The sequence below is a fragment of the Nonomuraea sp. NPDC052634 genome, from assembly GCF_040678535.1.
In the GTDB taxonomy this organism is placed as follows: Bacteria; Actinomycetota; Actinomycetes; order Streptosporangiales; family Streptosporangiaceae; genus Nonomuraea; species Nonomuraea fastidiosa.
On record NZ_JBFATY010000016.1, the window covers coordinates 1 to 56,125 of the forward strand.

General features: G+C 70.8%; 53 protein-coding genes and 6 pseudogenes (1 of these 59 cut by a window edge). 24 read left to right on the forward strand and 35 right to left on the reverse strand.

The window, feature by feature from the left end:
• Nucleotides 1–174: transposase (locus AB0K67_RS37685; protein WP_364069926.1), on the reverse strand; the 174-nt coding region annotated here is incomplete at its 3' end.
• A 293-nt stretch (nt 175–467) separates the two neighbouring features.
• Here AB0K67_RS37685 and radC point away from each other — a divergent pair.
• Together radC and AB0K67_RS37695 are read left to right on the forward strand one after the other, a co-directional pair.
• Complete coding sequence (gene radC / locus AB0K67_RS37690) at nt 468–1,124, forward strand: DNA repair protein RadC (protein WP_364069723.1); 657 nt, start codon at nt 468–470, stop codon at nt 1,122–1,124.
• A 1,401-nt stretch (nt 1,125–2,525) separates the two neighbouring features.
• Nucleotides 2,526–3,098, forward strand: coding sequence for a GntR family transcriptional regulator (locus AB0K67_RS37695; protein ID WP_364069725.1), 573 nt, complete (start codon nt 2,526–2,528; stop codon nt 3,096–3,098).
• A 1,193-nt stretch (nt 3,099–4,291) separates the two neighbouring features.
• On the opposite strand, the gene AB0K67_RS37700 is transcribed toward AB0K67_RS37695, so the two are convergent.
• Nucleotides 4,292–5,314 carry a hypothetical protein gene (locus tag AB0K67_RS37700; RefSeq protein ID WP_364069727.1) on the reverse strand — a complete coding sequence of 341 codons (1,023 nt, stop codon included), beginning with the start codon at nt 5,312–5,314 and terminating at the stop codon, nt 4,292–4,294.
• A 353-nt stretch (nt 5,315–5,667) separates the two neighbouring features.
• On the opposite strand from AB0K67_RS37700, the gene AB0K67_RS37705 reads away from it, so the two are divergent.
• The 4 genes from AB0K67_RS37705 to AB0K67_RS37720 all read left to right on the forward strand — a co-directional run bounded on the left by AB0K67_RS37705 (nt 5,668) and on the right by AB0K67_RS37720 (nt 8,717).
• The gene (locus AB0K67_RS37705; RefSeq protein ID WP_364069729.1) at nt 5,668–6,162 is read left to right on the forward strand and encodes a CGNR zinc finger domain-containing protein; all 495 of its coding nucleotides are present in this window, start codon (nt 5,668–5,670) and stop codon (nt 6,160–6,162) included.
• Nucleotides 6,163–6,326: 164 nt separating this feature from the next.
• Nucleotides 6,327–6,815: a GNAT family N-acetyltransferase gene (locus tag AB0K67_RS37710; protein ID WP_364069731.1), complete on the forward strand. Its 489-nt coding sequence runs from the start codon at nt 6,327–6,329 to the stop codon at nt 6,813–6,815.
• A gap of 16 nt (nt 6,816–6,831) precedes the next feature.
• Complete coding sequence (locus AB0K67_RS37715) at nt 6,832–7,707, forward strand: 1,4-dihydroxy-2-naphthoate polyprenyltransferase (protein ID WP_364069733.1); 876 nt, start codon at nt 6,832–6,834, stop codon at nt 7,705–7,707.
• A 296-nt stretch (nt 7,708–8,003) separates the two neighbouring features.
• Nucleotides 8,004–8,717 carry a GAF and ANTAR domain-containing protein gene (locus AB0K67_RS37720; RefSeq protein ID WP_364069735.1) on the forward strand — a complete coding sequence of 238 codons (714 nt, stop codon included), beginning with the start codon at nt 8,004–8,006 and terminating at the stop codon, nt 8,715–8,717.
• A gap of 186 nt (nt 8,718–8,903) precedes the next feature.
• Here the strand turns inward: AB0K67_RS37720 and AB0K67_RS37725 are convergent, their stop codons facing one another.
• The 6 genes from AB0K67_RS37725 to AB0K67_RS37750 form a co-directional block, all read right to left on the reverse strand.
• Entirely contained in the window at nt 8,904–9,383 is a 480-nt protein-coding gene (locus AB0K67_RS37725; RefSeq protein ID WP_364069737.1) for a GNAT family N-acetyltransferase, read from the reverse strand.
• A 148-nt stretch (nt 9,384–9,531) separates the two neighbouring features.
• A complete protein-coding gene (gene dapB / locus AB0K67_RS37730) occupies nt 9,532–10,269 on the reverse strand; it encodes a 4-hydroxy-tetrahydrodipicolinate reductase (protein ID WP_364069739.1) in 738 nt (245 codons plus the stop codon).
• A gap of 174 nt (nt 10,270–10,443) precedes the next feature.
• Nucleotides 10,444–11,754 (reverse strand): pitrilysin family protein, encoded by a 1,311-nt coding sequence (locus AB0K67_RS37735; protein WP_364069741.1) that lies wholly within the window; start codon nt 11,752–11,754, stop codon nt 10,444–10,446.
• Nucleotides 11,751–14,084 carry a polyribonucleotide nucleotidyltransferase gene (locus AB0K67_RS37740; RefSeq protein WP_364069743.1) on the reverse strand — a complete coding sequence of 778 codons (2,334 nt, stop codon included), beginning with the start codon at nt 14,082–14,084 and terminating at the stop codon, nt 11,751–11,753. Before AB0K67_RS37740 ends, AB0K67_RS37735 begins: the two co-directional genes overlap by 4 nt.
• A 291-nt stretch (nt 14,085–14,375) precedes the next feature.
• Nucleotides 14,376–14,645 (reverse strand): 30S ribosomal protein S15, encoded by a 270-nt coding sequence (rpsO, locus tag AB0K67_RS37745; RefSeq protein WP_364069745.1) that lies wholly within the window; start codon nt 14,643–14,645, stop codon nt 14,376–14,378.
• Between the two features lie 200 nt (nt 14,646–14,845).
• Complete coding sequence (locus AB0K67_RS37750; RefSeq protein ID WP_364069747.1) at nt 14,846–15,772, reverse strand: bifunctional riboflavin kinase/FAD synthetase; 927 nt, start codon at nt 15,770–15,772, stop codon at nt 14,846–14,848.
• An 81-nt stretch (nt 15,773–15,853) separates the two neighbouring features.
• Here AB0K67_RS37750 and AB0K67_RS37755 point away from each other — a divergent pair, with 81 nt between their 5' ends.
• Complete coding sequence (locus tag AB0K67_RS37755; protein WP_364069749.1) at nt 15,854–16,873, forward strand: SAM-dependent methyltransferase; 1,020 nt, start codon at nt 15,854–15,856, stop codon at nt 16,871–16,873.
• Nucleotides 16,874–17,028: 155 nt separating this feature from the next.
• On the opposite strand, the gene truB is transcribed toward AB0K67_RS37755, so the two are convergent.
• From truB to rimP, 8 genes are all read right to left on the reverse strand, one after another.
• Complete coding sequence (gene truB, locus AB0K67_RS37760; RefSeq protein ID WP_364069751.1) at nt 17,029–17,901, reverse strand: tRNA pseudouridine(55) synthase TruB; 873 nt, start codon at nt 17,899–17,901, stop codon at nt 17,029–17,031.
• Nucleotides 17,902–18,942: a DHH family phosphoesterase gene (locus AB0K67_RS37765; protein WP_364069753.1), complete on the reverse strand. Its 1,041-nt coding sequence runs from the start codon at nt 18,940–18,942 to the stop codon at nt 17,902–17,904.
• Nucleotides 18,939–19,415: a 30S ribosome-binding factor RbfA gene (gene rbfA, locus AB0K67_RS37770; protein WP_364069755.1), complete on the reverse strand. Its 477-nt coding sequence runs from the start codon at nt 19,413–19,415 to the stop codon at nt 18,939–18,941. Before rbfA ends, AB0K67_RS37765 begins: the two co-directional genes overlap by 4 nt.
• Before the next feature lie 38 nt (nt 19,416–19,453).
• On the reverse strand, nt 19,454–19,750 hold the full coding sequence (locus tag AB0K67_RS37775) for a DUF503 domain-containing protein (RefSeq protein WP_364069757.1): 297 nt from the start codon (nt 19,748–19,750) through the stop codon (nt 19,454–19,456).
• A 117-nt stretch (nt 19,751–19,867) separates the two neighbouring features.
• Complete coding sequence (infB, locus tag AB0K67_RS37780) at nt 19,868–22,912, reverse strand: translation initiation factor IF-2 (protein ID WP_364069759.1); 3,045 nt, start codon at nt 22,910–22,912, stop codon at nt 19,868–19,870.
• Nucleotides 22,913–23,037: 125 nt separating this feature from the next.
• On the reverse strand, nt 23,038–23,337 hold the full coding sequence (locus AB0K67_RS37785; protein ID WP_364069761.1) for a YlxR family protein: 300 nt from the start codon (nt 23,335–23,337) through the stop codon (nt 23,038–23,040).
• Nucleotides 23,321–24,313, reverse strand: coding sequence for a transcription termination factor NusA (gene nusA / locus AB0K67_RS37790; protein ID WP_364069928.1), 993 nt, complete (start codon nt 24,311–24,313; stop codon nt 23,321–23,323). Before nusA ends, AB0K67_RS37785 begins: the two co-directional genes overlap by 17 nt.
• Before the next feature lie 24 nt (nt 24,314–24,337).
• Entirely contained in the window at nt 24,338–24,823 is a 486-nt protein-coding gene (gene rimP / locus AB0K67_RS37795; RefSeq protein WP_364069763.1) for a ribosome maturation factor RimP, read from the reverse strand.
• Between the two features lie 244 nt (nt 24,824–25,067).
• On the opposite strand from rimP, the gene AB0K67_RS37800 reads away from it, so the two are divergent.
• Together AB0K67_RS37800 and AB0K67_RS37805 are read left to right on the forward strand one after the other, a co-directional pair.
• Entirely contained in the window at nt 25,068–25,571 is a 504-nt protein-coding gene (locus AB0K67_RS37800; RefSeq protein ID WP_364069765.1) for a hypothetical protein, read from the forward strand.
• Nucleotides 25,568–26,080: a ferritin-like domain-containing protein gene (locus tag AB0K67_RS37805; protein ID WP_364069767.1), complete on the forward strand. Its 513-nt coding sequence runs from the start codon at nt 25,568–25,570 to the stop codon at nt 26,078–26,080. Before AB0K67_RS37800 ends, AB0K67_RS37805 begins: the two co-directional genes overlap by 4 nt.
• Before the next feature lie 561 nt (nt 26,081–26,641).
• Here AB0K67_RS37805 and AB0K67_RS37810 read toward each other — a convergent pair.
• From AB0K67_RS37810 to AB0K67_RS37820, 3 genes are all read right to left on the reverse strand, one after another.
• The gene (locus AB0K67_RS37810; RefSeq protein ID WP_364069769.1) at nt 26,642–28,387 is read right to left on the reverse strand and encodes a proline--tRNA ligase; all 1,746 of its coding nucleotides are present in this window, start codon (nt 28,385–28,387) and stop codon (nt 26,642–26,644) included.
• Between the two features lie 172 nt (nt 28,388–28,559).
• Nucleotides 28,560–29,225, reverse strand: coding sequence for a hypothetical protein (locus AB0K67_RS37815; protein WP_364069771.1), 666 nt, complete (start codon nt 29,223–29,225; stop codon nt 28,560–28,562).
• A gap of 418 nt (nt 29,226–29,643) precedes the next feature.
• Nucleotides 29,644–30,126: a hypothetical protein gene (locus AB0K67_RS37820; RefSeq protein ID WP_364069773.1), complete on the reverse strand. Its 483-nt coding sequence runs from the start codon at nt 30,124–30,126 to the stop codon at nt 29,644–29,646.
• Between the two features lie 242 nt (nt 30,127–30,368).
• On the opposite strand from AB0K67_RS37820, the pseudogene AB0K67_RS37825 reads away from it, so the two are divergent.
• The 3 genes and pseudogenes from AB0K67_RS37825 to AB0K67_RS37835 form a co-directional block, all read left to right on the forward strand.
• A pseudogene (locus AB0K67_RS37825) lies at nt 30,369–30,488 on the forward strand (LLM class flavin-dependent oxidoreductase); the annotation flags it as partial.
• A 311-nt stretch (nt 30,489–30,799) separates the two neighbouring features.
• Entirely contained in the window at nt 30,800–32,101 is a 1,302-nt protein-coding gene (locus AB0K67_RS37830; RefSeq protein ID WP_364069775.1) for an FAD-dependent oxidoreductase, read from the forward strand.
• The gene (locus AB0K67_RS37835; protein ID WP_364069777.1) at nt 32,085–33,227 is read left to right on the forward strand and encodes an aldolase; all 1,143 of its coding nucleotides are present in this window, start codon (nt 32,085–32,087) and stop codon (nt 33,225–33,227) included. Before AB0K67_RS37830 ends, AB0K67_RS37835 begins: the two co-directional genes overlap by 17 nt.
• Before the next feature lie 19 nt (nt 33,228–33,246).
• Here AB0K67_RS37835 and AB0K67_RS37840 read toward each other — a convergent pair whose 3' ends face one another.
• From AB0K67_RS37840 to AB0K67_RS37860, 5 genes and pseudogenes are all read right to left on the reverse strand, one after another.
• Nucleotides 33,247–33,927, reverse strand: coding sequence for a copper homeostasis protein CutC (locus tag AB0K67_RS37840; RefSeq protein WP_364069779.1), 681 nt, complete (start codon nt 33,925–33,927; stop codon nt 33,247–33,249).
• Nucleotides 33,928–34,092: 165 nt separating this feature from the next.
• Nucleotides 34,093–34,695, reverse strand: a complete 603-nt coding sequence (locus tag AB0K67_RS37845) for a GNAT family N-acetyltransferase (protein WP_364069781.1) — start codon at nt 34,693–34,695, stop codon at nt 34,093–34,095.
• Nucleotides 34,696–34,898: 203 nt separating this feature from the next.
• Nucleotides 34,899–35,636, reverse strand: a complete 738-nt coding sequence (locus AB0K67_RS37850; RefSeq protein ID WP_364069783.1) for a GntR family transcriptional regulator — start codon at nt 35,634–35,636, stop codon at nt 34,899–34,901.
• Between the two features lie 854 nt (nt 35,637–36,490).
• A complete protein-coding gene (locus AB0K67_RS37855; RefSeq protein WP_364069930.1) occupies nt 36,491–36,964 on the reverse strand; it encodes a zinc ribbon domain-containing protein in 474 nt (157 codons plus the stop codon).
• A 6-nt stretch (nt 36,965–36,970) separates the two neighbouring features.
• Nucleotides 36,971–37,470, reverse strand: a pseudogene (locus AB0K67_RS37860) (acetyl-CoA acetyltransferase); the annotation flags it as partial.
• A 206-nt stretch (nt 37,471–37,676) separates the two neighbouring features.
• Here AB0K67_RS37860 and AB0K67_RS37865 point away from each other — a divergent pair.
• The 5 genes and pseudogenes from AB0K67_RS37865 (at nt 37,677) to AB0K67_RS37885 (ending at nt 39,906) form a co-directional block, all read left to right on the forward strand.
• Nucleotides 37,677–38,243, forward strand: coding sequence for a flavin reductase family protein (locus tag AB0K67_RS37865; protein WP_364069932.1), 567 nt, complete (start codon nt 37,677–37,679; stop codon nt 38,241–38,243).
• Nucleotides 38,244–38,429: 186 nt separating this feature from the next.
• Nucleotides 38,430–38,477: pseudogene (locus tag AB0K67_RS37870) on the forward strand (hypothetical protein); the annotation flags it as partial.
• A 68-nt stretch (nt 38,478–38,545) separates the two neighbouring features.
• Nucleotides 38,546–38,848 (forward strand): annotated as a pseudogene (locus AB0K67_RS37875) (SDR family oxidoreductase); the annotation flags it as partial.
• Between the two features lie 56 nt (nt 38,849–38,904).
• Nucleotides 38,905–39,069, forward strand: coding sequence for a hypothetical protein (locus tag AB0K67_RS37880; protein ID WP_364069785.1), 165 nt, complete (start codon nt 38,905–38,907; stop codon nt 39,067–39,069).
• 90 nt (nt 39,070–39,159) lie between these two features.
• On the forward strand, nt 39,160–39,906 hold the full coding sequence (locus AB0K67_RS37885; RefSeq protein ID WP_364069787.1) for an SDR family oxidoreductase: 747 nt from the start codon (nt 39,160–39,162) through the stop codon (nt 39,904–39,906).
• Here AB0K67_RS37885 and AB0K67_RS37890 read toward each other — a convergent pair.
• The 3 genes from AB0K67_RS37890 to AB0K67_RS37900 form a co-directional block, all read right to left on the reverse strand.
• Nucleotides 39,903–40,721 (reverse strand): hypothetical protein, encoded by an 819-nt coding sequence (locus AB0K67_RS37890; protein ID WP_364069789.1) that lies wholly within the window; start codon nt 40,719–40,721, stop codon nt 39,903–39,905. The two genes, AB0K67_RS37885 and AB0K67_RS37890, sit on opposite strands and share 4 nt — an antisense overlap.
• A 102-nt stretch (nt 40,722–40,823) precedes the next feature.
• Nucleotides 40,824–41,087 (reverse strand): hypothetical protein, encoded by a 264-nt coding sequence (locus AB0K67_RS37895; RefSeq protein WP_364069791.1) that lies wholly within the window; start codon nt 41,085–41,087, stop codon nt 40,824–40,826.
• A 45-nt stretch (nt 41,088–41,132) separates the two neighbouring features.
• A complete protein-coding gene (locus AB0K67_RS37900) occupies nt 41,133–41,432 on the reverse strand; it encodes a hypothetical protein (RefSeq protein ID WP_364069793.1) in 300 nt (99 codons plus the stop codon).
• A 218-nt stretch (nt 41,433–41,650) separates the two neighbouring features.
• On the opposite strand from AB0K67_RS37900, the gene AB0K67_RS37905 reads away from it, so the two are divergent.
• Nucleotides 41,651–42,304, forward strand: coding sequence for an NIPSNAP family protein (locus tag AB0K67_RS37905; RefSeq protein ID WP_364069795.1), 654 nt, complete (start codon nt 41,651–41,653; stop codon nt 42,302–42,304).
• A 352-nt stretch (nt 42,305–42,656) separates the two neighbouring features.
• On the opposite strand, the gene AB0K67_RS37910 is transcribed toward AB0K67_RS37905, so the two are convergent.
• The 6 genes and pseudogenes from AB0K67_RS37910 to AB0K67_RS37935 all read right to left on the reverse strand — a co-directional run bounded on the left by AB0K67_RS37910 (nt 42,657) and on the right by AB0K67_RS37935 (nt 47,960).
• Nucleotides 42,657–43,565, reverse strand: coding sequence for an SDR family oxidoreductase (locus AB0K67_RS37910; protein WP_364069797.1), 909 nt, complete (start codon nt 43,563–43,565; stop codon nt 42,657–42,659).
• Between the two features lie 201 nt (nt 43,566–43,766).
• A complete protein-coding gene (locus tag AB0K67_RS37915; protein ID WP_364069799.1) occupies nt 43,767–44,051 on the reverse strand; it encodes a hypothetical protein in 285 nt (94 codons plus the stop codon).
• A gap of 12 nt (nt 44,052–44,063) precedes the next feature.
• Nucleotides 44,064–44,507, reverse strand: coding sequence for a hypothetical protein (locus AB0K67_RS37920; RefSeq protein ID WP_364069801.1), 444 nt, complete (start codon nt 44,505–44,507; stop codon nt 44,064–44,066).
• Between the two features lie 188 nt (nt 44,508–44,695).
• Nucleotides 44,696–45,367, reverse strand: a complete 672-nt coding sequence (locus AB0K67_RS37925; RefSeq protein ID WP_364069803.1) for a pentapeptide repeat-containing protein — start codon at nt 45,365–45,367, stop codon at nt 44,696–44,698.
• Nucleotides 45,368–45,369: 2 nt separating this feature from the next.
• Entirely contained in the window at nt 45,370–46,851 is a 1,482-nt protein-coding gene (locus AB0K67_RS37930; RefSeq protein ID WP_364069805.1) for a glycoside hydrolase family 3 N-terminal domain-containing protein, read from the reverse strand.
• 52 nt (nt 46,852–46,903) lie between these two features.
• Nucleotides 46,904–47,960 (reverse strand): annotated as a pseudogene (locus AB0K67_RS37935) (beta-ketoacyl synthase N-terminal-like domain-containing protein).
• Here AB0K67_RS37935 and AB0K67_RS37940 point away from each other — a divergent pair.
• Together AB0K67_RS37940 and AB0K67_RS37945 are read left to right on the forward strand one after the other, a co-directional pair.
• Nucleotides 47,935–48,603, forward strand: a complete 669-nt coding sequence (locus tag AB0K67_RS37940; RefSeq protein ID WP_364069807.1) for a TetR/AcrR family transcriptional regulator — start codon at nt 47,935–47,937, stop codon at nt 48,601–48,603. The pseudogene AB0K67_RS37935 and the gene AB0K67_RS37940 overlap by 26 nt on opposite strands.
• Entirely contained in the window at nt 48,600–49,280 is a 681-nt protein-coding gene (locus AB0K67_RS37945; RefSeq protein WP_364069808.1) for a DNA alkylation repair protein, read from the forward strand. Before AB0K67_RS37940 ends, AB0K67_RS37945 begins: the two co-directional genes overlap by 4 nt.
• A gap of 2 nt (nt 49,281–49,282) precedes the next feature.
• On the opposite strand, the gene AB0K67_RS37950 is transcribed toward AB0K67_RS37945, so the two are convergent.
• Nucleotides 49,283–50,122 (reverse strand): LysR family transcriptional regulator, encoded by an 840-nt coding sequence (locus AB0K67_RS37950; protein WP_364069934.1) that lies wholly within the window; start codon nt 50,120–50,122, stop codon nt 49,283–49,285.
• A gap of 87 nt (nt 50,123–50,209) precedes the next feature.
• Here AB0K67_RS37950 and metE point away from each other — a divergent pair, with 87 nt between their 5' ends.
• A complete protein-coding gene (metE, locus tag AB0K67_RS37955; RefSeq protein ID WP_364069810.1) occupies nt 50,210–52,369 on the forward strand; it encodes a 5-methyltetrahydropteroyltriglutamate--homocysteine S-methyltransferase in 2,160 nt (719 codons plus the stop codon).
• Between the two features lie 48 nt (nt 52,370–52,417).
• Here the strand turns inward: metE and AB0K67_RS37960 are convergent, their stop codons facing one another.
• Nucleotides 52,418–53,374 carry a BadF/BadG/BcrA/BcrD ATPase family protein gene (locus tag AB0K67_RS37960; RefSeq protein WP_364069812.1) on the reverse strand — a complete coding sequence of 319 codons (957 nt, stop codon included), beginning with the start codon at nt 53,372–53,374 and terminating at the stop codon, nt 52,418–52,420.
• Nucleotides 53,375–53,431: 57 nt separating this feature from the next.
• Here AB0K67_RS37960 and AB0K67_RS37965 point away from each other — a divergent pair.
• The 3 genes and pseudogenes from AB0K67_RS37965 to AB0K67_RS37975 all read left to right on the forward strand — a co-directional run.
• A pseudogene (locus AB0K67_RS37965) lies at nt 53,432–53,749 on the forward strand (SIS domain-containing protein); the annotation flags it as partial.
• Between the two features lie 126 nt (nt 53,750–53,875).
• Complete coding sequence (gene ngcE / locus AB0K67_RS37970) at nt 53,876–55,309, forward strand: N-acetylglucosamine/diacetylchitobiose ABC transporter substrate-binding protein (RefSeq protein ID WP_364069814.1); 1,434 nt, start codon at nt 53,876–53,878, stop codon at nt 55,307–55,309.
• A protein-coding gene (locus AB0K67_RS37975) for a sugar ABC transporter permease (protein WP_364069816.1) crosses the window boundary here: on the forward strand, nt 55,309–56,125 show its 5' portion. It continues 95 nt past the right edge of the window; only the first 817 of its 912 coding nucleotides appear in the window; it begins with the start codon at nt 55,309–55,311; the stop codon falls past the right edge of the window. The genes ngcE and AB0K67_RS37975 overlap by 1 nt, the downstream gene beginning before the upstream one ends.

The window sequence follows — 56,125 nt, forward strand, 5'->3', positions numbered from 1 at the left end:
GGCTTGGTGCACCCACTGGCGCACCGCCGTCTCGCTCAGGTCGAAGTCCTGGGCCACCGCGCGGATCGAGCGGTCACCCCGCTGACACAACTCGAAGATCTCGGCCTTGAACTCCGGTGTGAACGAGCGGCGAGGACGCGGCTTCTTCTTCCCCATGCTCTCCATCATGGACATCCCTTCGGGGACGAACCCCTGATCTCGGATGTCCGCCAAACCGGATCAAGCCCAGGATTCGGCTTGCCGTTGCACCCCTGAGCGCTCGTCGGTGGAGCGAGGCGTGCGGCGGTCAAACAGGTGGGTGAGCGGGGCAGAAGCGCCGCGGCACCAGCGGCATACGCCCACGCGAGGCCGTGGAAGACGGAAAGTTCGGGATGCGGGAGCCGATCGCTCGGAGCGAAAGCTGCAGGCGAATGCGCAGGTCAGAGATTGTCGGTGGCCGTTGATACAAACGGGGGCGGAGGTTGCCGATGCGAGTCAAAGACCTGTCCAAAGGTGATCGGCCGCGCGAGCGGCTCATGGCCAGCGGTGCCGCTGCGCTGGCCGACCGTGAGCTGCTGGCCGTGCTGCTCGGTTCCGGGTTCCGGGGAGCAAGCGCGCTCGACCTGGCCAGCCAGGTGATCGCGCATTGTGGAGATCTCGATGGCCTGGGCCGTTCGGACCCGCACCGGTTACTCGCGCTGCCTGGGATCGGGCCGGCCAAGGCGGCACGGGTGACGGCGGCCTTCCATCTCGTACGCCGAGCGGAGGCCTGGCCTGAGCGCGAACGCATCACCAGCACGTCCGACCTCGCCCACGCCTGTGCCCCGCTGCTCCACGGCCGTACCCGGGAGCGGCTGGTCATGGTGGCGTGCGACACCGGTGGACGGGTGCTGAAGCGTGCCGTGCTGACCGAGGGCGCGAGCGATCACACGGTGCTGCCCATACGCGAGGTGATCAGGGAGGTGCTGACGGCGGGCGGCGCGGCGTTCGGGCTCGCCCACAACCATCCGGGCGGGTCGCTCGACCCGAGTCCCGAGGATCTGGAGGCCACGGCTCGGCTGCTGGAGGCGGCGGAGACGGTCGGGCTGCGGCTTCTGGATCACGTGATCATCTCGGATGGGGCCTGGAGACGCATTCCGCTATAAAGCCATTTTCCACCGGACGAGGGAGGCGGGATTCCGCAAACGGCATGATCCCGCGTATAGCGTCGAACGCCAGTTTTCCAAGGGATGACCATGAGAACCTAATCCCGCGGGTAGGCCGTTATGGACGTCAGCCGGCCATTACTCGCCTTGGACGTGGCTCCTTGCCCCCTTGAAGTCGCACGGGGCCATGTCCATGGTCCTACGCATGATTCCGGGTGAAGCCCGCGCCTCGTCAGTGGGGTTCGGGCAGGCGCGTCGCCCGGGATCATGCGGGGACGACGCAGGGTGCGTGGGCGACGGCTGCCGTGGGCGTGCCATAGTCAGCGGTCTCCGGTGCGCTAGTACTGGACGAAGGCGCGTACCAGGCACCCATCGCACCCTTGTCACCGGGCGGGTGGCGACCCCGTCCGGTGACACTGCGTTCATCGTCCTCCCTTCACAGGGGCCGCAACGGAAAGTCGGAGTCACCGGTCGGGGAAAGACTTCACCGGAGGCTGTTCACACGGCAGACTGTTGTTGCGGCCATCGCGCTTGTAGTCCTTCGAACTGCGTCTTCGGGGGACCGCGATGGCCGTCACCATTTTTTCGGATCCGGGCTTCTTCTGTACCGGGCTTCTTCCGTACCGGCTTCTTCCTGTGTCGGCTTCTTTGCACCGGCGCTTTATCGCGATCTGCGGGTGAATATCTGGCATGCCGGTGTGCGCCTACCTCCTCGCGAAGTGACAGAACGCGAGCGGCCCTGCATAGCAGGTTGGACTCATGGGTTGCGAATTGCCGCACACTAACCGACGCTTTGCCTCGCCGCACATCTACAGGCCAAACGGACAATTACGAAGCCAGCCGACCATACCGACGGGTCGTGACTCTGTAGCGGACGGCATGGCTGCACCCACTCTTCAGCGGGCGGCTTGTCTGCGTCCACTCTTCAGTGGGCGGCATGGCTGCGCCGCTACAGTTCCGGGCGACGATGCACTGCGAGGTCCCTTGCTGCGGGCGTACTGCCGACCTTCCCGGCCATCGGGCACTGAAGGACTCCGGAACCGCCGTGCACCACACAGAGCGCCCCATTCGGACCGCTGTGCGGTCCGCGGCGGAGAACAGCGCTAAAGACGCGAAATGGCGCGGCTAGGGTGACTCCACGCCAGGTTGCAGAGCATCTTCAGGCGCGGGGCTAGGATTTTTTCCGCTCCGCATCGCGGCGTCCATCAGGCTTCGCCTAGGAACGACGGTGAGCCCACCGTCACGTCCACCAGGGCCTTGGGCTCGAAACAAAGGTGACCTCACCATCACGTCTACCATGCCTTGTCTCGGGAACAAAGCTGACCCCACCGGGGAAATGACGCATAAGCCCCGGTTCCTAATTGGCCTTCCTGCTGCCGTTCCGTTGGATACTCTTGGGGCGTGCTGAATCGCGAGGGCGACAGATATCTCTATCTCCAGATCAGCGAGGTCATCCGGTCGCGCATCATCGCCGAACACTCGCCTGGAGACGTGATTATCAGCGAGGCGGGAATCCAGCGGGAATTCAACGTCGCGCGTACGACGGCACGCAAGGCGATTCGCGTGCTACGCAATCAAGGGCTGGTCCACACCCGGCAAGGGCAGGGCACATTCGTCAGTACACCGGGAGAAATACGACCGGTAAGCCGGAGTATACCGCTTTATCGGTATATCGCCGGAGAAATCCGGGAGCGGATAAAGGGCGGTGAACTGGTCGCCGGGCAACAGATTCCTAGCGAGATCGCGTTGGTGCGAACGTATGGGGCCGCGCGCGAGACCGTACGGCGGGCCATTTCGCTGCTGCGCGACGAAGGGTGGGTGTACAGCGTTCCGTATCGCGGCAGCTTCGTCTGCCAAGAGGAACGGTGGCCGACGACACCCGACCTCCGAGGGCCGGTTAAGGCTGCGAACAAGGCGGCATCGCAGCCATCCGGCAAACACCGCGGCAAGGCGCGGCGGGGCAAGCCGAGCTAACGCGGCACAGGGCAGGGCCGGCACCCCGTACTGATGCGGTGCCGGACGCGACAGGGCGACTTGGGTTGACTTGGGCTAAGGCCACGCAAGGCGCGGCCGGGCAAAGCGCTGCACTGTCAGCGTGGCCTCCCTCCGCTCGCCGTTCCTGTGGCCGCGTGTGGCCTGTCACCCGTGTACTGCTCCTGCGCCTGCCGCTGGTAGACAACCGCTCACTCCGCCCGCAGCTACGCCAAGGGGCACGACTCGCGGACGCTGCGGTGCCCAGGGCGACGAGGGCGAAGGCGCGGTTTGCGGGTGGCCGACCGGGTGACGCGCGCGGCGGGCGCGGTGGGGCACGCAGGGCGCGCGCGGGCGCGCGGGGGTGCACGCAGGGCACGCGCGGGTGCACGCAGGGCACGCGCGGGTGCACGCAGGGCACGGCGCTGCGCGCCCACGACGGGCGACGTTGAGGAATCCGGCTCACAGGCGGTTCGGCGACTACGGTGACGAGGCCGAAGACGCGGTTCGCTGGTGGTCGGCGCACGAGCGTCGCGATCAGGCGTCCACTCCGAGGTGACCGGCGCACGAGCGCCGCGATCAAGCGTCCGCTCCGAGGCGACCGGCGCACCAACACTGCCATCAGGCGTCCACTCCGAGGCGACCGGCGCACCAACACTGCCATCAGGCGTCCGCTCGGAGGTGGGCGGCCGCCCTAGACGGCGAGGAAGGACGGACTCGTGAGCCCTTGATCACCCGAGACGGACACGGCTCGCGATGGTGGGTAGGCGGCGCACGGCAGCAGGACCGAGAAGAGGGCTTGTCGGGTGGCTGGCCGCACGGTTGCTGGGTCCGCAGCGGCGGTGATGTCCCTGGTCACGATGGTGTGGTGATGTGGTGTCCGTCGTGATAGCCGGTGCCGGGACGCCTGGTACGGCGAGACGTCGCACAGCAGTCTGGTGCCGAGCCGGTGCCGCCCGGCTGTCGCGGGCTCGTGGTCGGACAGCATCCAGGCCGGGCAGTATCCGGGCTGGACAGCCCCGCCCAGACGGCAGCCAGTCCAGACAGCGCTCAGGGCGGTCGGCTTCAGGTCGATGAGCGCCCGATCAGTCAGCGGGAGGTACGCGGCTCACCCGGCGCGTCGAGAGTCCGCACGATCGCAGGTCTGGTCCATACGCGGCCATGCTACGAGCCATACGCGGCCATGCTATGAGGCGCTAGAAGACCGGGATGATGTCCTCCGGGTCGACGACGTCCACCTGCACGCCTTCTAGGTCGAGCTCCGGGATGGCGGGGAAGTCGATCCCCCAGCGCTCGACGATGGCGCGTACGTGGGCCATGGCGATCCGCCAGTTCTCGGCCTGCTCCTCGTACGACAGCACCCCTAGCCCGGCCTGCCGGGCGTGGCCCATGAGGACGCGGTGGTTGGGCAGGAAGTACGGCGGGAGCTCCCAGAAGCCCTCAGGGGGCTCCCAGAGGATCATGCTGAGGAAGACGAACCCGGCTCTGAGCTGACGGGTGATGAGGACGCGGGTGTCATCGGTGAGGCCGGGCCACTCGTTCTCCAGGATGGTCATGCAGATCTGGAGGTGGCGGGACTCGTCGCGGCCGATGCGCTGGAACATTTCGCTGAAGACAGGATGGCGGGTGCCCGAGGCCATGCCGCGGAAGAGCGTGGAGGCGGCCATCTCGCCCATCATGAAGCTGGTGAACAGGACCGGCAGGGAGTACCGGCCGACGGCGGCGCTGTAGCCGTTCCAGTAGCGGCCGCCGTTGTGATAGAGCCAGCCGATGTTGTTGTGGGCGGCGGCTTCGAGGTCGTCGGACGGGGTCCAGTCGAGGGGGCCGCCGGGCCACAGGCGGGCGATGGTGCGCTGGCAGCACTCCTCGTGGTTCATCTCGTCGCGGGTGATCGAGAAGAAGCACTTCCTGACCGGGTCCTCTTCGTGTCGCTCGAACGCCTGGATGGTGGCGCGGGCGAAGACGGCGGGGCCGGAGGCGTCGAAGTTGGCGAGCACGGAGAACCAGTACATGATGCCGAGCCGCTGCTCGCGGGTGAACTCGCCGGGGTCCAGGGCGTCCCAGGGCAGGTCGGCGGGGTTCCAGACGACGCGCTTCGACTTCTCGTAGATGGCGGCGAGCTTCTCGGTCTCGACTCGCCATTCCATCGGGTAGATGTTGGGCTGTGGGATGTCCGGCGCCGGCCAGAAGCCGCCGTCCGGGATCGTGAGGTCCGCCATGGTGACACCTTCTCTCCCCTCCTGCCTTTCCCATCCTGAGCGGCGTTATCGCAGGCAGGCATCTCACGCAGGCATCTCACGCAGGCATCGCACACAGCCGACGCAGGCAGTCATCGCACGCATGTCATCGCAGGTAGTCGTCGCGGGCATAGGACGCCGCGCCGCACGTCGGCGTCGCTTCGCCACGACCATCGCGGGCGGTCTCGCGGCCCGGCCTCACGATCACACCGAGAACGTGTGCGGCACCCCACGGTCATCGAAAAGACGCCACGTTCACGACGCCGGCCCACCTGCTGATCATGATGCCCGCTACGCGCAGTAGAGTGACTGACATGCCGTTCTCCACGGAGCTCGTGCGCGACTTCGTGAACACCTTCGACGTCGAAACCCAGGCGGACGAGCTGTCCTCCCCCTCGGAGCTGGCCCTGTGGCTGCGCGAGCGCGGCCTGGCCGGCGCCCACGACCGCGCGACCGACGACGACCTGCGGATCGCTCACGAGCTGCGTGAGGGCCTGCGGGCGGCGCTCAGGCGCGAGGCGGCCGACCTGCCGCAGCTCCCTCTGCGGGTGCTGGTGACTCCGGAGGAGGGTCCGGGTCTGGTTCCGGTGGCGGACGGCGTGCGGGGCGGGCTGGCGCGTATCGCCGCGGCGGTCATGACGGCGTCGTGGGACCGGCTGAAGGTGTGCGCGGAGGGAACGTGCCAGTGGGCGTTCATCGACTCGTCGAAGAACCGTTCCCGCTCGTGGTGTTCCATGAGGGTTTGCGGCAACCGGACCAAGACACGCGCTTACCGGGCGAGGAAGCGGGGTTCGCGTCGTCCTCAAGGGTCAAACACCGATACGGTGTAACTCGTGCCTTGTGGCATGAACGGCAGGCGAAGGAGCGGGCCGAGATGGCAGACGTAGGCGTCCGGGCGGCCCGGCGCGAGGATGTGCTCCAGGTTGCGAACACTCAGATCCGCGCCTGGCGCTATGGCTATCGGGATTTCCTCCCGGAAGGTCCACTCGAGCAGATGACCGGCGCGGCGGCCGAGAAGATGTGGCTGCGCCAGTGGGACGAGGCGATCGCCGCCCCGCCCAGCCCCATGCATCGGGTGCTGGTGGCGGTGGAGACCATCCTCGACACCGAGGGCTTCCCCGCCCTCGGCGCGGGTGGCAGCGCCGCGCTGGTCACTCCTCGTGGTGGTGAACGTGTGGTGGGGCTGGCCTCTCATGCGCCGGCCGAGGACCCCGACCTCGACCCCAGCGTGACGGCCGAGATGCTGACGCTGCTGGTCGATCCCGACTTCGTACGCCGGGGTCATGGCAGCCGCCTGCTCAACGCGACCGTCGACTACCTCAGGGAGGACGGCTTCCGGCAGATCGTCACGTGGGTGTTCGCCGATAATTACGCTGTGCTCGGTTTCCTGGAGTCGGCCGGTTGGGGCGAGGACATGGCCGAGCGCGTGCTCGACATGGGCCGCCCGATCAGGATGATCCGGCTCGCCACCGACATCAGCTAGAGGTTGAGGAACGAACATGGCAACCCCCGGCCAGTGGATCGCCGGCGCACGCCCGCGCACGCTGCCTAACGCGATCGTGCCCGTCATGGTGGGCACCGGCGTGGCGATCGGCGAGGGCGGCTTCGTGTGGTGGCGGGCGGTCCTGGCGCTGTTCGTGGCGCTGTCGCTGCAGATAGGCGTCAACTACGCCAACGACTACAGCGACGGCATCCGCGGCACCGACGACCAGCGGGTCGGCCCGATGCGGCTGGTCGGCTCGCGGGTGGCGCCGCCGAAGCAGGTGCTGGCGGCGGCGCTGGGCTCGTTCGCGGTCGCGGCGGTGCTGGGGCTCGTGCTGGTGCTGGTCACGCAGGCGTGGTGGGTGCTGCTCGTGGGTGCGGCGGCCATCGCGGCTGCCTGGTTCTACACCGGCGGCAAGCATCCGTACGGCTACCGCGGGCTCGGCGAGCTGGCCGTCTTCGTGTTCTTCGGCATCGTGCCGGTGGTGGGCACCGCGTACGTGCAGACCGAGCAGCTGAGCTGGGCGGCGCTGATCGCCTCGATCCCGGTGGGCCTGCTGTCGTGCTCGATGCTGGTGGTCAACAACCTGCGCGACGTCGTCACCGACGGCGAGTCGGGCAAGCGCACGCTGGCGGTGCGGCTGGGCGCCGAGCGCACCCGTACGCTCTACGTGGCCTGCCAGGTCATCCCGTACGTGGTGGCGCTGGCGATGGTGCCGATCACGCCGTGGGCGGCGCTGGCGCTGCTGGCTGCGCCGCTGGCGGCGGCCCCTATCAAGGCGGTGCTGAGGAAGGCCGTGGGTCCTGCGCTCATCACGGTGCTGCAGCAGACGGGCAAGCTGCAGATGGCGTACGGCGCGCTCTTCGCGGTGGGGCTGGCCCTCGTTTTCTGACCGGCGAACCGGCCCGCGGGCGCTCGCCCGGTCATCAAGTCGCCCGGTATCAAGTCGTCCGGTCATCAAGTCGCCGGTCGCTGACCTCGGCGGGCGAGCGACCATTCGGCGGAAGACGGCGGCCCGGCGCGCGTCCTGACGATTGGCCTCGACGAGGCAGGGCAGGCACCGGCCCGCAAGAGCCGGGCTCCATGGGCAACGAGCGGCCACTGCCGAGGTCAGGCGTTTGACTCTCGTAGGGGCGCGTGTGAGCCGTTAGCCTTAGGGCACGAGCACGCCGACGAGCGCGAGGGATCATGGCCGAACGGGCCAGCGTGCCCACCGACATCGAGGAGTTCGAGCGCGCACTCGCCGAGTGCGTGGCCATCGCCAGGCGGGCGATGCCCGACTCCCCCATGCTGAGCATCGTGCTGCGCCGCCCCGGCGAGCTGTCCACGGTGGCCAGCTCCGACGGGCTCGCCGAGCTGCTGGACGGCGTGCAGCGCGCGGCGGGGCAGGGCCCGCTGCTCGACGTGATCGAGGGCGGAGGGCCGGTGACGTCGCTCGACCTGCGGGCCGAGTCGCGCTGGCCGCGGTTCCTGGCGGCGGCCGAGCAGGTGCGCGGGGTGCACTGCGAGCCGCTGGAGTCGCAGGGGGCGCTGCTCGGCGTCCTGACGCTCTACTCGCGCCGTCCCGGCGGGTTCGCCGACGAGACGTGGGTGGCGATGCGCGTGACGGCGGCGCACGTGGGAGTGCTGTTCCGGGCGGCGCTGGACGTGGCCCGCATGCGCGAGGTGGCCGGCCAGCTCAAGGAGGCGCTGACCACCCGGGCGGTGATCGATCAGGCGCTCGGCATCGTCATGGCGCAGCGCCGGTGCACGGCGGGGCAGGCGTTCGAACTGCTCCGGCAGATCTCGCAGGACCGCAACGTCAAGGTGCACCAGATCGCGGCCTCGATCGTGGAGAAGGTGAGCGGCGAGCCGCCCAAGCGCTCCCGCTTCGAAGAGCCGCCCCAACGCGCCCCAGGCTAGCCGGGCAACCCCGCCACGCCCCGGACAACGCGGCGGGCTGAGGAGGCGATGCCCAAGACGGCATGGCAGGCTGAGGAAGCGACGCCCCAGACGCCACCGCACGCTGAGGAAGCGACGCCCTAAACGGCATGGCAGGCTGAGGAGGCGACGCTCTAGACGGCGTAGCGGGCTGAAGAAGCCGCACCTTCAGGTGGCGTGGTGCATGACGACGCGCGGCGCGACCTCGATCCCGAGCTCCCGCTCATGCGCCACCAGCTCCCGCATCTCCGGCCCCCACGCGCCTTCAGGCAGCACGGAGAAGCCGTTGCGGGCGTACCAGAGGGCGTTCCACGGCACGTCCCTGAACGTCGTCAGCGTCACGCCGGGCGCTCCGCAGGCGCGCGCGTGGTCGAGCACGGCCGCCACGAGCCGCCCGCCGATGCCCTGCCGCATGCGCTCGGGACGTACGGCGAGCTGGTCGAGATGGACGTTGCCGTCGACCTGGCCGATGAGCGCGAACCCGGCGGGCGGGGTGCCCTCGACCAGCACCGACCCGGGATCGGTGACCTCTTCGATCATGGTGGTGCCGGGCGGGAACACGATGCCGACCTGCTCGAACAGCCGGTCGGCGGCCAGCTCGATCGGCACCAGTTCTGCCAGCTCGTCCTTCTCAGCCCATCGCACCATGACGACACGTTCTCATGTTTCGGGCGAACCTCGCCGCGCATATTAGGGTTGAAGATCGTAGGCCCGGCTGTGCGGAGCCGGGACCCTCTCCTCACGACGTGCCCACGTCCGCGTGTGCGAGCGTGGGCACGTCGTGTGCAACCGAGCGCTAGAGGTCGAGCAGCGGCTCCAGGCCCACGGTGAGGCCGGGCAGCTCGCGTACGCGGCGCACGCCGAGCAGCACGCCGGGCGTGAACGCGGCCCTGCTCATCGTGTCGTGGCGGATCGTCAGGATTTCGCCGTCGCCGCCGAGCAGCACCTCCTGGTGGGCGATCAGCCCCGACAGGCGCACCGCGTGGACGTGGACGCCACCGACCTCGGCTCCGCGGGAGCCGTCGAGCGCGGTGGTGGTCGCGTCGGGCATCGCCCCCAGCCCGGCCTTGGCGCGCGCCTCGGAGATCAGCTCGGCGGTACGCCGGGCCGTGCCGGACGGCGCGTCGGCCTTGTTGGGGTGGTGCAGCTCGACGATCTCGGCCGACTCGAAGTAGCGGGCGGCCTGCTGCGCGAAGTGCATCATGAGGACGGCGGCGATGCCGAAGTTGGGGGCGATCAGGCAGTTGGTGCCCGGGTTGGCCGCCAGCCACCCGCGTACGGTCTCGAGCCGTTCCTCGGTGAAGCCGGTGGTGCCCACCACCGGGTGGATGCCGTGGCCGATGGCCCATTCGAGGTTGCCCATCACCACGTCGGGATGGGTGAAGTCGACCACCACCTCGGCGCCCGCGAGCTGCTCGATGGAGTCGTCCTTGTCGAGCGCGGCCACCAGCTCCATGTCGCCGGCCGCCTCGACCGCCTTGCACACCTCGACGCCCACACGTCCCCGGGCGCCCAGCACTCCTACCCTGATCACAGAGCGAGCCTATCGTGCCGCCGCCCCGCCGTCGTCGCAGGCGGGGCGGAGGCGGGGCGGACGCGGCGGCGCGCGTCTCAAGCGGATCACAGCCGGCCCGAGCCGGGAGCTCCGCCGAACCCAAGCGGATCACAGCCGGCCCGAGCCGAGAGCTCCGCCGAACCCAAGCGGAGCTCAGCGGATGGCGTAGCTGAAGTCCTTGTCGCCGTACGGGCCGATGACGGCCAGCGTGAGCGGCCGGTTGAGCACGTCGGCGGCGATCTCGGCGATCTCGTCGGGGGTGACGGCGTCGATGCGCGCGAGCACCTCGTCGACCGACATCAGCTCGTCGTAGACCAGCTCGTTCTTGCCGATGCGGGACATCCGCGAGCCGGTGTCCTCAAGGCCGAGCACGAGCCCGCCGCGCATCTGTCCCTTGCCGCGGGCGATCTCGTCGGCGGTGAGCCCCTCGGCCACCACTCTGGAGACCTCGTCGCGGCAGATCTTCAGCACGTCGTCGATTTTGGACGGCAGACAGCCCACGTAGATGCCGAACTGGCCGGTATCGGCGTAGGCCGAGGTGTAGCTGTAGGCGGAGTAGGCCAGGCCGCGCTTCTCCCTGATCTCCTGGAAGAGCCGCGACGACATGCCGCCGCCGAGCGCCGCGTTGAGCACGCCGAGCGCGAACCTGCGGTCGTCGGTGCGCGACAGGCCGGTGGTGCCGAGCACCAGGTTGGCCTGCTCGGTGGGCCGGTCGAGCACCGCGATGCCGGAGCGGGTCTCGGCGCCGGGACCGCTGGTGCGCGGCGGCTCGAACTCGGCGGGGCCGGACAGCGCCCCCGCCCGCTCGTACGCCCTGGCGACCAGCTCGACGACCTCTTCGTGCCGGACGTTGCCCGCCACCGACACGACGGTGCGGCGCGGCCGGTAGAAGCGGTGGTAGTACTCGGCGATGCGCTCACGGCCGAGCGCGTTGATGGACTCGACCGTGCCCAGGATGGGCCGGCCGATCGGCGAGTCGCCGTAGAGGGTGGCGGCGAACTGCTCGTGCACGACGTCGGAGGGGTCGTCGTCGTGCATGGCGATCTCTTCGAGGATCACGCCACGCTCGGACTCGACGTCGTCCTCGGTCACCAGCGAGCTGGTCACGACGTCGGCGAGCACGTCGACCGCGATCGGCAGGTCCTCGTCGAGGACCCGCGCGTAGTAGCAGGTGTACTCCTTGGCGGTGAAGGCGTTGATCTCACCGCCGATCCCCTCGATGGAGGCGGAGATCTCCATGGCGTCGCGCGTGGGGGTGCCCTTGAACAGCAGGTGTTCGAGGAAGTGCGTGGCCCCCATGTGCTCGGGGGCCTCGTCACGCGAGCCGATGCCGACCCACATGCCGACCGCGACGCTCCGCACGGTCGGCATGGTCTCGGTCACCACACGCAGCCCACCCGGGAGGACGGTGCGCCTTACCACCCCGGCTCCGTCCTTGCCGGGGTGCAGCGTGGTCGTGGTCACGAGTTCCGGTCGTCTCCCTCGGAGGAGGAGCTGCTGCGGGTGCGCACGCGGGTGCGGGTGCGGCGCGGCCGCTCCGGCTTGTCCTCGGCGGCCGGGGCGGCGGACGCCTCGTCCGGCTCGGCGGCGCTCTCGGCGGCCTTGGCCTCTCTCTCCGCGGCCTCCTTCTCGATGACCTCGACCGGCACCAGCGAGAGCTTGCCGCGGCCGTCGATCTCGGCGATCTCGACCTGGATCTTCTCGCCGACCGTCATGACGTCCTCGACGTTCTCGATGCGCTTGCCGCCGTGCAGCTTGCGGATCTGCGAGACGTGGAGCAGGCCGTCCTTGCCCGGCATGAGCGAGATGAACGCCCCGAACGCGGCGATCTTGACGACCGTGCCGAGGTAGCGCTCGCCCACCTCGGGCATGTGCGGGTTGGCGATGGCGTTGATCGCCGAACGGGCGGCCTCGGCGGACGGACCGTCGGTGGCACCGATGTAGATGGTGCCGTCGTCCTCGATGGTGATCTCGGCGCCGGTGTCGTCCTGGATCTGGTTGATCATCTTGCCCTTGGGGCCGATGACCTCGCCGATCTTGTCGACCGGGACCTTGATGGTGATGATGCGCGGCGCGGTCGGGTTCATCTCCGCCGGGGAGTCGATCGCCTCCTGCATCACGTCGAGGATCGCCAGGCGGGCGCCCTTGGCCTGCTTGAGCGCGGCGGCCAGCACGTGGGCCGGGATGCCGTCGAGCTTGGTGTCGAGCTGCAGGGCGGTGATGAGGTCCTTGGTGCCGGCGACCTTGAAGTCCATGTCGCCCATGGCGTCTTCCGCGCCCAGGATGTCGGTCAGCGTGACGTAGGTGTCGCCCTCGCCGATCAGGCCCATCGCGATGCCCGCGACCATCTCCTTGAGCGGCACGCCGGCGTCGAGCAGCGACATCGTCGAGGCGCAGACCGAGCCCATCGAGGTGGAGCCGTTGGAGCCGAGCGCCTCCGACACCTGGCGGATCGCGTACGGGAACTCCTCACGCGACGGCAGCACCGGGATCAGCGCCCGCTCGGCCAGCGCGCCGTGACCGATCTCGCGGCGCTTGGGCGAGCCCACCCGGCCGGTCTCACCGGTGGAGTAGGGCGGGAAGTTGTAGTTGTGCATGTAGCGCTTGGTCCGCTCGGGGTTGAGCGTGTCGATGACCTGCTCCATGCGCAGCATGTTGAGCGTGGTGATGCCGAGGATCTGGGTCTCGCCGCGCTCGAACAGCGCCGAGCCGTGCACCCGGGGCACCACGTGGACCTCGGCGGACAGCGCGCGGATGTCCTTGGTGCCGCGGCCGTCGATGCGCACGCCCTCCTTGATGACGCGCTCGCGCATCAGCTTCTTCATCACCGCGCGGAACGCGGCGGAGATCTCCTTCTCGCGGCCCTCGAACTCGGGCAGGAGCTTCTCGGCGGCGAGCGCCTTGACCCGCTCGAGCTCGTTCTCCCGCTCCTGCTTGGCGGCGATGGTCAGCGCGGCGGCCAGCTCGGTCTTGATCGCGGCCTCGACGGCGGCGTAGACGTCGTCCTGGTAGTCGAGGAAGATCGGGTATTCGGCGGTCTCCTTGCCGGCGACCTGCGCGATGCGGGTCTGCGCCTCGCACAGCACCTTGATGAACGGCTTGGCCGCCTCGAGGCCCTGCGCGACCGTCTCCTCGGTCGGGGCGACGGCGCCCTCGGCGACGAGCTTGAGCGTGTCCTTGGTGGACTCGGCCTCGACCATCATGATGGCCACATCGCCGTCGTCGAGCACCCGGCCCGCCACGACCATGTCGAAGGTGGCGCGCTCCAGCTCGTGGTGCGTCGGGAACGCCACCCACTGGCCGTCGATCAGCGCGACCCGCACGCCGCCGATCGGGCCGGAGAAGGGCAGGCCGGCGAGCTGCGTGGACAGCGACGCGGCGTTGATGGCGACCACGTCGTAGAGGTGGTCGGGGTTGAGCGCCATGACGGTGGCGACGACCTGCACCTCGTTGCGCAGGCCCTTGACGAACGACGGGCGCAGCGGCCGGTCGATCAGCCGGCAGGTGAGGATCGCGTCCTCGGAGGGACGGCCCTCGCGGCGGAAGAACGAGCCGGGGATGCGGCCCGCGGCGTACATGCGCTCTTCGACGTCGACCGTCAGCGGGAAGAAGTCGAACTGGTCCTTCGGCGTCTTGGACGCGGTGGTCGCGGACAGGACCATGGTCTCGTTGTCGAGATAGGCGACGGCGGATCCCGCCGCTTGACGCGCGAGCCGACCGGTCTCGAACCGGATCGTGCGCGTGCCGAATGAGCCGTTGTCTATGACGGCTTCAGCAGTGTGGACACCCTCCACGGGGGACCTCCTTGTGGGTCGGTCACCCGCGCCCTTCTCACCGGCACCCTCGTTAGGTGCAGCGCCGGTCTTCGATCGAAGCGCCCGGATAAGTGCGTTCTCACCGGAAGCCACTACCGAGGACCGGCCCGCAGGCGTCGCGGGTCGCATGGTGCTGAGCGGACGCGGGGGCTGTGTGTCTCTGATCTTCAGTTGTACGTCAGGCGCGGGGCGGTTTTCACGCCGCCACGCGCCCTCCTTGGGTCCTACCCCATATGAGAAGGGAGCGGCGCAGGCCGCTCCCTCGTCATGTTATCGGCGCAGACCCAGCCGCTCGATGAGCGAACGGTAGCGCTGGATGTCGACCTTCTGCAGGTACTTCAGCAGGCGACGCCGGCGACCCACCAGAAGCAGCAGACCACGACGGCTGTGGTGGTCGTGCTTGTGCGTCTTGAGGTGCTCGGTGAGCTCGCTGATGCGCTTGCTGAGCAGCGCGATCTGCACCTCGGGCGACCCGGTGTCGCCCTCGCTCGTCGCGTACTCTTCGATGATGCTCTTCTTGGTAGCGGTGTCGAGGGACACGGCTCTCCTTCGGATCTACGGGCACGCGCGAATGAAAGGGAAGCGCGAACGACCGTGCGTGCCTACAGCCGCCGCGTGAAGGCCGTCATGGGCAGCGCACAGCGCCGCCGGTACAGAGCCGACATGCAAGGTTACCACCTTGCGTCGAGTGCACGAGGCGGTCGTGTCCGAGTCGAGATGCGCCCTGCGCGGGCGGCTCGTCAGCTCGTCAGGCGTCGCGTGGCCTCCACATCGGCGTGAATCTGCGCGATGAGCGCGTCGATCGAGTCGAAGCGGGTGTTGCCGCGCAGCCGGTCGGCGAACTCGACCGCCACGTGGGCACCGTACAGCTCCAGATCGTCCCGGTCCAAAGCGTACGCCTCGACCGTGCGCGGCACCCCCTCGAACGTCGGATTCGTCCCGATCGAGATGGCGGCGGGCCAGCGCTCGCCGTCGTAGAGCGCGGGCAGGTTGTTCACCGGCACGCACTGCAGCCAGCCGGCGTAGACGCCGTCGGCGGGGATCGCGGTGTGCGGCGGCGTCTCGACGTTGGCCGTGGGGAAGCCGAGCTGACGGCCGCGCTGGTAGCCGCGTACGACCACGCCTTCCACCCGGTGCGGGCGGCCCAGCCCGGCCGCGGCGCCGGCCACGTCTCCTGCCGCGATCCGCTCGCGGATCGAGGTGGACGAGATGTCGTCGATCCTGGGCACGCTCTCCACCTCGAAGTCGTATTTGTCGCCCAGCGTACGCAGCGTCTCCACGTCGCCCGCGGCCCCGTGGCCGAAGCGGAAGTCGGCCCCCACCACCACGACCGCGGCCCGCAGCCGCTCCGCCAGGATCTTCTGCGCGAACTCGGCCGGAGTCCAGCGCGACAGGTCGTAGGTGAACTCGACGGTCTCGACCGCGTCGGCCCCCAGCCCGGCCAGCAGCTCGGCGCGACGGCGCGCGCTGGTCAGCCGCTGTGGATGCGTGCCCGGCCGCACGACCTCGGCGGGATGCGGCTCGAACGTCACCACCACGCTGCGCAGGCCGCGCTCCCGCGCGATGGCGACGGCCCGCCCGGCCACCTTCTGGTGCCCGAGGTGGACCCCGTCGTACACGCCGACGGTCACCACAGACCTTTCCGAACCCTGCACGCCAGGCCCCATTCGCTCGTCCCCGGATCAACCGTACAAGCGTGCCACGCGCCCCGGCGTTCCCTCCAATCGAGGGGGCTATCATCGGGCATCATGCCTCGTTACGCGCTCCTGATCCTGCCTGCTTTCAACCGGGTCTACGGAGAGAGCTCCATCCGGCTCACCCGCAACGAGCTGGCCGTCTTCAGCGCGCGCGCCCTCGGAGGCGAGGTGACGGCGAGCGAGGAGACGCGCATCGGCGGCGTCCCCTACGTCACGTTCGAGACCGCGCGCCCGCTCACCGACGACGACATCGGGCTGCTGTCCAACCTCTCCTCCGTCTACGCCGTCTTCGGCGTCGAGGACGACCTGCTCAGGCCGCTCACCGTGCGGCCGCGCGACCGGCTCAGCAGCGACCTGCTCACCATCCAGAAGTACGCCGGCAAGACCAACGAGCACTTCACCAAGCTGCTGCTCAACGTCACCGCGCTGGCGGGCGACAAGGGGCTGGGCGACGGGCTCACCGTGTTCGACCCGCTGTGCGGCCGCGGCACCACGCTCAACCAGGCCCTCATGTACGGCTACGACGCGGCCGGCCTCGACGTCGACGGCAAGGACTTCGAGGCCTACACCGGCTTCATCAAGACGTGGCTGCGCAACAAGCGGCTCAAGCACACTGCCGAGGTGGTGCCGGTGCGGCGTGACCGGGCGCTGGTCGGGCGGCGGCTCGACATCGCGTTCGGGCTGTCGAAGGAGGCGTACAAGCGCGGTGACGTGCAGCGCCTGACCGTGGTGAACGCCGACACGCTCAAGAGCCGCGAGTTCTTCAAGCCGCGCTCGTTCGACGTGGTGGCGACCGACGCCCCGTACGGCGTGCAGCACGGCAGCAAGGGCGGCGGCGGGCTGTCCCGCAGTCCCCTTGAGCTGCTCGGGCGGGCGGTGCCGATCTGGGCCGAGCTGCTGCGGCCGGGCGGCGCGATGGGCATCGCGTGGAACACCTACGGCGGCAAGAGCGACGAGCTCGCCCGCATCCTGACCGGCGCGGGGCTCGAGGTGATGGACTACCCCGACTTCGAGCACTGGGTGGACCAGGCGATCGTCCGCGACATCATCGTCGCCCGCAAGCCCCGCTGACCTGCTCGGGAGGGGCGGGGCTCCGCCCTTTCGAGCGAGCGCAACCGGCTTCGGGCGAGATCCCGCCGGCTTCAGGCGCAACCGGCTTCGGGCACAGTCGGCTCTGGCACGATCCGCTTCGGGCGCAACCGGTTTCGGGCGCGCTCGGCCGGGGGTCAGCCGGCGAAGACGGCGAGCGGCCTGGCGGCGCCGCCCTTCTCCTCCACCAGCGCGAGCAGCTCGCCATCCGGCCCGAACACGCCGATCGGCCCATCGCCGAGCCCGGCGGCCGGCAGCCGCCCGCCATGGGCGACCAGGCGCGCCTCCTCGGCTGTGACGTCGCGGCGCGGGAAGGCCGCGGCGACCGCCTCGCCGATGGGCAGGACCTCGCAGTGCTCGGCGAGCCGGTCGATGGTCTTGGCCATCGACAGGTCGTACGGGCCGACGCGGGTGCGGCGCAGCGCGGTGAGGTGCCCGCCGACGCCGAGCGCGGCGCCGAGGTCGCGGGCCAGCGAGCGGATGTAGGTGCCGCTGGAGCAGACCACGACGGCGTCGACGTCCACGACGTCGCCCTCCGGCCGGATGTCGAGCACGTCGAACGAGCTCACGGTGATGGGCCGGGCCGCGAGCTCGACCTCCTCGCCCGCCCGCGCCTTCTTGTAGGCGCGCTGGCCGTTCACCTTGATGGCGCTGACCTGCGGCGGGACCTGCATGATGGCGCCGGTGAGCGCTTCGACGCCCTTGCCTATCTCGGCCTCGCCGACCCCGGCGGCCGACGCCGTGGCGGTGACCTCGCCCTCGGCGTCGTCGGTGTTGGTGCTCACGCCGAGCCGGATCGTGGCGCGGTATTCCTTCTCGGTCAGCATGAGGTGACCGAGCAGCCTGGTCGCCTTCTCCACACCGAGCACCAGCACGCCGGTCGCCATCGGGTCGAGCGTGCCCGCGTGCCCCACCCTGCGGGTGCCGGCGATGCGCCGCATCTTGGCCACCACGTCGTGGGAGGTCCAATCTGCCGGCTTGTCGACGATGATCAGACCGCTCTCGGCCATTCAGGTAACCTTCCGCAGCTCGCGACGGAACTTCGTCATGGTCTCCTCGACGGTGTCATAGGAGGTGAACCCGGCCGCGTTGTGGTGGCCGCCGCCGCCGAGCGCCGCGCAGACCGCGGCCACGTCCACGGCGCCCTTCGACCGGGTGGACACCTGCCAGTCGCCGTAGTCGTCCTCCTTGAGCACGACGGCGACCTGTGCCTCGTCGGTACGGCGGACGACGTCGATGATGCCTTCGAGCTCGGAGTACGGCAGCCCGTACGCGGCCCGGTCCACCCGGGTCACGTACGTCCACACCATGTCACCCTCCAGCGACACCCGCTCCAGCGCGTTGGCCAGCACCTTGAGATAGCCGAACGGGGAGCGGTCCCACAGCTCGCGGGCGATCTCGTCGGTGCGCAGCCCGGTGGCCACGAGCCTGGCCGCCATCTGGTGCACGGCCGGTGTGGTCGAGGAGTACCGGAACGATCCGGTGTCGGTGACGAGGCCGGCGTACAGGCAGGTGGCGATGTCGCGGTCGAGCCGCCCGCCGAGCCGGTAGACGAGCTGCTCGGCGAGCATGGCGGTGGCCGCGGCGTCGGCGTCGATGAGGTCGAGCGAGCCGAACCCGGAGTTGGAGGGGTGGTGATCGACCACGATCACCTCGCGCGCCGAGGCCGCGTTGGCGCCGAGCAGCCCGATCCGCTCGAACGTCGAGCAGTCGAAGACGATCATCAGGTCGGGCGCGGCGGGGTAGTCGTCCGGCGCGACCAGCATCTCCTGGCCGGGCAGGAAGCGCAGCAGCCGCGGCACCGCGAAGTGCCGGTCGCCGAACGAGGCCACCACCCGCTTGCCCATCGAGCGCAGCACGAACGCGACCGCCAGCATCGAGCCCAGGGCGTCGCCGTCGGGCGTCACGTGGCAGGCCAGCGCGACCTCGTCGGCCTCCCCGATGAGCCGCAGCGCGCGATCCCACGACTCCTCGGGTATGGGACAGCCGTCGGACGGACGCCGCTCGAGGCGAGGCGGGCGCTCGGTCCTGTCGCGAACGTCGGGCGTCACGCCTGGTCGTCCCTGCCGCTCACGCTCTGCGCGTCCGCTTCGAGATCCTCCTCGTCGTCGGGCTTGCGGTAGGGGTCGGCGTCGCCGGCGTAGGAGGCGTTCCGGGCCTGCCGCGCCACCTCGGCGTCGCGCGCGCGGGCGGCGGTGATGAGGTCGTCGAGGTGGCGGGCGCTGTCGGGCAGGGGGTCGTGCTTGAACGTCAGCGTCGGTGCGAACCGCACCCCGGTCTGGCGGCCCACCTCGGAGCGGATGATGCCCTTGGCGCTTTCGAGAGCGGCGGCGCTGTCGGCGCGCTCGGCCTCGGAGCCGAACACCGTGTAGAACACCGTCGCGTCGCGCAGGTCGGCGGTGACGCGCGTGTCGGTCACGGTCACGAAGCCCAGACGCGGATCCTTGATCCGACGCTCCAGCATCTCGGCGACGATCTGCTGGATGCGGTCGGCGAGCTTGCGCGCTCGTGCGGCATCCACCATGTTCGCTCCCCCTCACGCACGACCTGGCGTGCAGTCGTTCAATCTTCGTCGGTGAAGAGCCGCTGCCGGGCCGACAGCAGCTCGATCTCGGGGCGGAAGGCCACCATGCGTTCGCAGGCGTCCAGCAGCTCCTTGCAGTTACCCGCGGAGGCGGAAACCACCGCGACGCCGACCTCCGCTCTGCGGTGCAGGTCGAGATGACCGGTCTCAGCAACCGCGATGCTGGGGTAACGGCGCTGCAGCTCGGCTATGAGCGGACGCACGACGGAGCGCTTCTGCTTCAGCGACCTGACGTCGCCGAGCAGGATGTCCAGGGTCAAGGAACCCACATACATGGTCGGCAACCACCGCTTGGCCTGTGGTCAGCGCACGACCGGCCTGCTGCGGTGGGGACCAGGCCAGGGCGTGCGAGAGGCGCCCGGCGGATGTCCCGCCGGGCGCCCGGCCACGCGTCACACGCGCGGCTTCTCCCGCATCTCGTACGTCTCGATCACGTCGTCGACCCTGATGTCGTTGTAGCCGACACCGATACCGCACTCGAAGCCCTCGCGGACCTCGGTCGCGTCATCCTTGAAGCGACGCAGCGACGAGACGGTCAGGTTGTCCGCCACGACGACGCCGTCGCGGATGACCCTGGCCTTGCTGTTGCGGATGATCGCGCCGGAGCGGACGATCGCACCCGCGACGTTGCCGATCCGCGGCACCTTGAAGATCTCGCGGACCTCCGCGGTGCCGAGCTGGACCTCTTCGTACTCGGGCTTGAGCATGCCCTTGAGGGCCGCCTCGATCTCTTCGATCGCCTGGTAGATGACCGAGTAGTAGCGGATGTCGACGCCCTCGCGCTCGGCCAGGTCGCGCGCCCGGGGCTCGGGGCGGACGTTGAAGCCGATGATGACCGCGTTGTCGTCGGCCACCGCCAGGTTGACGTCGTACTCGGTGATGGCGCCGACCGCGCGGTGCAGGACTCGCAGCCTGACCTCGTCGCCGACGTCGATCTTGAGCAGGGCGTCTTCCAGGGCCTCGACCGAACCGGACACGTCACCCTTGATGATGAGCTTGAGCTCGTCGACACGACCCTTCTCGAGGTCGCTGAACAGCTCTTCGAGGGTGCGGCGGCGGCTCGACTTCGCCATGTCGGCGCTGCGCTTGCGCGCCGCGCGCTGCTGGGCGATCTGCCGGGCCATGCGGTCGTCGCCGACCACGATGAAGTTGTCGCCGGCGCTCGGCACCGCCGTCAGACCCATCACCAGGACCGGACGCGACGGCGCGGCCTCCTCGACCGGCTCGCCGTTGTCGTCGAGCATCGCGCGGACGCGGCCGAAGGCCTCACCGCACACGATCGAGTCGCCCACGCGCAGCGTGCCGCGCTGGACCAGGACGGTCGCGACGGGACCGCGGCCCTTGTCGAGGTGGGCCTCGATCGCGATGCCCTGAGCGTCCATCTTCGGGTTGGCGCGCAGGTCGAGCTCGGCGTCGGCGGTCAGCAGGATGGCCTCGAGGAGGTCGTCGATGCCCGTGCCGTTCTTCGCCGAGATGTCGACGAAGAGCGTCGAGCCACCGTACTCCTCGGCCACCAGGCCGTACTCGGTGAGCTGGGCCCTGACCTTGTTGGGGTCGGCGCCCTCCTTGTCGATCTTGTTGACCGCCACCACGACCGGGACCTCGGCGGCCTGGGCGTGGTTGAGCGCCTCGATCGTCTGCGGCTTCACACCGTCGTCGGCCGCGACCACCAGCACCGCGATGTCGGTCGACTTCGCGCCTCGGGCACGCATGGCGGTGAACGCCTCGTGACCCGGGGTGTCGATGAAGGTGATCTTGCGGTCTTCGCCCTCGTGGTGCGTCGACACCTGGTAAGCGCCGATGTGCTGGGTGATGCCACCCGCCTCGCGCGCCACCACGTTGGTCTTGCGGATGGCGTCGAGCAGCTTGGTCTTACCGTGGTCGACGTGACCCATGACGGTCACCACCGGCGGACGCGGAGCCAGGTCGGCCTCGTCGCCTTCGTCCTCACCGAACTCGATGTCGAAGGACTCGAGCAGCTCGCGGTCCTCCTCCTCGGGGCTGACGACCTGGACGTTGTAGTCCAGCTCGGCACCGAGAAGCTGGAGCGTCTCCTCGTTGACCGACTGCGTCGCGGTCACCATCTCGCCCAGGTGCAGCATGATCTGCACGAGCGAGGCCGGGTTCGCCCCGATGCGGTCGGCGAAGTCGGACAGCGACGCACCGCGCGGCAGGCGGATCGTCGCGCCGTTGCCGCGAGCGACCTGCACACCGCCGATCGCCGGCGCCGACATGTTGTCGAACTCCTGGCGCCTCTGACGCTTGGACTTACGGCCACGCGCGGGACGGCCGCCGGGACGCCCGAAGGCTCCCGCGGTGCCGCCGCCACGGCCACGACCGCCGCCACCGGGACGACCGCCGAAGCCACCGGGGCCGCCCGCACCCGTGCGCTGACCGGCGCCACCCGGGCGACCGGCGAAACCGCCGCCGCCACCGGGACGACCGCCGCCACCGCCGGGACGGCCACCGCCGCCACCTGGACGACCGCCGCCGCCGCCGGGACGACCGCCACCCGGAGGGGTGGGCCGGCCCTGCGGCATCATCATCGGGTTGGGACGCGGACCACCGGGACGGGGACCGCCCGCACCGGCGCCGGGACCCGGACGCGGACCGCCGGGCGGCGGACCGGGACGCGGACCGGGCGTCGGCCTGGCCTCGCCGCTGCGGCTCTGCGGCGGACGCGGAATCGCGCCGCCCTGCGCCGGACCGTCACGACGGTCGCGCTGACCGCCGCCGCCACCGCGGTTGTCGCCGGGACGCGGCGGCCGGGGCTGGCCCATGCCGCTGGCGTTGGACGAGAACGGGTTGTTACCGGGACGCGGGCCGCGCGGACCCGGCTTCGGCACCGGGCCGGGACGCGGAGCGCCACCGGCGGGCGCGCCAGGACGCGGCGCCTGCGTGGAACCGCCGCCGGCGGGACCCGGACGGGGCCCAGGGCCGGGCTTGGGCCCGGGACGCGCGGCAGGACCGGGACGCGGGCCCGGCGTCGGACGAGCGGGCGCGCCGCTCTCGAAACGTGCCTGAGGAGCCCCAGAGGTCTCGCCGCGCGCCGCCTCCGGCTGCTGCTGCGGCTGCTGATGGGGCATGGGGACCGGCGGGCGCGGCTGAGCGCCCACGGGGCCCGGCCGCGGACCGGGCTTGGGCCCAGGACGCGGCGGAGCAGGAACAGGCGCCTGCCCGGCGCCGTTACCGGCCTGGCCTTCCGCCGGCCGGGGCGCAGCCTTCGGCGGCTGCGGCTTGTTGGACGGCTGACCGCCGCCACGAGAGGGGCCACCCTTGGATTGCCCCAGCGCTTCGGTGAGCCTGCGGACCACCGGCGCCTCGATGGTCGAGGACGCCGATCGGACGAACTCTCCCATCTCTTGGAGCTTGGCCATGACGACCTTGCTCTCTACGCCGAACTCCTTAGCGAGCTCGTATACCCGGACCTTCGCCACTGCACTCCCTTACTCGGCCCGGGAGGCTGGCTATGCCGTCCGGACCGTCGCTACCTTGACGTCTTCATCGCCGCGTGCTCATCAGGCGCTCATAGCAATCTGACTCCGCCCATCAACTCGGCGTCCTACATGACATTTCGTGGTTCTCCTTCCAGGTGCGCCCGCACGGGCGACACGTCAAGCGGCCCCGGCACGCGAAACGCGCGCGGGAACGCTCGGCGCCGCTCGGCGAGCTCCAGACAACTCAAGGACGGATGCAGCGATGCACCTCGACCAGGGAGCCGTCCTCGCAGGTCAGGGACCACTTGGTCCTCGACCCGCACCAGGCGGAGCAGCTCGGACTTAGCCGTGCGAACCCTGCAGCCCACACAGGTGCGCTGTGGAACCGCTTGGCCACCATATTCCAGCTTACCGTGTTGACGCATCTACGGAACCGGCGGCGTCCTCGGCTGGGGTGTCCGGTCGGATGTCGATTCGCCAGCCCGTGAGACGGGCGGCGAGCCGGGCATTCTGCCCCTCTTTCCCGATGGCCAGCGACAGCTGGTAGTCGGGCACCGTGACACGCGCCACCCGCCCTTCGAGATCGAGAACCTCAACATGCGAAACACGGGCGGGCGACAGGGCATTCCCGACGAACTCGCCCGGATCCTCCGACCAGTCGATGATGTCGATCTTCTCGCCGTGCAGCTCGTTCATCACGTTGCGGACGCGCGAGCCCATGGGGCCGATGCACGCGCCCTTGGCGTTGACGCCCGGCTTGCGCGACCTGACAGCGATCTTCGTACGGTGGCCCGCCTCGCGCGCCACCGCAGCGATCTCGACGGTGCCGTCGGCGATCTCCGGCACCTCAAGCGCGAACAGCTTCTTCACCAGACCCGGGTGGGTGCGCGACAGCGTGACCGAGGGGCCCTTATGTCCCTTCTTCACCTGCACCACGTAGGCGCGGATGCGGTCGCCGTGCCCGTACTCCTCGCCGGGCACCTGCTCCGCGTGCGGCAGCACGGCCTCGATCTTGCCGAGGTCGACCAGCACCACGCGCGGGTCCTTGCCCTGCTGGATCACACCGGAGACCAGCTCGCCCTCGCGGCTGGCGAACTCGCCGAAGTTGATCTCGTCTTCGGCATCGCGCAGCTGCTGCAGGATGACCTGCTTGGCGGTGGTGGCGGCGATGCGGCTGAAGCCGCTGGGAGTGTCGTCGTACTCCCTGACGACCTCGCCGTTCTCGTCCAGCTCCGCCGCCCAGATGGTGACGTGGCCGCTGGTCCGATCGAGCTCCGCCCGCGCCTTCTGCGCCGCGCCCTCGGTGCGGAAGTACGCGATGAGCAGTGCGTCCTCGATCGCCTTGACGACCAGGTCGAGAGAGATGTCCTTCTCCCGCTCAAGGCTGCGCAGGACGCTCATGTCGATGTCCACGACGGCTCCCCCTTAGCCTTCGTCGCCGTCGACGTCGTCGAACCGGCGGAACTCCACCTGCACCCGTCCGCGGGCCAGGACTTCGTAACCAAACCTCTGCGGCACGCCCGCGACGTCGAGGTCGACGCCGCTCTCGTCGGCGGCCTTTATCCGGCCCTCCACGATGGTGCCGTCCTTCAGCTCCGCCTTCACCAGCCGCTTGGCCGCGCGCCGCCAGTGGCGCGGCTCGGTCAGCGGGCGGTCGACGCCGGGCGAGGACACCTCGAGCGTGTAAGCCGCCTCGCCCATCACGTCGGTCTCGTCGAGCGCCGTGGACACGGCCTGGCTCACCTCGGCCACGTCGTCAAGGCTCACGCCGCCGTCGCGATCGACGATCACGCGCAGCAGCCGCCGCCTGCCCGCCTGGGTGACCGTGATGTCCTCCAGGTCGAGGCCCTCCGCGCTGACCACGGGCTCCAGGAGCTTCATCAGGTGGTCGCGGGGTGATGCGCTGCCCATATCGACCTCCCCTATTGTCAAGTCTCAGCCGGGCGGACCTCGCCACTGGCTCTCCCGCCGTCTGACCGCTCAGCCAGCGACGACAGTTGACACCCTATCCGTATGAGGGCACGGAAAGAGCGCCACTCGTCGCGGTCGAATGGCGGAGCGTCGCCGGACGGCGATCGCGGGCTCTGGCCGTACGATGCTACCGAGGCCGCTAGGCAGGCCCTGCCAGGTAGGTGACAAGTGGAGGTTGGAGTCCGTGCGCCCGCGTCAGCTCTCCCGGCGAACCGTGCTGGCGGGCGGGGCGGCCGCTCTGACCGCCTGCAGCGCGTCGGGCCCGCCGCCGTCCGCCTCGCCCAAGCCCGATTCGCCCGAGATCGTGGTGCTCAAAGCTCTCATCGCGGAGAAGGAACGCACGATCGCGCTCTATTCGGCGCTCATCGCCGACGGGGCGCAGAAGCTGACGCCGTTTCGTGACCGGCACCAGGCGCATCTGAACGAGCTGCGCAAGCACGTACCGGCTTCCTCCCCTTCTTCGCCGCCCGCCGCTGGTTCATCGCCTGCCGCCTCACCGTCGCCGGCCGCTTCTCCGTCTTCCGCCGTGCGCAAGCCGTCGCTGTCGCGGCTGCGCGCGCTCGAACGCAAGGCCGCCGCCGCCCGCGCCCGCCAGCTCGACGCCGTCTCGCCCGGCATCGCCCAGCTCATCGCCAGCATCGGTGCCTGCGAGGCCGCCCACGCCCTCGCCTTGCCGAGGTCCCTGTGAACGCCGGCACGACCGCCTCAGGAGCGGGTTCGCGGGCGGGGGACGACATCGAGAAGCTGGGGAAGGCGCTGGCGGCCGAGCACGCGGCACTGTTCGCGTACGGGCTGCTCGGGGCGCGCACCTCAGGGTCGCTGCGGGCCAAGATGAGCGCCGCGTACGACGCCCACCGGGCACGGCGCGACCAGCTCCGCTCCTACATCACCTCGCGGGGCGGGCGTCCCGTCGAGCCCGAGGCGTCCTACATGCTGCCGTTCTTCCCCTCGAACGCCACGCTGGCCGCCAAGCTGGCGGTGCAGCTGGAGGCGGGGGTGACGGCCGCGTACCTGGAGCTCGCCGCCGCGCGAGACGTCAAGCTGCGCCGCTACGCCGCCCTGGCCATGCAGGAGTCGGTCGCCCGCTCCTACGCCTTCCGCCCCGATCAGCCCGCGGCCTTCCCCGGCATGCCGGCACCCGCCACCCCACCCGCCACTCCGCCCGCCACTCCGTCCGGCAACCCGGCAGGCGGCTGACCCCGCCGACGAGACACCGCTTCCGGCGAACGGCCCGACCTCGATCGTGCGCATCGACGGCGGTCACGGCCCGGGCTGAGGACATCTGCCGCCGCCACACGGCCCTTCGTGGGGTGCCAAGGCACAGCTCGCCGATCGGTTCGCGCTGCCGGGGTGAGCGCAACCGCGCGCGCCGACCGACGGCGCCGCTCCTTCTCGACTCGACATGGTCCGGGTCGCGGGGAGCGCGCCTGGGCGGGAGAGGGGCTTCGCGCGGGCACACGCAGAGCGGGCACGGGAGCGTGGTCGGGCGAGCAGCGGGCGCGGCAGCGCAGGAAGCGGCCATGGGGCACCAGCGGTGGCAGGGCCGGTCGCCCCAGCCGGCGGCGAGGCCGGCCGCCTCAGCCCGCAACAGCTCGACCACCTCGGACGGTGCGGCAGGGCCGATCACTGTAATCCGTGGCGGCGGGCTGAGGCGGGCAGCTGCAGAAGTCACCGCATCAGCCCTGCGGCGCAACGGACCAGCGGCCCTGCCAGGCACCGAGCCTGGCGCCTCACCCGGCGGGCAAGGGCCCGGGTGGGTCAGGCGTTGACGGCGGCCGTGATGCGGTCGGCGGCTTCGGCGAGGGGGATCTCGGACTTCTCGCCGGAGGCGCGGTCGCGGAGCTCCACAACGCCCTGGGAGAGGCCGCGGCCGACGACGACGATGGTCGGGATGCCGAGCAGCTCGGCGTCCTTGAACTTGACGCCGGGCGAGACCTGCGGCCGGTCGTCGACGAGCACGCGCAGCCCGCGGGACTCCAGCTCGGCGCCCAGCTCCAGCGCGGCCTCCACCTGGTTCTCCTTGCCGGTGCCGACGATGTGGACGTCGGCGGGCGCGACCTCGCGCGGCCAGACCAGGCCGAGCTCGTCGTGCTTCTGCTCGGCGATGACGGCGACGGCGCGGGAGACGCCGATGCCGTAGGAGCCCATGGTGATGCGGATGGGCTTGCCGTCGGGGCCGAGAGCGTCGAGGCCGGCGGCGTCGGCGTACTTGCGGCCGAGCTGGAAGATGTGGCCGATCTCGATGCCGCGGTCGATGGACAGCTCGGCGCCGCAGCGCGGACAGGCGTCGCCGGCGCGGACCTCGGCGGCCTCGATGGTGCCGTCGGGTACGAAGTCGCGCCCGGCGACGACGCCCGAGGCGTGCTTGCCGGGCTTGTTGGCGCCGGTGACCCAGGAGGTGCCGGTGACGACGCGGGGGTCGACGAGGTAGCGGATGCCGAGCTCGCGCAGGATCTGCGGGCCGATGTAGCCGCGGACGAGCCCGGGGTGCTTGGCGAAGTCTTCGGCCTCGAAGATGGCGGGCTCGCCGGGCGCGAGCGCGGCCTCCAGGCGCTTGAAGTCGACCTCGCGGTCGCCGGGCACGCCGATGACCAGCGTCTCGACCTTGTCGGAGCCGGGCGTGGTGACCTTGACGACGACGTTCTTGAGCGTGTCGGCGGCGGTGATGTTCAGGCCGTGGTGCTCGTTGACGTAGGACACCAGCGACTCGATGGTCGGCGTGTCGGGGGTGTCCATGACCGTGAGCGGCGGCGCGTCGTCGAGGGAGCGCGCGGGGGGCGCGGGAGTGACGACGGCTTCGGCGTTGGCGGCGTAACCGCAGGAGCGGCAGGAGACGAACGTGTCCTCGCCGGTGGGCGTGGGCGCCAGGAACTCCTCAGAGGCCGAGCCGCCCATGGCGCCGGACTGCGCGAAGACGATCTTGTAGTTGATGCCGAGGCGGTCGAAGGTCCTGATGTAGGTCTCGCGATGCTGCTCGTAGGAGCGCTTGAGACCGTCGTCGTCGAGGTCGAAGGAGTAGGAGTCCTTCATGAGGAACTCGCGGCCGCGCAGGATGCCCGCCCTGGGCCGCGCCTCGTCGCGATATTTGGTCTGAATCTGGTAAAGCGTGACCGGGTAGTCCTTATAAGAGGAGTATTCGCTCTTCACCATGTCGGTGAAGAGCTCCTCGTGCGTGGGACCGAGGAGATAGTCGGCGCCTTTACGATCTTTCAGGCGGAAGAGCGTGTCGCCGTATTCGGTCCAGCGACCGGTCGCCTCGTAGTATTCGCGGGGCAGCAGGGCGGGGAAGAGCACTTCCTGGCCGCCCATGCGGTTCATCTCCTCGCGGACGATCCTGGTGACGTTTTCCAGCACCATCTTTCCGAGCGGAAGCCAGGAGTAGATGCCAGGGGCCACGCGGCGGACGTATCCGGCGCGGACCAAGAGCTTGTGGCTCGGCACTTCCGCGTCTGCCGGGTCGTCCCGCAGGGTGCGAAGAAACAACGACGACATGCGCAGCAACACGGCTACTCCTTGTTCGATGCTGGATCCGGAGGAGTACAGGCTATCGAGTCGGAGGAGCGGTGTGCTCGCGCTTATTCCACAGCCCAGCCTCCGCGAGTTCGCCGGCCCAGGCTCCTGCGTCCCGCTTCGGTGGCCAGGTCCGTCCGCAGGTCGCCGTACGGCCCCCACGACCTCAGCCGGCCAGCGGGAACCAGTCGGTCATGGCGGTGGTCATGCCGGCCGTGACCAGGCCGGCGAGGGTGGCCGACAGCGCCAGCGCGCGCACGCGTCCCCGTACGTTCCTGCGCAGCACGAGCACCGCGGCCACGGTGAGCACCCCGATCACCATGGCGGGGCCGGGCCAGAACGACTGCTCGCTGCCGACGACCCCCGGAACGGCCCTGGCCACCACGTCGGCGATCAGCGCGGCGCCGACGGCGCCCGCCGCGACGTCGCCCCAGACGTCGTCCCTGCGGGTGGCGTAGGCGAGCAGGCCGAGGCAGACGAGCAGCGCGAGCGTCCAGTCGAGCCCGGTGACGGGAGCGCCGGTGAGGCTCATGACGTCGCCGCCGCGCAGCGCGCTCGCGCCGATCCCGGCGACCAATGTGGACAGCGAGGCGAGGACGGTGGTCAGCAGCGCCCAGCCGAAGCCCGATGCGGTCGCGCCGACGGCGAGCGAGAGGGCGAGATAGGCGTAGGGATCGTAGATCTGGCCGGCCCAGCCGGGGCCGGAAAGGAGCATGCCGATCACGCCCACGGCGAGGCCCCCGAAGACGGCCGCCAGCAAATGATGTTCGATGGCGCGCTGGCGCCGGTCGTACTCGGCGAAGTCGGCGTACTCGATCGTGCTGTTGTCCATGTCCATTCCCAGGTCAACCCCTCCCCCCAATGACTGTGGGGATGACCACCTTCAGATTATGCGGACCTCCAGAAAAGGCAAATTTCGGTCATACTGGTACCAAAACCAGCAAGCGCTTGGTTACTATAATCGACTGACACTCGCCGATGACCTTCGCGCCGCCGTACGTGATCACTTATCTCGCCGCCCCGGCGCTTCCTGGCGGGAATGCGCGCGCGATCTGGGGACGCGGAACTGCTTGTCCCCGAGGAGTACGGCGGCGCCGGCGGCGCCGGCCGGGGGCGAGACCACGGCGACCGTGGTGCTGCCCGGCGACGGAGAGCTGCGGCTGGACGGCGGCCTGCCGACCGGGACGGTTCCGTACGCACCGGCCGGCGACGGCGCACAGTGGACGCGTGTCCGCGCACGTCTTCGGGGGCTAACCGCCCAGCAGCTCCTCCCAGGGGTGCCGGGTGTTGGTGCGGCGGGTGGTGTCGAGGGCTTCGGCCAGCCGCCAGAAGTCGGGACGGGCGCGCACCCTGGCGCGGCCCATGGGGTCGATGGCACGCAGCTCGAACCGCACGCCCATCACGTCGAGCACCGCCGAACTCGCGTGGCCGGGACCCGCCTGGGTGACGAGGGGGCCGTCGTGTCCCGGGTCGCGGACCTGCTCGGCGAGGAGCGCGGCCACCTCGGAGGCGTACGGGCCGTCGCGCCACTCGATGTGCCAGCTGTGGTCGGCCCCGCGCCACCAGGTGAGGTCGCGGCAGGATTCGATGAAGTCGGCCTCGGTCGCGAGGGCGGCCATCACCCGGCCGAACGCTTCGTATCTGCGGGCACTGGTGAGCGAGAGTTCGTCGCCTGGGGTGGGGGTCCTGACCGCCTTGGGCCGCCGCGGCGCGTGCTTTCGCTTCACGAGCATCCACTCTGATCGTCGCCGCGCCCTTCCCGCAAGTCCCTGCCACTGAAACGCGCTCCCAAGCGAGCGCTTGGTTATACCCACTCCTCGGCCCCGATCCGGTCCTGGCGGCCATCTCGCAGCGCACCGAGCGCATTCAGGCTCGGGCTCGGGGTGCTGCTGCCGTTCCAGTCCCCCCATCCGCACGGCCGAGCGGGCCGCCATTCCAGCGAGTTCTTCGAGATCCCCGGCGTCTCCGTCTATCCGCGCCCTACCGCGCCTGCCTGGCCGAGCACGGCTTCGATCCCGTTTCGCGGCGCGTCGCCCTGATGATCCCCTGGTACGTCGCCCCCACCCGCGACCAGGCCATCGCCACCGCCGCCGACGTCGGCGTGCTGGACGAGGCGGGCGACCTCGCCATCGTGGACCGCAAGAAGGAGCTCTACATCGTCAACGGCTTCAACGTCTCACCGGCCGAGGTGGAGTCGCCGCTGCCGCGTGAGGGCTCGCCGGCGCAGGCGGCGGTGATCGGCGTGCCCGACCCGGTGCAGGGGCTCGCCTTACGCCGCGATCAGCAGTGCGGAGAGTAGCCTGGGGGCGGACCCTGCGCCTGATCCAGGGTTCAGCCGTGCCGGCAAACGGGGATACATCGTCACAAGGTGTCCCGGGCGCACGCACACCGGCATAGGGAGGCAGCGTGACGTTGCACGTGGCGGTCATCGGGTCGGGCCCCGCCGGGATCTACACCGCCGAGGCGCTGGTCAAGCAGTCGGCCGAACCTGTCGCGGTCGATGTGCTGGAGCGGCTGCCCACCCCGTACGGGCTGGTCAGGTACGGCGTCGCCCCCGATCACACCTCGATCAAGTCGATCGCCGGCTACCTGCGCAGGGTGCTGGAGCTGCCCCAGGTGCGCTTCTTCGGCGGCGTCACGCTCGGCACGCACGTGTCGGTCGAGGACCTGCTCGGCGTCTACGACGCGGTCGTCTACTGCACGGGCGCGATGGTCGACAGGAAGCTCGGCATCCCCGGGGAGAACCTGCCGGGCAGCGTCGCCGCCACCGACTTCGTCAACTGGTACTGCGGCCACCCCGACGTCGATCCCTCCCGCTTCACGCTCGACACCTCCGAGGTGGCGGTCATCGGGGTCGGCAACGTGGCGGTGGACGTCGTACGCGTGCTGGCCAAGACCGCCGAGGAGCTGCGTGCCACCGACGTGCCCCATGAAGTGCTCGAACGGCTCGGCCAGAGCCAGGTCAAGGCCATCCACATGATCGGGCGGCGCGGGCCCGAGCACGCCAAGTTCACGCTGAAGGAGCTGCGGGAGCTGGGCGAGCTGGCCAACGCCGACGTGTGCGTGCGGCCGGAGGAGGCCGCCGTGCTCGGCACCGACTTCCCGCGCCAGGTGCAGGGCAACATCAAGGTGCTGCAGCAGTGGGCCACGCGCGAGCCCGTGGGCCGTCCGCGCCGCCTCGACGTGCGGTTCTGGCTGCGTCCCGTGGAGATCCTCGGCACCTCGCGGGTCGAGGGGCTGCGGCTGGAGCGCACCCGGCTGTCGGACGACGGGCGCGTGGCCGGCACCGGCGAGTACGAGACGCTGCCGGTCGGGATGGTGCTGCGCTCGGTCGGCTACCAGAGCGTGCCGCTGCCGGGCGTGCCGTTCTCCGAGAAGACCATGACGGTGCCGAACGCGGCGGGGCGCGTGCGCGACCGCGAGTACGTGGCCGGGTGGCTCAAACGCGGGCCCACCGGGGTGATCGGCACGAACAAGTCGGACGCCGCTGAGACGGTCCGTACCCTCCTCGCCGACCTCGACGGCAGGCAGCGGGTCGGGTCGGACGGCATCGAGGCGCTGCTGGCCTCTCGGGGCGTTCAGCCGGTCACGTACGAGGAGTGGCTGGCGATCGAGGCGGCCGAGATGGAGCTGGCGCGCTCGCTCGGCCGGGGAGAGAGAGTGAAGCTCGTGGGCTTGGAGGCCATGCTCCGTGCGTGCCGTCCCTGAGGGGTTCGAGGAGGCGTACCGGGCGCAGCAGGCCCGCTACCCCTCCGCCGAGCCCGGCTGGCAACCCGTGCACACCGTCTACGTGCCCGCCGACCGGTTCTCCGCGGGGACCGTCGCGGCCTGGGGTGACGAGGCGTCGTCCCTGGCCAAGGCGCACTTGTCCGGGCCGCGCGAGGTGGCCGAGGTGTTCGGCCTGCCGGACGCGCTGGCGGCCGCCGTGCACGAGAAGGTGCTGCGCAAGCTCGCCGCCGAGCCCGTCGAGGACCTGCGGATCGACTTCGAGGACGGCTACGGCGTGCGCGGCGACGAGGTCGAGGACGAGCACGCCGCGCGGGCGGCCGAGTCGGTCGCCGCGCTGCACGCCTCCGGGTCGCTGCCGCGGCGGTGGGGGCTGCGGGTCAAGTCGTTCGCGGACGGCGATCCCGCGCGGTCGGTGGGGACGCTGCGGCGGTTCCTGTCGGGGGTGGTCGCCGGGGCCGGGGAACTGCCCGCCGGGTTCGTCGTGACGTTCCCCAAGGTGCTGATGGAGGCGTACCTTGGGCAGTTCGCCGGGGTGCTGGCCGAGCTGGAGGGCGAGTTCGGGGCGCCGTTGCGGTTCGAGATGCAGGTGGAGGCGCCGCAGACGCTGCCGTTCCTGCGCGGCGACCTCAACGCGTCGCTGGGCGGCCGGCTGTCGGCGGCCCACTTCGGGGTCTTCGACTACACCGCCGCGATCGGGCTGCCGCCGCACGAGCAGCGGCTCGACCATCCGGCCTGCGATCACGCCCGCCACGTGATGCAGACGGCCTTCGCGGGCACTGGGGTGGAGCTGTCGGACGGGTCGCTGGCCGCCGCGCCGGCCTCGGACCGGGCGGACGATGTGCACGCGCTGTGGCGGCGGCACGCCGAGCTGGTCCGCCACTCGCTGCGGCACGGGTTCTACCAGGGATGGGACATGCATCCGTCCCACCTGGTGAGCCGCTTCGCCACCGTCTACGCCTTCCACCTGGAGCGCTACGACTCCTACCGGGAGCGGGTGCGGGCCTGGGAGGAGCGGCGGGCCGCCGGCGGCGGGGTGATGGACGAGCCGGCCACCATCCGCACGCTGGCCGCCGCACTGCGCCGGGCCGACCAGGCGCTCCCCTGAGCGCCGGTCGCACGGGCCGTCAGTCGCGCTCGATCAGCGACCGCCACTGACGTACCAGGCGCCATTCCACGGGGTCCGACCAGCTCGCCCGTACGGCGGAGCCGACGTGGAAGGCGCGCACGCCGTAGTCGAGCAGCTCTCCCACGTGGGCCGGTCGCAGGCCGCCGCCCGCCAGCACGATCGAGGCGTCGCCGGCGTCAGCGCGCGCCTTGAGCACATGCAGCCCGTCGCGCACCCCGGTCGGCGCGCCCGAGGTCAGCACGGTGGCGAGGTTCGGCAGCAGGCGCACCGCCCGCCACGCGGCGTGCACGTCGGCCGCGTGATCGACGGCCCGGTGAAAGGTCCAGGGCAGCGGGGAGACGGCGTGGATGAGGGCCTCCGTCGCCGCCAGGTCGACAGCGCCGGTGTCGTCGAGGAAGCCGAACACGAACCCGGCCGCGCCGGCCTCGGCGAGCGCCTTGGCCTCACGGGCGAGCCGGTCGAGGGTGTCGGAGTCCGCGGCGAAGTTCGCCTCGGTGCGCAGCATCACCATCTGCGGCAGGGGGCATTCGGCGGCGATCGCGGCGACCGTCTCCGGGGAGGGGGTCAGCCCGTCGGCCGCCATGTCGGCCACGACCTCCAGGCGGTCGGCGCCGCCCTGTTCAGCGGCCACGGCATCGCGCACGTTGAGCGCGATCACCTCGAGCAGGGATCCGGTCATGCAGGAGAGGTTATAGGGCTATCTGTCCTTTTGTGCCGTTATCTCTCCTCCACAGCCCCGGCATGCACCTGTGAGTTCGGGCACTGATCTCAGGCGCTGGGGCCGGGCCGGCGCGAGGCCCGGGCGCCGACCCCGGCGGAGGGCCGGCCGGGGTCGGGGGCGAGGTCAGGCGCTGATGAGCTCGGCCATCGTCAGGTCGCGGAAGACCGTGGCCGGCAGGTCCTCCGTACGGCGCTGGAAGAGCGCGCCCGACGACCTGTGCGGCAGGTCCACCGTACGGACGTGGTGGAAACCGCGGCCGCGGTAGTAGTCCTGCAGCCGGAGGTTGGTCTTGGCGCAGTCGAGCCGCAGCCAGGGCAGGCCCGAGGCGTACGCCACCGAGGACGCCCAGTCCAGCAGGGCGTCACCGAGGCCCGAGCCGGACCAGGAGCGCGCCACGGCCAGCTTGTGGACGTAGAGCGCGGCACCCGGATCGTCGGCAGATGTCCAGAATTCGGGGTCGGCGTTGTCGTCAAGGGCTATCGTGGCCACCGGAGGGGCCGATTCGTCGGGATCGAGATACCTCAGTTCGTCATCGAGCAGGAAGAGCGTGCGTTCGGCTATGAGCGGCTCGATCCGCTCGGGTCCGAATCCTCCCCGCGGCCACTGCCGCACTCCCCGCATATAGAGCCACTCGGCGGTGTCGGCGAGCAGCGTGAGTACGCCGGGAAGGTCCGCGGGTTCGGCCCTGCGCAGGCAGAGCGGATGCAGAAGGGTGTTGATGTGCATAGTACGAATCCTTCGATGCCGTGGGTGTCCGCAGCGGTACATAGCGTGATGACGCGATGTCGCGCTGGGGCGAAATGTGGCCATGCATCCGATATATATGGATAAATGGCGATTTAGGGGAGTATGCACGACTCCCCATGGCCAGCGAGGCGGCTAATTCTCGCTGCGCCCGGCCGGCGGGATCACCCCTTCACCCACGAGCTCTAGCGGCGATCGAGCTCGTATCTGATCAGATGTTTGTCGGCTGGCAAAACCGACACGGCGACACGCACAGGCGTATCATCGGCGTCGTACCCCACTCTGACGTACACCATGACTGGTGTACCGAGTTCGAGCTGGAGCCGCTCTACCTCATCCTGGTTGGGCATGCGCGCCCAGATGTCATCGACGACGCGCACCTGCGCGTGCCCCAGCTCTTCCAGCACCCGGTTCGCCCCTCGCGCGATGTCACCGGGCCTGGCGATCTCAGAATCCGCTACCAGGTCACGGGGGAAGTAAGAGTCGTTGGTGTTGTACGGCTGGCCGTCCACGAAACGCAGACGGCGTCTCACCACCGCCAGCTCCCCCTCGGCCAGCTCGAGCCTGCTGGCGATCTCCTCGACCGGAGACACCGTCAGGACCTCGATGTACTGGCTGGGCTCGCGACCTTCCTGCGTGACGGCGTAGGCGAAGGCCTCACGCAGCTCTCCGCTGGGCTGTGGCTCCAGCTCCCGCTGCGGATACATCAGCAGCGGACGCCGGTCCCGCACGACCGTCCCGCGCCGCGGCGTGCGCGTGACGAGCCCTTCATTGACGAGCTCGCCGAGGGCCAGTCTCACGGTGTTCCGGCTCACCCCATGGTCTTCCATGAGCTGCGCCTCGGTCGGCAGCTGCGCCCCGGGGCCGAGGACGCCCGAGTAGATGGCACGGCGCAACTCCGACGCCACCTGCTGATACAGCACCGACCTTGCCACTTTCACCCCTTTTGTTCCAACAATTTAGACGATCTGGTTCTAGCAGGCCACAACCCCTTGACCGAACCCCTTCTACCGGCCCATCATCCATTCGTTGGTACAAATCCATCTAAAGGCCGGTGAGGGGGTGAAGGCCAGTGTTGCCGGTCCGCGCGGGTACGTCATTTCTGCCCTGGCAGGACCCTCGCGAAGCAGCTCGTCCACTGCGTGACGCGCCGCTCCGCCTGCGGTCTACCCACACCTACCAGAGCAGGGGCGGCGGCACGCCCGCGCACTCGGTGTCGGCCGAGCCGACCGCGAGATGCGACGACGGTTCCTTTGTCCGCAACGAGGAGGTAGGCGCCCCCGTCGCGCATCCCATCGATGACCCGGTCGGAGCGGCTCGACGCATCGCACGTCGCCGGCGGCAGGAGCCTTCACGCTCCCCCATCGACTCCGTGTGTGAACCAACGGCTTAGGACTCCATCCCTCGCCGGAGTCCTGGGTCGTCGCACACGGGGCAGGAAGCGCGTCCTGGCGGGTCCCCCACGCCCGCCAGGGCGCGCCTTCCTCCGAGGGACCGGCCGAGCCGACGCCTCCATCTCCCGATGGGGGCTTTTTCATGTACGGGCGGCGGTCCGCGCGAGGGCATGCGCGCGCCGCGCGACCGCCTCGCGGTCACGCGAGCCCTGTCGTACGCAACGCTCATGTCTGCCCCAAGGTCCCGCGCCGCCGGGGGTGACGACGCCTACAGCCACATCATCAACCTTCGGGCACGAACGTGCGGGCACTATTGGGGACCGTGGGACCGGTGGGATTTTCTGGTACCAATCCAATTTGCGGTGCAAGGTCGAAAACCGGGATCATGTCCGGCCCGGAATTCCCGCGCCGGAGCCGTCCGCGTCGCCCGCCGGCGCCCAACCCAGCAGCGTCACCTCGGGCGTGACCTCGGCGAACACCCCTGCCACCGGCTCCCGCGGAACCGGCTGCCGCTCCGCCCGCCAGTTCCCGTAGATCAGGCCACCGGGCACCGCCGCGAGGCGACCATTACCACTAGGTATGGGTCGGTCGCGCCTTCCCAGCACGAAGGGTTGACGGCTGACGATCCAGCTCTCCACCGTCCCCTCGGGCGGCACCTCGCGCCAGTGCGCGCCCTCCGCCCGGCAGGCGGCGCAGAACGCGCGCGGCGGGAAGCGGAGCATGCCGCAGAAGTCGCACTCCTGCACCGCGAACCGGCGCCCGGCCAGCAGCTCCCACCATGGCGCGGAGTCACGGTCGGGCCGGGGCAGGTGAGCGGTCAAGGCGCTCCTCGAGTCGGGCGGGCGGTGACCGGTCATCGGCACCTGGCGCTCCCCCGCCTCACCGCGAAGCTGGGAGATCGCCTCGGCGATGTGGTCGATGCCGTGCACGTATCCCTCCGGCAGGAAGCCGCCGTGCGTGTCGATGTCGTCGGGGCCGAGGCCGGCCTGGGCGTACAGGCGGGGCGCCGGCTCGGCGGCGGCCGTCACGGTGGGATCGCCCGCGCCGCCGGACAGGTGGGAGGTACCACCGCCCCAGGCTGCGGCGGAGATGAGGACGGGCGGGCGGCGCAGCGAGCGGGCGCGTTCGGCCGTGGTGACGACGGTCTCGGCCATGCCGGTGGCGACGGCGAGCGCGGCCTGGCCGACGACGGCGTGCGAGACGCTGCCGCCGCCGGACTGGTCGAGGTGCCAGGTGACGCCGGTCAGGCCGAGCGCGGGCGCGACGAGCGTGGGCGGTGCGGAGTCGCCGACGCGGTGGGTGCCAGGCCGTCCACGGCGTCGGGAGGCAGCCCGGCGTCCTCCTGGGCGGCGAGTACGGCGCGGTCTCACCGCTGTCAACGCAGGTCGGAGGGCACGACTTGACAGCCGTTCCGGCTTTCCCCTAGCGTCCAAGCAAGCGCTTGGTAATATGACGTGCAGGCGGACGAGGAGGCGGACCATGAGCACACACGCTGCCCGGCTCATCGCGCCGGACGGCTGTCGCGGCCTTCCGGCGCCCCATCAGCGCAGGATTCGCAACGAAGCCGCCATGGTCACGGGCCCGGCCCACCACGGCGCGAACGGCCAGCCGGACAGCCGCCGGTTCCGGCAGGTGCTGAGCAGGTTCGCGACCGGCGTGGTGGCGATCACCGCCGTCGATCCGGTGGACGGCCGGCCGTGCGGGCTGGCCGCCAACTCCTTCACCTCCGTCTCGCTGAACCCGCCGCTGGTCGCCTTCTGCATGGCGCGCACCAGCACGAGCTGGCCCAAGGTGCGCGGCGCCAAGGTCCTCACCGTCAACGTGCTGGCCGAGACGCAGCAGGCCGTCTGCGCGCGGATGGCGGCCAAGGGCGGTGACAAGTTCGCCGGGCTGTCGTGGACCGGCTCCCCCGGCGGCAACCCCGTGCTCGACGGCGCGCTGGCCTGGCTGGACTGCGCGGTCGAGGCCGAGCACCCGGCGGGCGACCACGTGATCGTGGTGGCACGGGCGCTCCAGCTCGACACGCACGCCGACGGCGGCCCGCTGGTGTTCTACCGCGGCGGCTACGGGGGGGTTCGTTGGGCGGTTCGTCGAGCCTGCGTGAGGAGGCGCGGGCCTGGCTGGAGAAGAACCTGAGCGGTCCCCTCGCCGGGGCGCGCGGGCTCGGCGGTCCAGGCCGCGAGCACGAGGGCTTCGAGCTGCGCCACGCGTGGGAGCGCCACCTCGGCAAGCACGGCTGGACCTGCCCGGCCTGGCCCGAGCGGCGCGGCCTCGCTCGAGGACCAGGTCGCCTGCTACGAGGAGTACGCCAGGGCCGACGCCCCCGCCCGCGTGGGCCACATCGGCGAGGGCCTGATCGGCCCGACGATCCTGGAGTTCGGCACCGACGAGCAGAAGGACCGCTTCCTGCCGGCGATCCAGCGCGGCGACGAGCCGTGGTGCCGTGCGACGTCACCTCGGAGGCGCAGGTGCTCGCGCTGCTCGACGCGACGGTGGAGGCGCACGGGCGGCTGGACGTGCTGGTCAACAACGCCGGACTCGGCGTCCCGGCGCCGCTCGCCATGCACCCGCTCCTGGCGAAGGTGACCGACGAGAGGCTGCCGGCCGAGCCGGCGGCCAAGGAGGCGTTCAGGCGGGCGGCCGAGCCGTGGGAGGTGGCGAACGTCATCGTCTTCCTGGCCAGCGACTACTCCTCGTACATGACGGGTGAGGTGATCTCGGTGTCCTCGCAGCACCCCTGATCAGCGGGGCAGGCGGCGGGGCGATCGGCTCGCTCACCCTCGGCACCACCACCGGCGTGCTGCACCGGGTGCCGCAGCGGGCCCGGCAGTGTACGCGGGTCGCGCTGGCCGGGTTCGTGGGGATGCTGGTGGACTTCGCGCACCGGTACGGCGCGCAGGCGCGGGCTGACCACCGGCGCTTCGTGGACCTGTTCCGCAACGGCCGCCTGCCGGGCCCGTGACCCCGGACGGCGGCCGCGTGGCTCCGGGGCGGCCGGCGTATGACGCTGGGAGCTGGCGACCGACCAGTTGGTATGGCAAGCTCCCAGAACATGACTCTGTTCTCCGTGGAAGGCAAGACCGTCGTCGTCACGGGCGGCTCGCGCGGCATAGGACGCATGATCGCCGCCGGGTTCGTGGCGGCGGGAGCGGACGTGTACATCTCCGCCCGCAAGACCGCCGAGGTCGAGAAGACGGCCGCCGAGCTGGGCTGCCGGGCGGTGCCCGCCGACCTGTCCACGCCCGAGGGCGTCGACACGCTGGTGTCGGCCGTGGACGGGCCGCTTCACGTACTGGTGAACAACGCCGGCGCCACCTGGGGCGCGCCGCTGGAGGAGTATCCCGAGCACGCCTTCGACAAGCTCTGGAACATCAACGTCAAGGGCGTCTTCTACCTGACGCAGAAGTTCCTGCCGCAGCTCAGGCGGGCGGCGGACGCCGACGACCCGGCCCGGGTGATCAACGTCGGCTCGATCGACGGCATCAGGGTGCCCGCTCTGGAGAGCTACGCCTACTCGGCGACCAAGTCGGCGGTCCACATGCTGACCCGCCATCTCGCCAAGCGCCTGGCCAAGGAGCACATCACGGTGAACGCCATCGCCCCCGGGCCGTTCGACTCGAAGATGATGGCGTTCGCGCTCGACGACCCCGACACCCGGCAGGCCATCGCGCAGAGCGTGCCCCTCGGGCGCATCGGCAGGCCCGACGACATGGCGGGCGCGGCCATCTACCTGTCATCGCGGGCGGGGGCCTACCTGACGGGGGCGGTCATCCCCGTGGACGGCGGCCTGTCCTGCTAGCCGCCAGTTTCCAGCAGCTCGCGCAGGGCGCCCGCGAACCGCGCCGCCGCCCCTGGCGCGAGCTTCAGATAGAGGTACGGCTCGGTCAGCTCCAGCTCGATGACCGCCGGCTCGCCGCCGGGTAGCCGGACCAGGTCGACCCTGGCGTAGAGAAGGTCATGGGGTACGGCGGTGAGCACCTTCTCGGCGAGTTCGACCTGGTCCGGGGCTGGTGTGCGCAGCTCGGCCCGCTCGTTGTCCTCGGTCGTGGCGCCGGGGGCGAGCATGGGGCTGCGGCGTACGGCGTGGCTGAATCGGCGGTTGAAGTACACCAGCGAGGTCTCGCCCTCCGACTCGACCATGTCGAGGTAGGGCTGCACCATCGGCGTGCGCCCCGCGCCCTCCAGCGCCGCGGCGAGCCGGGCGGCCTCGGCGCGGTCGGCGGTCCTTGCGGTGTCGCGGGCACCGGCGGAGACGGCCGGCTTGACGACGTACTCGGGCCAGTCGGGCAGCTCACGCGACGACCAGTGCGTGGGCACGATCGGCACGCCCAGCTCGCGCAGGTAGGTCTTGTCGGTGTTGGCCTCGAGCACGGGATGCGGGTTGAGCAGCCGGGTGACCGAGCCCACGCGCCGCGCCCACGCCACGAACTCTCCGCGCCTGTCCACGTAGTCCCAGACGCTGCGGACGACCACGGCGTCGTAGGCGCTCCAGTCGGCGTCGGGGTCGTCCCACCGCTCGACGCGCCCCTCGATACCGGCCTCCCGCCAGGCCGCGAGCACGAGGGCCCGCTCGTCGTCCGGTCCATCGAACGTGGCATAAGCACAGATAGTCACGCACGGATGCTAATACGCCGCGAGCCGGGCCATTTCCGGCCCGGCTCGCCGCGGTTCGGGCCGCGCCGCGGTCCGGCGTCGCGCGGCACGGCCCGGGATCCGCTAGTCGACCACGTCGTCCACGATGACGCGGCTGCCGTTGGTGCCCGTCACGGCGTTGCCGTTGACATTGTTGAAGCTGGTGGCACCGAGGCCGCGGCTGACGTTGGCGTTGTAGACGTTGCCGAAGTTGTTGCCCGACTGCGACGAGTTGACGTTACGGCTGGTGTTGCCCGCGTTCGTGTCGGCGTAGGCGGGGGCCGACAGCAGGGTCACACCCGCGGCGGAGGCGGCGATGACACCGGTCACGCAGAGCTTCTTGATCATGTTGTGTCCTTTCGAAGGTGCTGTTTTCTCGGACGTCAGCCGGGGTCAGTAGAAGATGTAGGTCACCGTGATCCCGCCGTGAGTCGCGGTCGGGGCGATGCCGTTGACGTTGTTGACATTGGTCGAGAGCCCACGGCCGTTGTTGCCGGCGAGGACGTCTCCGAAGGCGTTTCCTGACTGGGCCGAGTCGGTGTTGGTGCTCCGGTTGACGGCCCAGTTGCCACCGGCCCAGGAACTCGCCCACCGGGCGGCCCAGTCGTCGTCAGCGTGAGCGGGGGTTGCGAGTAGTGCTCCACCGGCGGCCGCGATGACCACGACGGCGGCGGTCCACACCCTTCTGATCACATCTGCTCCTTCGCCATCTGAGGGGAGGCCCGCTGGGGACGGCGGCCACCGGGCCCGATAGGCGCCGCCGGCCCCTTGGGGCTTCCTTGACCTCAGGGGATCAAGGTCAATGCGAGCATATAACCATGCGTGGTCGAATGGTAGCTCTAAGTGATCAGAATATTGTTCCGAGCTTACCCTGACAGGGGATGTCAGTGACCCGGCGCTAACGTCCGCACATGATCTACGAACTGCGGCGCTACGCCATGCGCCCGGGACGGCGCGACACCCTGATCTCCCTGTTCGAGCGGGAGTTCATCGAGACGCAGGAGTCGACCGGCATGCTGGTGCCCGGCTCCTTCCGCGAGGTCGGGCAGCCCGACAGGTTCACCTGGCTACGGGCCTTTCCCGACATGGAGAAACGGCGCGCCTCGCTCGAAGCCTTCTACTCCGGCCCCGTCTGGCAGGCCCACCGGGACGAGGCCAACGCCACTCTGGCCGACTCCGACGACGTGCTGCTGCTCCGCCCGACCGGGCCCCCGCCGCCCCTGTGGGAGCGCCCGCCCGTCGGCGCCACCGCCCTGCCGCCCGCCCTGTACGTCGCCACCATCCACCACGTCGGCCCCGGCTTCTCCGCCTTCTTCGCCCGCGAGGTCGCACCCGTCCTGGCCGAGGCGGGGGTGCCGCCCGTCGCGTGCTTCGAGAGCGAGCACGCCGAGAACACGTATCCTCGGCTGCCCGTGCGGACCGGGGAGAACGTGTTCGTGTGGTTCGCCCGGTTCGAGAGCCCGCAGAAGGAGCAGGAGGTGGACCTGTCCATGCTCGCCCCGCACCTCACCGCCCCTTCGCTCCGCCTCCGCCTCCGCCCCACGGCCCGCTCCACCATGCGCTGACACGGCCGTCGAACCCTCCCCGCCGCCTGCAGAGGGCACCTCGGCGCCCCTTCCCGCCGCCTGCTGAAGGCACCTCGGCGCCCCTTCCCGCCGCCTGCTGAAGGCACCTCGGCGCCCCTTCCCGCCGCCTGCTGAGGCGCCTTGGCGGCCCCTCCGCCACGACCTGGCGCCCTCCGCTACGCGCGAGGCACAAGACGAGCCAGGTCTGTGAGGCGGGTGGAGGCGCGAGACGGGGCGAGACGCGCGGGGGCGAGCCAGGGCGTCAGGCGGGCCAAGCGGGCACGCCGGATCACGTGTGCGAGCCGGACACGGACAACGCCGAGCGCCGGGCGGGGCGGGCGCGGAGGGTGGGTCAGGTGCGGAGGCCGTAAACGGGTTCCATGGGTGGGGCGGTGGTGAGGAGGGCGGTGACGGCCTGACCGACCTCGGCCGGGTCCCAGCGGGCGCCGCGGTCGATCTTCGGCCCGTGACGCCAGCCGGTCGCGACCGAGATCGTCCCGCCCTCCACCTCGAACACGCGTCCCGTGACGTGCGCCGACTCCTCCGAGCCGAGCCAGACGACGAGCGGGGAGACGTTCGCGGGGTCCATGGCGTCGAAGCCGGACGCGGGGCGGGCCATGGTCTCGGCGAAGACGCGCTCGGTCATCCTGGTACGCGCGGCGGGCGCGATGGCGTTGACCGTGACCCCGTACCCGGCCAGTTCGGCGGCGGCCACCAGGGTCAGCGCGGCGATGCCGGCCTTGGCCGCCGAGTAGTTGCCCTGCCCCACGCCGCCGAGCAGGCCCGCACCCGACGCGGTGTTGATCACCCGGCCGGTGACCCGCTCCCCCGCCTTGGCCCGCTCCCGCCAGTACGCGGCCGCGTGCCGCAGCGGCGCCGCGTGCCCCTTGAGATGGACGCGGATGACGTCGTCCCAGTCCTGCTCGGTCATCGACACCAGCATCCGGTCGCGCAGGAAGCCGGCGTTGTTGACCAGCACGTCGAGCCGGCCGTACGCGCTGACGGCGGCCCTGATCAGCCGGGCCGCACCGTCCCAGTCGGCGACGTCCTCGTTGCTCGGCACCGCCTGCCCGCCGAGGTCGCGGATCTCCTCGACGACCGCGAGCGCGGGGCCCGCCGAGCCGCCTTCGCCGCCCGGTCCGGTGCCGAGGTCGTTCACCACGACGCGGGCGCCCTGCCGGGCGAACTCCAGCGCGTGCTCCCGTCCGATGCCGCGACCGGCGCCCGTCACGACCACCACGCGGCCGGCACAGATTCCCACACAGACCTCCCGGAGAGGATCAAGCAGAAATATCAGGAAACGCCCCCTGGAAACCAGACCCCCGCGCTGGCGGGCGCAGGTGAGTCCGGTGGGTTGGTGAGGTCAGGGCTCGGGGGCGGTGCTCCGGACTCTCCAGGTCCACACCGCTCCTCGTCAGGCAGGCTCCTACCCCGAAACCGGACCGACCGGGTAAAAGGCGCCTCACGTGCTTCTGAGCGTTCTCACCTCCGAGACCGCCAGCACGAGCACGCTCGGGATCGCGATGGCGAGCGCGCAACCCACCACCATCACGGCCGGCGCTCCGAGCGCCTCAGCCAGGAAGCCCGCCGCGGGATACGCCAGGGGCGCCAGAGCGACCGCGCCCACCTGGTCGAACGAGGAGACGCGCGAAAGCTCCGCCACGGGCACGTGCTCCTGCTTGATCGCCGTCCACGCGATCATGGAGATCTCGGTGCCGACCCCGGCGGCCAGCGCGGCGCCGAACACCCAGACGTCCGGCTAGGCCAGTGCGAGCCCCAGCAACGGCAGGCAGAGCGCCACGGAGCCGAGGTTGGCGGCCACGAGGGAGCGCCGGGGACGCCAGGCGAGCATCACCAGGCCCCCGCAGACCAGGCCGGCGGCGTAGGCGGAGGCCACCGCACCCGAGAAGGCGCTGCCGCCCCGCCCTGTGGACACGACCGGGCCCAGCAGCTGGAAACCGCCTAGCCAGGCCATGCCGCCGACGGTCATGACGAGCGTGCACGTCCACAGCCATCGCCGCGAGACGAACAGAGCCCAGCCGTCGGCCAGGGACCTGAGCAGGGGGACCCGCTCCTTCGACGGCAGCTCGACGCGCAGGAACATCAGGACGGCGCTCGCGACGAGGAACGACATCCCGTCCCAGGCGAGCAGCGCCGGAGATCCGATGAGTGCCACCAGGACGCCGGCGAGCACCGGACCCATCGCCCTGAGAGAACTGACGGTGAGCCGCAGCACGGCGTTCGCCCGCGCGAGCAGGGATTGGGGGGAGAACGAAGGCCCTTCGGCGGAGGCGGTGCGGGCCTTCTGAAGCGAGGGGCGGGGAAGCGCCTTCTGGAGCGAGAGGCGGGGAAGCGCCTTCTGGAGCGCGGGCGGCCGGGGAAGCAGGGCCCTTAGAGGACGGTGATGCCGCGGGCGGCGAGGATGGCGGCGGCCTGGGCCTGGGTGATGACGGCGCCGGCGAACGCGCGCAGCTTGGCGTCGTCGGGCTCCCCCAGGTCGGCGCCGCGCAGATCGGCCTGGGTGAACTTGGTGTCGAGCAGGCGGGTGCCGCGCAGCCGGCAGTCGCTCAAAGTCGCCTCGGTGAAGTCGCAGCCCGACAGGTCGGCGTCGTCGAAGCGTACGCCCTCGATGGTCAGGCCGCGCAGCGAGCAGCCGCCGAGGTTGGCGAGCGTGAGGTTGGAGCGGGAGAGCGTGAAGCCGGTGCCGCGCGAGCCGGTGAGCACGGCCCCGATCATGCGGCAGCCGGTGAACGACGCGTCGGTCAGCAGTGCTCCGCCGAAGTGCGCCGAGGACAGGTCGACGTCGGTGAAGCTCGCGTCGATGAGGTCGGCGTCGTTGAAGCGGATGCGCATGCCGCCCCCGCCGGTGAACGCGGCACCGTCGAGGTCGGCCTTGCGGAAGTCGGCGCCGTCGAGCACGCACGACTCGAAGCGGGCGCCCGCGAGCGGCGCGCCCCACAGGTCGGCCTCGGTCAGGTCGCACTCGCGGAAGACGTGGGTCTCATCGGAGGGAAGCCGGTCGGCCAGCGCCCGGTGGGAGAGGTCCTTCCCATCGAAGATCACCGTCAGAGGCTACCAGTCAGCACCTCGGCGGCGGCCTGGCCGCAGACCTTGGCGGACCCGTGCGTGGCGATGTGCACGGCGCCGAGGTCGGAGCGTTCGGGCAGGCCCATCTCGACCACGACGGCGTCGGGGCGGGCGCTGAGCAGGTGGCGCAGCGCCTCGGTCTGCCAGGTGTGGCGGTGCGCGTCCCTGACGGCCACGACCAGGGGACGGCCGCCGGCGAGGCCGAGCTGGCGTTCGAGCTCGGGTCCCGTGGTCTCGCCTGCCGCCAGGCGGGCGACGGTGGTGCCGGGACGCAGGGCGGCGAGCGGTGCGCCGACGCCCCACGGGGTGCCCTTGTCGATGGCCAGGTTCATCTCGGGGGACAGCTCGACGACGTGCGGGGCGGGGCCGATCGGCAGCACGGCCGCGGTGGAGCGGCGGGTGACGCGTACGGCCCTGCGCGCCGCCTTCAGCCCGATGGTGCCGTCACCGGGTTCGGTGCGGCTGCCCGAGGAGGCTGCCCAGACGGCCAGCTCGCGGACCCTTCGAGCGGCGTCGGCCAGCCGCTCCTCGGGCAGCAGTCCGGTGGTGACGGCGGTCGCGATCGCGTCCCGGACACCGGCGGCGGTGGCCTCGTCGGCGTGCTCGCCGCCGATGCAGATCGCGTCGGCTCCGGCGGCCAGGGCGCGGGCTGAGGCGCCGCCGATCCCGTACGCGGCCGACACGGCGGCCATCTCGATGCCGTCGGTGATGATCAGCCCGTCGAACCCGAGCTCTTCGCGCAGCAGCCCGGTGAGCACCTTGGGGCTGAGCGTGGCGGGGCGTTCGGCGTCGTACGACGGCACGAGGAGGTGCCCCGTCATGATCGCCTTGACGCCCTCGTCGATCGCCTCGCGGAAGGGGTGGAGGGCGTCGGCGATCCCGCTTTCGGCGACGACGGGCACGCCGTGGTGGGAGTCGACCGTGGTGTCGCCGTGCCCGGGGAAGTGCTTGGCGGTGGCGGCCACTCCGGCAGATTGCAGGCCGCGTACGAACGCGCGGGTGTGCCGGGCGACCAGGGCCGGGTCGGCGCCGAACGCGCGCAGGCCGATGACGGGGTTGTCGGGGTTGGAGTTGACGTCGGCGGAGGGGGCGAAGTCGATGGTGATGCCGACCTCGGCCAGGTCGTGGCCGAGGTCACGGGCGAGGTCCTCGGTGAGCCGTACGTCGTCCACGACGCCGAGCGCGTACCCGCCGGGGCGGCTGCTGCCGGTGGCCGCCTCCAGCCTGGTGACCTCGCCGGACTCCTCGTCGGTGCCGATGAGCACCGAGGGGTTCTCGGCGCGCAGCTCGGCGGTGAGCCGGGCGAGCTGGTCGGGTCCCGCGATGTTGCGGGAGAACAGCGCGACGCCGGCGAGCCCGCCGCCGAGCCTGCGGCGCAGCCAGTCGGGCGGGGTGTGGCCGGCGAAGCCGGGGAACAGGACGGCGTCGGCAAGGCGAAGCAGGTCACCGCTGAGGGACATGAACCGCAATCTAATAGGAAAGTTTCCTATTTGCTAGTGGCATTTTCTGACGTCAGCCCGTCCCCGACTCCGGTGCCCACGGCCAGGGGCGGAGCGGCGCGCGGCTCGCGAGTAAGCGCGCGACATGCTCGCCCGCCGGTCGCGGCCGGTTGACGGTTGACGGCCCCGGGCAGGTCGCCGGTCGGCTCGTCCCGGCCAGACGTTCGATGACGGTGACGTTCGCCTGGCCGCCGCCCTCGCACATCACCTGCAGGCCGTACCCGCCGCCAGTGCGCTCCAGCTTGTGCAGCAGCTTGACCGCGAGCACGGCGCCGGTCGCGCCGAGCGGGTGGCCGAGCGCGATCGCGCCGCCGTTGGGGTTGACGCGGGCCGGGTCGGCGCCGGTCTCCTTGAGCCAGGCCGGCACGACGGACGCGAACGCCTCGTTCACCTCGATGACGTCGAAGTCGCCGATGGACATGCCGGTCACGCGCAGCGCGTGCGCGGTGGCGGGGATGGGGGCCACCAGCAGGGCGGCGGCGCCGTCGGAGATCTGCGAGGCCAGCGCGGCGGTCAGCCGCCCGCCCTCGGTCAGCGGCTTGAGCGCGGCCATCTTCTCGGGCGTGGTGTCCCTGCGCGGGCCCTCGTCGGCGGTGACCCCTTCATAGGGGACGATCTCGCGGCTGGGAGACCTCGCGGGTGCCGTACCGCTCGGTCCAGCCCTTGGAGCCGGCGAACGGGGTGTCGTGGCCGAGCGCGCGGCCTGCGTACACGGCGGACGAGATCGGCACCAGGCTCGTGTTCTGGACGCCGCCCGCCACCACCAGGACCGCGGTGCCGGAGAGCACGGCCTGGGCGGCGAAGTGCAGCGCCCGCTGGGAGGAGCCGCACTGGCGGTCCACGGTGACACCCGGCACCTCCTGCGGCAGCCCGGCGGCCAGCCAGCACGTACGCGCGACGTCCCCCGCCCGCGGCCCGACCGTGTCCACTCAGCCGAAGATCACGTCGTCGACATCGTAACAAGCGCTTGGTCGAGCCGGGAACGCCGTATGAGCTGGCACAGTTGTGTGAACAAGCGATTGTCTGAGGGCCCATAATGGTGACGTGACGACGCGAAAGAACTCCGGCACCACCACCGCACCGGCGAAGCGCCAGCGCGCGACCTCATCGGGGTCGGCGTCAGAGCGCCGTGACCACCTCGTCAAGCTCGCCGCGGAGCTCTTCGCGCGCAAGGGCTTCCAGGCCACGACCGTACGCGAGATCGCCAACGAGGCCGGCATCCTCTCCGGAAGTCTCTACCACCACTTCGACTCCAAGGAGACGATCGTCGACGAGGTGCTCTCCACCTTCCTCGACGACCTACTCGCCCGATACCGCGCCGCGCTCGACACGGGCGCCGACCCGCGCGCGGTGCTGGAGGAGATGGTGCGCATCGGCTTCAGCACGCTGGAGCCGCACCGCTCGGCCATCACCGTGATGCAGAACGACTGGAACTACCTGCGCCAGTTCGAGCGCTTCAACTACCTCGTCAAGGCCGAGGAAGAGGTGGAGCAGATCTGGGTCTCCCAGATCAAGGCCGGGCAGGCGGCCGGTCTGCTGCGGGCAGACGTCGACCCCAAGCTGACCTACCGGATGATCCGCGACACCATCTGGGTGGCGGTGCGCTGGTTCCGTCCCGGCGGCAGGCTCAACACCGCCGCGCTGGCCGAGCACTACATCACCGTGCTCTTCGACGGCATCGCCACGGGCGACCGCACCATGCACCACGGATGAGCCTCGGCAAGGCGGTGCGGCTGGCACTGCAGGACGCGGCCGACCCCGGCAAGGCCGAGGCGATGCGGGCCTACATGAAGTCGGACATGCCGTTCCTCGGCGTGCAGGCGGTGCCCAGGCGGGCGGCGCTGCGGCGGGTGTTCGCCGAGCACCGGCTGGAGTCGGCGCCCGAGTGGCGGCGGGCGGTGCTGTCGCTGTGGCGCGAGGCCGAATACCGCGAGGAGCGCTACGCCGCCATCGAGCTGTCCGGCCACCACTTCTACCGTGACTACCAGACCCTCTACACGGTCCCCATGTACGAGGAGATGATCGTCACGGGCGCGTGGTGGGACCTGGTGGACGAGCTGGCCACCCACCGCATCGGCCACCTGCTGGCGGCCTACCCCGAGACGATGCGCCCGCTCATGCTGGAGTGGGCCCACGACGCCGACCTGTGGAAGCGGCGCACGGCCATCCTGTGCCAGAACCGCTTCAAGGAGCGCACCGACACGGCCCTGCTGTACGCGTGCATCGAGCCGAGCCTGTCCGACAACGACTTCTTCGCCCGCAAGGCGATCGGCTGGGCGTTACGCGAATACGCCAAGACCAACCCGGACGAGGTCGTCCGGTACGTCCGGGCGAAGGGCATCACCGGGCTCAGCAGGCGCGAGGCACTGAAGAACCTGCCCGTCTCCTAGCGCTATCGAGTCCACAGGGCGTCCTGCACGGCCTGGACGAGGGCCATCAGCTCCGGGGTGACCCGCTCCTTCGACCAGGCCAGCGCGTACGTGATGCGCAGCCCGCCCGCATCCAGCGGCACGAACCGCACGTCATCGCGCCGGATCGTGCGCACCAGCAGGTGCGGGATGGGCAGCAGCCCGGCGCCGGCCGCCACCAGGTCGAGCGCGGCGGCGAAGTCGTCGTCGCCTGCCAGCCGCGACCTGCCCGGCAGCCCCGGCCAGGGACGGCCGCCCGGAGCCAGCAGCACCTCACCGCCCAGGTCGGCGGCGACCGCGCGGGGCCGCGCCGCCAGCCGGTGCCCGGCGGGCACCGCCAGGTGGTCCACCGTGACGTGGAACCTGACCGCCGTGACGAACTGCGCGGGCGCGGGCGTCGCCAGGATCGCCGCCGACACCTCACCGTTCGCCAGAGCCTGGGCCGCCGCGCCGCGCCCGGCCGGGTGCAGTTCCACGCCGATGGCCGGAGTGCGGTTCGCCAGCCGCCTGACGATCCTTGCCGCCAGCGTGCCGACGAGCGGTGGATAAGCAAGGTGAATGGTCGGCCGGGCCAGCCGGGCCGCTTCGTCGCTGAACGCGCGTACCGCGTCGATCACCTGCTCCGCGTAAGGAAGCAGTGCCTTGCCCTGGGCGGTCAGCCGCACCTCGCGGGCGCTGCGCTCGAACAGCCTGGTACCGGTGGCGCGTTCGAGCCGGGTGACGGCCTGGCTCATGGCCGGCTGGGACATCCCCAGCTCGGCCGCCGCGGCGGAGAAGCTCAGCCGCTCGGCCACCCGCGCGAAGCACTGGATCTCCCTGAGCATAAGCAGCACCAATACATGGTGCATGAGCCGGCGGCTGATCGGCACGATGCCTGCGACCTGATCATTTCTGCGAGGGAGCCGAACCACATGTCACCGACCCCTGTCTTCCCCACGTCCACCGTGCTCGGGTACCCGAGGATCGGGCCGCGCAGGGAGCTGAAGCGGGCGCTGGAGTCGTACTGGGCCGGGCGGTCGAGCCGCGCCGAGCTCGACCGGGTGGGCGCCGAGCTGCGCGAGCGCACCTGGCGGCGGCTGGCCGAGCTGGGCCTGGAAGGGCTGCCGTCCAACACGTTCTCGCTGTACGACCACGTGCTGGACACGGCGGTGCTGCTCGGCGCGGTGCCCAAGCGCTACCGCGACGCCGCCGACCCCTATTTCGCGATGGCGAGGGGCACCGACGAGCTGGCGCCGCTGCGGATGACGAAGTGGTTCGACACGAACTACCACTACCTCGTGCCCGAGATCGGGCCGGGGACGGTGTTCGAGCTGAACGCGGCCAAGCCGCTCGGCGAGGTGCGCCAGGCGCGGGCGCTCGGCTGCGAGACGCGGCCCGTGGTGCTGGGGCCGGTGACGTTCCTGCTGCTCGCCGGGGCGCTGGAGCGGCTGGACGACGTGCTCGGCCCGTACGAGGAGCTGCTTTCTGCGCTGGCCGCCGAAGGCGTCGCCTGGGTGCAGCTCGACGAGCCCGCGCTGGTCTGCGACCGCACGCCGGAGGAGCTGGCGGCGGTGCGGCGGGCGTACGAGCGGCTGGGCGCGGCGGCGGCGCGGCCCGCGCTGTTCGTGGCCTCCTACTTCGGCGACCTCGGTGAGGCGCTGCCGGTGCTGGCCGGCACGCCCGTGGAGGCCATCGGGCTCGACCTCGTACGCGGCGGGGTGCCCGATGCCGACCTGACCGGCAAGACCGTGGTCGCGGGTGTGGTGTCGGGGCGCGACGTGTGGCGGACCGCACCTGAGCGGGCGCTGGCGGCGCTGTCGGCGGTACGGGCCTCGCGGGTCACCGTGTCCACCTCGTGCTCGCTGCTGCATGTGCCGTACACGCTGGCGGCCGAGCCCGATCTGGATCCGGCGCTGAAGGAGCGGCTGGCCTTCGCCGAGGAGAAGGTGGCCGAGGTGGTGGCGCTCGCCCGGGCCGACCGGCCGGCCGCCGCGCCCGTTCCCGAGACGTCCCTGCCGCCTGCCGGGCCTGTGGCGCACGAGGAGCGGAGTCCGTACCAGGTGCGCGCCGCCGCCCAGGCCGCCCGGCTCGGCCTGCCGCCGCTGCCGGTCACCACGATCGGCTCGTTCCCGCAGACCGGCGAGCTGCGCGCGGCCCGGGCCGCCGTCGCCGCCGGCACGCTCCCCCAGGCGGACTACGAGCGGCGCGTCGAGGCCGAGATCGAACGCGTGATCCGGCTGCAGGAACGGCTCGGGCTGGACGTCCTCGTGCACGGCGAACCGGAGCGCAACGACATGGTGCAGTACTTCGCCGAGCACCTCGACGGGTTCGCGGTCACCAGGAACGGCTGGGTGCAGTCGTACGGGTCGCGCTGCACCCGCCCGCCGATCCTGCACGGCGACGTGTCCCGCCCTGCCCCGATCACCGTGCGCTGGGCGACGTACGCGCAGTCGCTGACCCGCAAGCCGGTCAAGGGCATGCTCACCGGGCCCGTCACGATCACGGCCTGGTCGTTCGTCCGCGACGACCTGCCGCTGCGCGACGTGGTGTTCCAGGTGGCGGACGCGATCAGGGAGGAGGTGCGCGACCTGGAGTCGGCCGGGGTGCGGATCATCCAGGTGGACGAGCCCGCCCTGCGCGAGCTGCTGCCGCTGCGGCGCGCCGCCCAGGGCGACTACCTGGAGTGGGCGGTGGCCGCCTACCGCCGTGCCACGTCGGGGGCGGGCGAGGGCACGCAGATCCACACGCACCTGTGCTATTCCGACGCCGACCAGATCCTCACCGCCATCGACGCCCTCGACGCCGACGTCACCACCATCGAGTCCGCGCGCTCGGGCGGGCGCATCCTCGGCTCGGTCTCCGGGTTCGGGCGCGGGCTCGGGCCCGGCGTGTACGACATCCACTCGCCGCGCGTGCCCTCCGTGGCCGAGGTCGAGTCCCTGCTGCGGCGGGCCGCCGAGGTGCTGCCGGTCGGGCGGATCTGGGTCAACCCGGACTGCGGGCTGAAGACCAGGACGTACGAGGAGGTCGAGGCGTCCCTGGCCAACGTGGTCACCGCCGCCCGCCGCCTCCGCGCCGAACTCCCGGCATAAGGCACCCGCCGGCCCGGCCGCGATGGGAAGACGCGCGCGCTCCGGGCGCTAGGCGGGGGCGGTGGTGAAGGCGGTGTGGCGGGAGGCGGCCTCGTCCTCGGTGAGCAGGGGCCGGGCGGCGAGCCAGGCCGCCGCGCCCGCGCCGTCGCCGGCCGTCGCGACCCGCTCCCCCGCCAGCAGCTCCACGACGGCGTCGCGGACGGGACCGTCGCTGGTCAGCACGCTGCCCGCGAGCACCACGGGCCCGGAATCGTGCACCCTGCGCAGGGTGTCCACCAGGTGCCCGGCCGCCCGCCTGGCGATGCCGTCCGCCACCGGGTCGCCCGCCGCGGCGGCCTGGCCGACCAGCGCCGACAGCGCGGCCAGGCGCATGTGGTCGGCCTGCGCCAGCCGTACGATCCGGTCGGCGACCGCACGCGGCGTCGCGGGCCGGTCGGAGCCGAGGAAGTGGCTGATGACGAGCTCGGTCAGCACGTCGCCCCGTGCGGGCTTGCGCCCCTGGTCGAGTGCGGTGACGACCTCCCTGGCGGCCTCGCGCCCGATCCAGAAGCCGGAGCCGAGGTCGCCGAGCAGCCAGCCGAGACCGTCCGCGATCGCCGTCACCTCGAAGTCCGCCACCCGGGTGGCCACCGCGCCCGTCCCCGACAGCAGCAGCGAGCCGTCGGGTTCGGCCGAGCCCGCGGCGTACGCGATGGTCACGTCGCGGACGTAGACCGGCGCGTCGGGGATGCCGTGGGCGGACCAGAGCGCGGCCAGCTCGGGCGCCATCTCGGGGGTGCGCCCGGCGACGCCGGCGAGCGAGGCGACGACGCGCCCGCCGTCAAGCGGGCCCAGGGCCTGGTTCAGCGCCGAGCCGATCGCCGCGACGGCCTTGGCGAGCCCGTGGGCGCTCGGGTTGCCCGCGGACGCCCGCGCGTACCCCACCCTCCGGCCGTCGAGCGTGTGCACGGAGACCCGCGTGGAGGTGGCACCGGCATCGACACCGACCACTAGCGATTCAGTCACGGTCCGAGTCTGGGGGTTGACGCGACCGATAAGCAAGAATAATTTTCGCCAGAAGACCGGGCCATCGGCATCAGCCACCGGGGGCGCACCCGGGAGGTCATGGAGGCGCTCGCCGAGGCGGGCAGCCACGGGGCGCTGACGGTCGCCGTCACCTCCTTCGCCCGGTCTCCGCTGGCCGAGCTGGCCGACCTGGTGCTGACCACGGCGAGCAGGGAGACCACGTTCAGGCTCGGCGGGCTCGCGGCGGTGCACTCGCAGCTCTTCGTGCTGGACGCGGTGTACGTGGCCGTGGCGCAACGCACGTACGAGCGGACCAACGAGGCGTTCGAGCGCACGATCAGCGCCGTCGAAGGCCACCGGGTGGAGAGAGGCTGAATGACGTTTCCCGAGCGAGGCCGCCCCGGGCGGGCGTCCTGGCCCACTCTCCGGCGATCATCACGGACCTCGCATCCGCGCGGGGCTCCATCACTGCGGACCACGAAAGGTCAGGAGTAGTCCACCATGCCTCACACCCCCCGAAACAGCGGAAACACTCCCGGAATCAGCAGGCGCGAGCTGCTTCGCGGCGCGGCGCTCGTGCCCGTCGCGGGCGCGCTGGCCGCCTGCGCCACCCCGGCCGCCCCGCCGGCCTCCTCCAGCTCGGCCGCACCGGCGGCGACCAGCGCGTCGAACCCGTTCGGCGTGGCGAGCGACAAGCCGCTCGAGGTGTGGATCTTCGACGGCGGCTTCGGCCAGGAGTACGCCACGAAGATCCATCAGCCGCTGTTCGCGTCGAAGTACCCGGGCGTCGAGATCAAGCACAACGCCACCAAGGAGATCACCAAGGTCCTGCAGCCGCGCTTCGCCGGCGGCAACCCGCCCGAGGTCATCGACAACTCGGGGGCGAACTTCATGGACTTCGGCGCGCTCTCCCAGGACGGCCAGCTTCAGGACCTCACCCCGCTGCTCGACGCGCCGAGCTGGGACGACCCGAACGTCAAGGTCCGCGACACCATCGACCAGTCGGTGATCGACCTCGGCACGTACGACGGCAAGTTCAGCGTGCTGGGCTACGTCAACTACATCCACGGCATCTGGTACTCGCAGAAGGTGTTCAGGGAGAACGGCTGGGAGGTCCCGAAGACCTGGGACGAGTTCATCCAGCTCTGCGAGACCATCAAGAAGTCCGGCAAGATGGCGCCCTTCACCTACGCCGGCAAGTTCCCGCAGTACCTGTACGAGCCGCTGCTCACCATGGCCGCCAAGATCGGCGGCAACGAGGTGCTGGTGAACATCGACAACCTCGAGGACGGCGCCTGGACCGCCGAGGCGATGAAGACCGCGGCCGAGGCGTGGGCCGAGGTGGGCGCGAAGTACCTCATGCAGGGCACGACCGGCCTCGACCACGTGCAGACGCAGACCGCCCAGAACAAGTACAAGGTGGCCATGCTGCCGTCCGGCTCGTGGCTGGAGAACGAGCAGAAGACCACCACGCCGCCCGACTTCGAGTACGGGATGTTCCCCATCCCCGACGTCACCGGCTCCGACAAGATGCCGTACGGCACCCTGCACACCCAGCCGGGCGAGAACTTCATCGTCTCGGCCAAGAGCCCGCACCCGCAGGCGGGCATGGAGTACCTGCGGGCCATGCTGTCGAAGAAGGCGGCCGGCGAGTTCAGCGAGCTGGTGCGCACGCTGACCGTGGTCAAGGGCGCCACCGAGGGCCTCGACATCTCCCCCGGCGTCACCAGCGCCTCGAAGGCGGTCGCCGACGCCGGTGACAACACGGTCTACTACCGCTGGCACAACTGGTACGGCCCGCTCAAGGACGAGGCCATCGCCGCCACCGGCGAGCTGATGTCCGGCAACATCACCGCCGACAAGTACCTCGAACGCATCCAGAAGAAGGCCGACGAGATCAAGAACGACTCCTCGATCAAGAAGTACACGCGCTGATGTCGTTCAACCGGTATCGCCGCGGGCTGTTCATCACCTCGTTCCTGGCAGCCCCGGTGATTCTCTACCTGGTGTACGTGATCGCCCCGTACGTCCAGGCGTTCTACATCGCGATGACGGACTGGCGCGGCGTGACGGCGACGCCCAGGTTCATCGGCCTGGAGAACTTCCAGCGCCTGTTCGGCGACACCGCGTTCTGGAAGGCGGTCACCCACAACGCCGCGCTGCTCGTGCTGCTGCCGCTGATCACGATCGTCATCGCGCTGTTCTTCGCGTTCCTGCTGAACGTGGGCGGCCGCAACGGGGTGGCCGGCATCAGGGGCTCGAAGTTCTACCGGGTGGTCTTCTTCTTCCCGCAGGTGCTCGCCGTGGCCGTGGTCGCGGTGCTGTTCCAGCAGGTGTTCCGGCCGGACGGCAGCGGCATGCTGAACGGGCCGCTGATGGCGCTCGGGCTCGAGCCCATCGGATTCCTGTCCGACCCGGACATCGCGTTCTGGTCGGTGCTGAGCGTCATGGTGTGGCAGGCGGTCGGCTTCTACGTCGTGCTGTTCTCCGCGGGCCTGGCGAGCATCCCGCGGGACATGTTCGAGGCGGCGCAGATCGACGGCGCCAACCGGTTCAGCCTGTTCTTCCGCATCACGCTGCCGCTGCTGTGGGACACCGTGCAGGTCGCCTGGGTCTATCTCGGCATCCTCGCGCTGGACGTCTTCGCCATCGTCTGGGTGATGACGCTCCAGCACGGCGGCCCCGACCGTTCGACGACGGTCATGGCGGCCGAGATCTACCGCAACGCCTTCGAGTACTTCCGCTTCGGCT

Excerpts from the sequence above, each read along its gene's own strand:
- AB0K67_RS37700 (WP_364069727.1), bottom strand. The coding sequence starts at position 5,314 with ATGGCGGACCTCACGATCCCGGACGGCGGCTTCTGGCCGGCGCCGGAC.
- AB0K67_RS37950 (WP_364069934.1), bottom strand. The coding sequence starts at position 50,122 with ATGCTCAGGGAGATCCAGTGCTTCGCGCGGGTGGCCGAGCGGCTGAGC.
- AB0K67_RS37725 (WP_364069737.1), bottom strand. The coding sequence starts at position 9,383 with ATGGTGCGATGGGCTGAGAAGGACGAGCTGGCAGAACTGGTGCCGATC.
- AB0K67_RS37820 (WP_364069773.1), bottom strand. The coding sequence starts at position 30,126 with ATGCTCGTGAAGCGAAAGCACGCGCCGCGGCGGCCCAAGGCGGTCAGG.
- AB0K67_RS37885 (WP_364069787.1), top strand. The coding sequence starts at position 39,160 with ATGACTCTGTTCTCCGTGGAAGGCAAGACCGTCGTCGTCACGGGCGGC.
- rbfA (WP_364069755.1), bottom strand. The coding sequence starts at position 19,415 with ATGGTGGATGCCGCACGAGCGCGCAAGCTCGCCGACCGCATCCAGCAG.
- AB0K67_RS37750 (WP_364069747.1), bottom strand. The coding sequence starts at position 15,772 with ATGGGGCCTGGCGTGCAGGGTTCGGAAAGGTCTGTGGTGACCGTCGGC.
- AB0K67_RS37720 (WP_364069735.1), top strand. The coding sequence starts at position 8,004 with ATGGCCGAACGGGCCAGCGTGCCCACCGACATCGAGGAGTTCGAGCGC.
- AB0K67_RS37815 (WP_364069771.1), bottom strand. The coding sequence starts at position 29,225 with ATGGACAACAGCACGATCGAGTACGCCGACTTCGCCGAGTACGACCGG.
- AB0K67_RS37920 (WP_364069801.1), bottom strand. The coding sequence starts at position 44,507 with ATGGGTCCGGTGCTCGCCGGCGTCCTGGTGGCACTCATCGGATCTCCG.
- nusA (WP_364069928.1), bottom strand. The coding sequence starts at position 24,313 with ATGAGCGTCCTGCGCAGCCTTGAGCGGGAGAAGGACATCTCTCTCGAC.
- AB0K67_RS37845 (WP_364069781.1), bottom strand. The coding sequence starts at position 34,695 with ATGCACATCAACACCCTTCTGCATCCGCTCTGCCTGCGCAGGGCCGAA.
- AB0K67_RS37755 (WP_364069749.1), top strand. The coding sequence starts at position 15,854 with ATGCCTCGTTACGCGCTCCTGATCCTGCCTGCTTTCAACCGGGTCTAC.
- AB0K67_RS37715 (WP_364069733.1), top strand. The coding sequence starts at position 6,832 with ATGGCAACCCCCGGCCAGTGGATCGCCGGCGCACGCCCGCGCACGCTG.
- AB0K67_RS37840 (WP_364069779.1), bottom strand. The coding sequence starts at position 33,927 with ATGACCGGATCCCTGCTCGAGGTGATCGCGCTCAACGTGCGCGATGCC.
- ngcE (WP_364069814.1), top strand. The coding sequence starts at position 53,876 with ATGCCTCACACCCCCCGAAACAGCGGAAACACTCCCGGAATCAGCAGG.
- truB (WP_364069751.1), bottom strand. The coding sequence starts at position 17,901 with ATGGCCGAGAGCGGTCTGATCATCGTCGACAAGCCGGCAGATTGGACC.
- AB0K67_RS37905 (WP_364069795.1), top strand. The coding sequence starts at position 41,651 with ATGATCTACGAACTGCGGCGCTACGCCATGCGCCCGGGACGGCGCGAC.
- AB0K67_RS37865 (WP_364069932.1), top strand. The coding sequence starts at position 37,677 with ATGGTCACGGGCCCGGCCCACCACGGCGCGAACGGCCAGCCGGACAGC.
- AB0K67_RS37855 (WP_364069930.1), bottom strand. The coding sequence starts at position 36,964 with ATGACCGGTCACCGCCCGCCCGACTCGAGGAGCGCCTTGACCGCTCAC.
- AB0K67_RS37785 (WP_364069761.1), bottom strand. The coding sequence starts at position 23,337 with ATGCGTCAACACGGTAAGCTGGAATATGGTGGCCAAGCGGTTCCACAG.
- AB0K67_RS37710 (WP_364069731.1), top strand. The coding sequence starts at position 6,327 with ATGACCGGCGCGGCGGCCGAGAAGATGTGGCTGCGCCAGTGGGACGAG.
- AB0K67_RS37930 (WP_364069805.1), bottom strand. The coding sequence starts at position 46,851 with ATGTCCCTCAGCGGTGACCTGCTTCGCCTTGCCGACGCCGTCCTGTTC.
- rimP (WP_364069763.1), bottom strand. The coding sequence starts at position 24,823 with ATGGGCAGCGCATCACCCCGCGACCACCTGATGAAGCTCCTGGAGCCC.
- radC (WP_364069723.1), top strand. The coding sequence starts at position 468 with ATGCGAGTCAAAGACCTGTCCAAAGGTGATCGGCCGCGCGAGCGGCTC.
- AB0K67_RS37895 (WP_364069791.1), bottom strand. The coding sequence starts at position 41,087 with ATGATCAAGAAGCTCTGCGTGACCGGTGTCATCGCCGCCTCCGCCGCG.
- metE (WP_364069810.1), top strand. The coding sequence starts at position 50,210 with ATGTCACCGACCCCTGTCTTCCCCACGTCCACCGTGCTCGGGTACCCG.
- AB0K67_RS37945 (WP_364069808.1), top strand. The coding sequence starts at position 48,600 with ATGAGCCTCGGCAAGGCGGTGCGGCTGGCACTGCAGGACGCGGCCGAC.
- AB0K67_RS37775 (WP_364069757.1), bottom strand. The coding sequence starts at position 19,750 with ATGTATGTGGGTTCCTTGACCCTGGACATCCTGCTCGGCGACGTCAGG.